A 45753-nucleotide genomic window follows, 5' to 3' on the forward strand; every position below is an offset into this window, starting at 1 on the left:
AAGCTAATGGCTACTACTGCCTTCACCATTCGGGACTTTAACCCTAGAGATAACGCCCATGCTGGGCGCACATGAAAAAAAACTCAGGAATATGGCTCCTGAGCTTCAATTCTACGCAACTATTTTCATTAGCCTAGCTTGACGAGTGCACCCAAATCTGCGGAAAACCTCTCAATGGTCTCCACAAATGCCTCTTCCTCAGCCTCTGTGTGCGGCATTTGCACGACAAAGTGATAATCGAGCAGTACATTCGTTTCCGCCTGCTTGCCAGGCTCTACAAAGCGGCGCTTTTTCGTCAATGAGCACTCTGCTACCAGGCCTTTCGCTTGTGCCCATAATTGTTGAATCTCCTCGTCGTGCAAGCTGTACGGATAGTCGATCTCTACCTCAACCTCGCAGCTTTCCTCTTCCTCCAGCAAAAACAAATGGATGGAAGCCTTCGGTCGTTTCTCATCCTCTGCTTCGGAAAACGTGAGAATGACCTCTTGCCCTTCCGCCTCCTCCAATAAAGAGTGATCGGAGCGCAGTACGATATCCGAAATCATTCCATGCGCATTTAATTGCTGATTTAGTTTTTCTACCATGAATTGCAGCACGTACTTCTTTCCTCCTGTTTTACAATATCCTACTCGTAGCAGTATAACACGAGTACTATAGATGCGAAAAACCCCTTCACGAAGAAGGGGTCGGTGTGTTGTTGATATTTTTTTGATTCATGAATTCTGACAACCAAGCGCGACGTACTTCTTTGTTAGGACAGTAACCTAAAATGTAGCTTTCTCCGCGCATATATTTTTCCTTGATCCACTCTTTATGCTTGCGGAAAAAGGCATGCTGGAAATCAATCGGCATCTGCTGATATTCTTCCAAAGCTGAAGGGTTCTGGAGGAAAAAATCTTCATCATACACAAACTCTTCGTTTTGTTGGCGGCTGATCAGGTACACAAAAGCAATCACCAGGAACAGGTTCACCAAGAAAATCGTCATAGAAATCCCTCCAGTCAGTAATAATTATCTGATTAATCTGTCTTATCAGCATATTATTATTGTACCACGAATTTGGTGTTTTCTAAACCTTTTCCATAAACGATTTTTAAAAATTTCTTAAGAAACGACACAAAAAAACACCCGCTCGTCATGAACGGGTGTCATTCGTCATCTTTATGAATTCGAATTTGAGCCATCTGAAGTTGCAGGACCTGCATCCTCACCGGATGGTTGAAGGATATCTGGCGGCGGCGTAGATGTACTGCCGTTATTTCCTGTCGGTACATTTACAGGAGGTTGTGTTGAATCAGTCGCAGGCGTTTGTGTGTCTTGACCTTGCTCTGTCGACTGGCCATCTCCTTCTGGGGCCACGACATCAGGTGGCGGAATGGCTCCTTCATTCGTCGTACCATCTTGACCCTCTGTTTGTTCGGGTTCTTTTGGCGCCTCTGTTTTTGGTTTAGCTGGCGTAGATGCTGCTGACTCTGTCGGTTTCTTCTTTACGGTCTTCTTGTTACTGGTAGCAACCGCTTCACCAGTCCCGAGCACCGGCGAATTGTTCAACTTCGCTACAACACTATCAGACAAGCCCATTTCCGATTGCAAGGAATCGCGAACGGCTTCCAGCTTTTCTTTTTCGAGATAGGTGTAGCCGCCCTGCCAATAGGCACCGTTATCAAGCGCGGTGACTGTAGAAGCATTGAAGCCTTTGAAGTCGTAGGCCAAGCCTTTGATTTGATCCTTGGAAAGGTCAGTATGTATATTCTTAGCCCCTACGTCCATAACGTTGAAAATCTTGGTCAAACCTTCAAGAGAAGCCGCTTTGTCAACAACAGCCTTGATGACTTCTTGTTGACGTCGATTTCGGTCGAAGTCACTGGAGTAGTACTTCGTTCCACGATTGTCGTGGCGATGTCGCACATAACCGAGTGCTTGTTCGCCATTCAATGTTTGGAGTCCTGGCTGGAGATTGATATGTGTATCGTCAGTCGGATCATCGTATACCAGCCTGCGATCCACATTAACTTCCACGCCGCCCAATTCGTCGATGACCGCCTTGAAGCCATCGAAATCAACAGCAACAAAATGCTCAATCGGAATACCTAATATTTCATTGAGTGTTTTCTTGGTTAACGAAATTCCATCTTCTGTTACCGTCTTGTTATTGCGCTCTGCTTGCCTGCGCTCTGCTTCACCATTTGCGTAGACAGAGTTGATCTTGTGATAGTCGCGATAGCCTGGAATCTTGACGCGCGTGTCCCGCGGAATCGATACCATGGTAACTTTCTTGGTCTTCGGATTGGCAACTGCGACGATCATGACGTCTGTGTTCATAGAGCCAGTCTCAGGACGTGTATCCGATCCAAGCAAAACGAAAGACATCGGCTTATCGGAATGGTATGCAGGATCGATGTTTTGGGATACTGGCGAAGTAAATCCGCTGTTCGCAGGGCTCGTTACTTCCGTCAGAGTGTCTTCAATTTTCCAATAAATTGCTCCAGCCACACCGCCAACCAGCAGCAAGGTGATCAATGTGAAAGACACCAGTATTTTACGTATTTTGCGATTACGGCTCGGCTGTTTCTTTCGAGAAGCAGAAGCGCGTGTTTTCACAACAGTATCTGGCATATGAATCAGTCTCCTTGTTCGCGCACGCTTTTTGACAAAGTAAAGGGAGGCACGATTTTGAATTGTGCCACTCGACAATATGCACCACTTTTTTCTTCAGTTGGCAATACTCTGATTCAGGTATTGTATCATATCGTTGTCTGCATTTGTAGAAAAATGTTCCTCAAAACGAAAAGTCCCCCATCTTTTTGTCGATAAGGGGACTTTAGTAGCAGATGAAATGCTCGTATTATTGTAAGCCGCGTGGCGCCTGACTAAAACCTTGTACAGGACCGTCAGGACGCTTGTTTTTGGAGCGGTGAGAATCTCCGCCCTGGCGAACATGGCTTTCTTGTTTTCCGTTTACATCATTCGATTTCTTTTCCATGTAGTACACTCCTCCTCTGTTGTCGAACTAACGGGTAGTGTACGCCATGCTATGTATTTTCATTCTCTGTCGATGATCTGTCTCTCTTTTGCCGCATAATAATCTTTTCGTGCCAGGAGCGATTCGATGTCATAGCGGCCTTTTTCTTTGGTACTCATTTCGGCGAGAGCGACTCCGAATGCTGCTTGTTCGGTCAGGGAGAAAGCTTTGTTTTGGGCGTAAATGATACCCGCAGCAAACGCATCTCCTGCTGCCTCTCGAATAGGCATAGGTGGTGCCGCCAGCCATTTTTCTTCATGCCGAGAGCACAACCACAGCCCTGCTTCACCACAAATAACCATGACCTGATGAATACCTTCTGCCACCAATTTTTTTGCGCTCGCTTCCACATCATTATATGAATGGAGCGATTGACCGCCTAACACTTCGATTTCATCAATACTCGCGACTAGTATATGAACGCCTTCAAGCAACCCTCTCCATTTTTCCGCTTTTTTCACGGAGACTGGGTCTACGATGATCTTTTTGTCCAGTCGTCTCGCTTCAGCCAAAAATGCCCGCATGACCTCGACTGGAAGATTGGCATCCAGGAACAAACCTGCGGCCTGAGACAAACGCTTGAGACCTTGCTGTACAATCTCAGCAGGCCATTCTTCATTGACTTCCATATCGGCAACAGCCGTGTACAATTCACCGTCCAGATCACGAATGGCCAAATAACGTCCTGTCGATTTCCCTGCAATTCGCAGCATGCCATGAGTAGCCACTCCACTATTTGCCGTGACCTGTCTTAGCCACTCACCGTCTGAATCCTCTCCAACCAAAGCGAATAGCTGCACTTCTACCCCTAGCCACCCCAGATTTTCCGCCACGTTTCGAGCAACACCGCCTGCTGCTTGATGGACTTCACCCGGATTACTTGTTCCAGGCAGCAATCTGGCAGCAGTGACACCCTGCACGTCTACATTGGCTCCTCCCACGCATAGCCAGTATTCTGTTATACCTTCCAGCATTACAGCATTCCCCCTAGCCTTCTGCTCATGGTCTAGTCCATTGTGCTCCTCTCTTTTTTCGACAGTGTCTTCCGATTTACCTACCTCGTTAAAAACTTCTTGATTGGACAGATTACGTATTTCCAATCACCATATTACTGTCATACAGTAATGACGCTCAGTAGAATCCATGCTACAGTGTAAAAAATTGAAAAATTCGTTACTTAAGAAAGGTTGGGGATGAACTGACATGAGTGCCTCATCAACACCCATTCACTCAACATCTGCAGGAACTGCGGCACCGACGGTCTACCGCATGCTATTTGCAATCAGCATCGTTCATTTATTAAACGATAGCTTGCAAGCGGTCATCCCTGCATTGCTTCCCATCGTAGAGAAAAACCTAGCATTATCGTTTACACAAGTCGGAATGATTTTACTCGTCATGAATCTTACCGCCTCTGTCTTGCAACCAATTGTCGGTTACTTTTCTGATCGCAAATCGATACCTTTATTGCCTCCACTGGCTTTGATTGTATCTGGATTGGGAATGCTTCTCCTTGCTTTCTCCGGCAATTACTATTTGGTTCTTGTAGCTGTCGCCTGTGTCGGAATCGGCTCAGCGATCTTCCACCCCGAAGCCTCACGCTTCGCCCACTTAGCATCTGGTCCTCGCAGAGGGCTCGGACAGTCCATTTTTCAGGTCGGGGGCAATGCTGGGCAAGCACTCGCTCCCCTGATGACGATTCTGGTCTTTGCCAACCTGGGTCAGACTGGTGCCGCCTGGTTTCTACTGCCCGCTATACTCGCCAGCGGAATCTTGCTCTATGTCGCGCTATGGTACCGTGGACAACAGCGTTTGAAAAAAGCTGCGGCTGCAACTGTTACATATACGAATCGGAATAAGCGCCTGATCGCACTCGGTTTACTGGTTCTGATCGTCAGTGTGCGGTCCTGGATGAACGCTGGCTACCAAAGCTTTTATCAGTTTTATTTGATGTATGACAAGCATATGGAATACGCTAGTGCACAGCTTGTCATTTTTGGATTTCTTTTCGCAGGTGCCGTTGGGACATTTTTTGGTGGGCCGTTGTCAGATCGATTCGGAAAAAGGAACCTGCTCATTATATCCACACTCGGTTCCCTTCCGTTGACGCTCCTAACACCATACGTCTCTGGCTTTTGGACTTTTCCTTTACTAGTGATCAGCGGGTTCATCATGCTCTCCAGTTTCTCTGTCACAGTGGTATATGCTCAAGAGCTATTGCCTGGCAAAATCGGGACCGTATCGGGTCTGATTATCGGGCTTGCCTTTGGGATGGGTGGAATGGGAGCCCTCGTATTCGGTTACCTGGCAGATATCTTCAGCCTTAGCTTTGTCATTATTTTATGCTCATTCCTTCCATTGATTGGCTTTATGGGCTTCTTGCTGCCGAAAGACAAGACTCTCCGTGAATGGGTTCACTAAATTTTATAAAGACATGACAAAAAACCCGAGGACACAAATCCTCGGGTTTTCATTGCGATTAGGTGATTTACACCAATACACTTGTTGGTGCACCAAGCAATTGGGCAATGACTGGCGAATACACCTCAGGCGTACTGTACAGTCTCCAATTACCATCCTCACCTTGACCGAACAAGCCATGAATCAACCAATCTCCTGTCAGCATTGACCCCAACTCTGCGCCAATTGACAGCTTGATTGTCTCCCCGTTCGGGCGTTTAGCCGTACATCCAAAAGAAGTAATCTCTTCTACGAGCAGTGCTTCTTCTGTCATATCTTTGATCCCCATCGGGTTGCTGTAAAGATTCTGCGTCGCTTCTTTCTCCAGCACACCACGCAGGCGATAGGTTTCTGGCAACGCTTCCTTCAACTCCACGAACAGCGGCTGCATGACAGGATACAGCGTGTATGGCCCTTGCTTATCCAGCCACTTGAAAAAGGCCGTCAACACAGACAACAGATTCGTTGCCAATGTCTTTGTCGTTGCATCCGTGCGCGTGAAAACGTCGTGAACGAGGAAGTATACCAGGTCCTCTCTGCGCAGCTGCTCCCATGTGAAAGATGGACCAAATGCCCCTCTAACGAATGAGCGGAAGTTGTTCATAACCTCATCGTACTTTTTGACGGTTGCTTCTGACTTGCCTTCTGTCATCTCCTGCACAAAGCGATTGATGTCTGCGAGTCTGTCAGGATGTACCGTATACACACTCTCCGGCAAGCCCTCGATCAGTGGACGGCGCAGCAGGTTGTTCACATGCAGGCTGTCATTTGCCAATGAGAGGCGCGGTCGAAGCATGTCCATCCGGATGAAACGAGCCAAGCCTTGTCCGACTTTATGATCCTGTTCCATCTGCTCCATCAGCTGGTGGAGCTTTTCATGCAGAGCCTCGTTGTCTGTAGCTGCAACCAAGAGCGGAGCCAAATCATCGAGCTGCTCATGCGAGGTGACCAACCATTTTTCTGCAAAATACGTTTGGACTGCCCACTGCAAAACTTTTGGGGGCAAAGTCGGCTGACTCGTGATAAACAGGGTGCCTTTGGACAGACGTGAGCCCGTTGAGGTAAGAACGCGAATCTCCTCTTCGTTCTCAAACGCAAGCAGCAGCAAAATCTCTGCCACTTCGTCCAACTGCGCCGCGTAGCCTTCCAGGATCAGACTGTCATCCTGCAAAATCACTTCTGCCTGTACTTCGTATAGCTCCAGCAGAGCATCCTTTAAATTCGGGAACAAATGCTCTTCTTTGCGGGACGCATAAACCCATGTCTCCCGAGCTCCATCCCGTTTTTTCAGTTCGAATACGGGGTTCGACTCGATTACTTTTAACAGTTGTTTACGTTCTGGCATGGCATAGGTGCGGCGTAGAAGCGCATCTTGCTTAGGTGCTTCTGACTCACTTGCCGCTTCACCAAATTGAACGATAAAGTGATACAGCTCTGTTGTATAGCTTCTTTTGCTCGTATCTGTCTTCGCAGCTTCTACTTCTGGATGCTGATGCAACCATTCGAGCAGGCTTTCCTTGACATGTGGCTGCAAAATGATGCTGCCAGCGAATAGCATATCGCGCAGACCCAGATTTAGCAGGCGCCCCACGATCATTTGTCCAGGTACAACATTCAGCGTGTTGGCACGAAGCAGATAGTGTTTTTCTTCCGTAATTGGTTGTTGAACTGTGATGACATCACGATCAACTTCCATGATCTCGTAAACATTCAGGTGCAATCCAGCAAACGCACGGCGAAGATCAGGCTCCATCCGACGACCATGCTGCTTGATATAACTCTCAAGGAGTGTGCTTCCACCTGTTTTGATATCCAGTACACACCAGTTGAAAAAATGGGCTGCCCATTCAGCTTTTGCAACACTCTCTTGGGTCAAGCCAACCTCTTCGGCAAAACGATTTCGCGCTTCTTGAACCGTCTCACTGGTTACATTTGCGCCGACAAAATGGTTCAGTCTTTCTACCCAGCCAGCGTATTCTTTTTGCAGCTTTTGCTCGTGGCGGCTACGCAGCTCCGTAATCGGAGTGACAACCCCACAGCATTTTTTGTATTTTTTTCCGCTCCCGCAAGGGCACAGTTCGTTTCTTCCTACCGACATAGAGGGTTTGGATCTCCTTTCCATCCCACGCGGCATGCGCGGGGAATCATGCACAATCCCCCTATTTTACCGCATTATTCGTCATGTGTTCAAGTGTTCTCGCTTTGGTTCATGTGCGATACCCACATCCGTGTTGTTTCTTTCCCATTGAACAATAAATTGTTCCAGTCGATTCATCAACCTGACGATGCGCTGCTTCTCGCCCATGCATGCTGAAATAGCAGAGAGCTGGTTGGCGGCAAATAGCTCCACCACTTCCTGCTCCATTTCTTGAAGGCGAATCCGATAGCCCGCGATAACCTCGCGCAGGATGGCAAATCTCTGCTCTAACCGGATCGTAGCCTCAAGTTTACTCATTGTTGTTCACTGGTCGCCAGAACCTGTTGAATGCCAAGTACGATCTGCTCATGCTTATGTTTCTCTTTCATCAGCACTTCTATAGCTTGCATATTGCTTTGTTGAAAATGTGCGACAACCTCTTGGGACATTTCGTGGTTTCTTGTCTCCAAACGGTTGATGGCTTCTTGCATCAGTTTTTGTACTTCCTCGAGAACTTGCTGGTTGGTAACAGTAGACATAGTAGCTTCCTCCTTGGTAAATAGTAGTTCTTGTTGTTCTTCCACCTGGTGTAAGGGATTGGCTGGTTCTTCCAATGCAATTTCTTCTGAGACGGACTCGCTGTTTCCTATTGATACAGAAGGGGCGGCGACAGCAACCTCTTGGTCCGCCAGCTCTTCGTTGGAATCTTCGCTACGAGCAATGATGTACATGGTATCACCGTCAATGCGGAAGCGGTCATCTTGCGCAGGGAGAAAGGCGGCATCTACAGCAATTCCTACTTCCTGCTCCAGAAAATGGACTAGTGTACGAGCAGCTACTTGTGTAATGCCATTATCACGGCAAAACGCATACACTTGATCATTGCCCAATGTCCACTCTGCCAAAAACCATCTGCTATCGCCTTGATATTGCACAAAGCGAGGGTCGCGTTCCAATTGCAGCATACGAAGAATCTGGTTCCAGCCAAACTGCGTTTGACGACGCAGCTCTGCGACAATTTGCTCCAGCTTTTTTGGGGTTTGGCTTTCGCGCAAATAGCGATATGCCAGGTCGTACACCTGATGCGGCTGGTGGGTGATCTCTACGATCGCCTCTGAGCTCCCAACCCGCACAGGAGACTGCTCCATGTTCAACACTTTATCCAGTAGTGTCGTGCTGTCCAGATCCAAAAAAGCATTCAGCTCATTCGCTTCCATCCGGGAGCAGATCTCCGTACGTGGAAGGGAGCGCTCACCGGGCCGGAATACCTTCTTTACAATACTTGGTAGGGTATAAGTTGGCCGTTTCATTGCACTTTCTCCTTCTCGTGATCGGCATTGATTGCCAAATCAAATGGGAATCAAGTAGATATTCTACAAAAAGAAAAAAAATCCTACTTGCCATGAAGTGTTTATGAATTCCGACTAATAGCGTCGAGACGGGCTTTTCATTTCACACTCCAAATATTTTGATTTTTCATTCCTTTATGAAGGTGGGACGTTTTTATCTTACTTTTCGTATTAGTAGTGTCAAAAGTAACAAACGATCATGGTTGCGCGCATCAAGCTTTTTTTATACATAGGAGGAGACCAGATGGAGGAAGATCAATCGATCATCGCGCAAGTCTTGCAGGGCGACAAGGAAGCCTACGCGAAGATCATTACAAGATACCACGGAAAAGTCATTTCCGTTCTTCGCAAGATGCTGGGTCATACGCCAAACGAGCAGGATACCGTACAGGAAATATTCATCAAAACCTATTATTTACTACCCGAATACAAACCTTCGCATGCTTTCTCGTCATGGTTGTACCGGATCGCGGCTAATTACTGTGTGGACGAGCTACGGAAGCACATGAGAGCACCAGCGTTTACCCATGCACACATCGAACCCGCAGATCATGATACACCGGAGAGTGCCTTATTGGAAAAAGAAGAGCAGCAATTGCTCAGGCAGCAAATGATGGAAGTAGAAGAAAAGTATCGGGTCGTCCTCGAGATGCGCTATCTCGAAGCATTGAGTTGTGAGGAGATCGGGGAAAAGCTGGACATTCCATCGAGTACCGTGCGGACGCGCCTATCTCGGGGAAAAGACAAGCTCAGAGCAGTAATTAGTAAAGCCGGGCTTAGGAGGGATTGGGGGAAATGAATTGCTCATACAAAAGTCAGCTCTCTTTGTATCTTCAGGGCCAGCTTGGAGGAGACGCATCTGCATGGATGGCCGAACATCTTGAACAATGCAGCCACTGCCAGCTACAGCTCCAGCTTTATTTGGGGGAAATCGATAATCCAGACGACTGGGACAGCGTAGCAGAGTATACCCAAACAATCGTGCAGCAAGTCATTAACAACATTCCTCCCTACCCATTGCATGTCATAAAACGCCAGAAAACCATCAGCCATCAGAAGCCAAACAGATGGGTAGCAAGGAGCATCGATATCATGAAAAAAGCGACTATTGCGGTAGCAGGATTTGCCGCCGTTATTTATTTTGGCACACTTACCTCGCCTACTTTTGCTACGTATGTCAACAGCTTGGTTAGCCCCAAGTTGGAACAACAGCAGCGAACAGATAGCCTGTTTGAGAAATATCCAGACGATCCATTCATCTCCCGAGGTGTTCAACAGGGCTATACCAAAAAAGTCAATATGCAGGCCACAGACAAAGGATTCACAGTGGATATAAAAGAGATTATGGCAGATACCAAAGACGTCCGCATCATTCTCGGAATCACTGACGCTAATGGACGCCCGATAGAATCGTTGTTCAATCTGTTTCCCAACGACAGGGATGAGAGAGATGCCGTGTATGATATCAAAATTACCGATCAGGAGGGTAAGCTCTATCACTCAAATGACCTGCCCCCTCGCATGTCCGTACTAGGGGAAAACAACAGCTTAATGATGCTCACTCAACCACTGTCGCCCTATTTTACGACCAAGATCGAAATCCCTGCAAAACTCAATGTCGATGTTTCCTTCCATCAGATTGGCAAGGAAAAAGGAAAATGGGCAGTGACTATCCCTGTCGACATTTCCAAAGCCCAAAAAGACACGACGATCATTCCGATCAACCAGACATACCAGTCACCAGACGGCGTGGGGTATGATTTGAAGCAAGTCAAGCTGACCCCGGGCCAGACGGAAATCTTGCTGGGAATTGCGGGTCACGACGGGGAAGACAAGAACTTGGCCTTTGAAATCGTGGATGATAAAGGAACCGTACTCGCTGCCTGGACCGAGTTAGACCTCTATCAGTCAGACGATGATATTCCCCATCCTGTCAAACAGAACATTATTTATGAAAAGCTCTTGAAAACGGCTGATCAAAAACGAAACTATTTCATCACGCTCAATAATTTGCCGACCGATCAAAGCCTCATCTTCAGGCTTAGCAAAACGTACCATGACGAACCGGTGAAGGCAGTAGAAATGAAGCTGAACACAGAAGAGTTAACGAGCAAAAAAATAACGGCTGCAAGCAATGGGCATACCCTTACCTTTTCAAACTATTCCGTGCAGGAGCTCACCAATGATGCTGGCAAAAAAGAATGGTATCCACAGATGGATGTAAACGCCACTCTCGCCCCGGGTGTGATGGATATTAATAGGTGGTCAGTGAAAGACGAGAATGGAAAAGATTATAGTCTTTTCTACTTCACAGGAAACAGAACGCCAGACATGAATGGAAATATCAAAATGAGCGGACAATTGCTTCTCGATTATGGGCTCGAGGCACCACCAAAAGAACTCACCATCTCGTACAAGTCGCAAGTAAAAGTAAAAAACGATGTTGATTGGGAAGTCGCGCTTCCGCTAAAAGAGTAACGCTCGTCGTCATACGCTCTGAAAGGCCCCCCATGTTTATTTCTCAACCATAGGGGGCCTCTCTTCATTTGGCCGCCACACTCAACACTTAATCAGCAGCTGTCCATTCGAGCCAGCTCTCCTCGACTTTGCCTGTAGCTGCATCAACCTGCAGCGCCTTGGCATTCAAAGTAGGCAGATAAGCCAATTGCGGCAGCTTTGCTGAATGTTTGCCAATTCTCGGATACCAATACGCCAGTCGCAACTCCGCTTGTTTGCCATATGCCTCTGTAGCCTTGTCGACTGAAACGAGTCCCTCTTTGCTTAACGAGGCAGGGACCGACGGCAAATCGTTTACTTTTGCCAATACGATAAGACCCTTCTTCGCATCCACTTCGATGTAGAACAACGGCTTCTTTGTAGGGATGCCGTTGCTCTCTGGATAAAAGGCAAAGCTGCTGACAGGTCGCACGAGGTTTTGATCAGCCCAGCCCGGCAAGCTTTTCACTAGATGGGTTTCTTTCACCGAGAAAGCCTGTTCTTTGGAGAGCAAGTATTTGGTGACAAACTGAACGGCCACTTCTTTTGCCTCGTCATCTGACAATGGTTTTTCAAGTTCCTTTTCGACGGAGCCGTCCAGCTTGATTTCGATTGGTGCTTTTGTTTTGCGGTCGAGAGTGATCGCCGCACTTTGATAGGATCTCGCCCTCCATTCATGGCGATCGATGTCACTGTTTTTATACTTTTTGTCTTCTGTTACATTGTTGTATGTGCGTTCTTTCAGATTCAGCGCAAAATCCTTCTCCAGCATCTGCTCCATCTTTTTCGTGTCGAGCCATACAGAGAGGTCAGCTGTTCCTTTGATGTTCATTCTTTCCCTATCAGTTTTAAAGACGTCAGAGATATCTTCTCCAGTCAATGCGTCCATAATCGGCAATTGGTCAGGCACGTAGACGAGCTTCCCTGCCCTCTCATCGTATGCCAGCTCCAAGGAAACTTTGTCACGCCACTCCTCCCTCACCTTTTCCAGCGGGATTGCTTTGGCAGGGTCTGCTACCTCTGCTGGCGTCGGGAGCTTCACCTTTTCTTGCTGAAAGCGGACGACCTGCCCATTTGCATCAACCATCACACGTGCTGTCTCTTTATCGACCCACGTATTGTTCAGCTGTGGATACACACTGACTACTGCCAAATTGTCCAGTTCAGAAGCACGGTCTACCGAGATCTTCGCTTGCGGGGATATCACATGGTCAACTGCGATGTAATTGCGAATAAAATCGACAGCCTTTTGATAAGCTTCTTTTTGATTGAGTTTGGTTGTTTTGTCCCGGTTTACATCATGCAATACCAGTTGGGTCAGATCTCCATCTGCGTTCGTTGATAGTCTCAGCGTCGTATTCGTTGTAATGACACTCTTTCGATCAGAGAGGTTGATGGCATAACCCGAGTTGCTTGTCCCGCCGAAGTAATCAACATGAAGGCTCTCCAAAAGTGGCACATAGTCCTCCTTCAATTCTTTCAGCAGGTGAACGATGTCCGCAGGTAACTCGATTGGTTCCAGCTTTGATTTACCATCGTACGCATAGACGGAATATGGATGTACTGCGGTCAGCGGTACCGTGAGCATGCCAACAGCGAGGACGAGCATCGCAGCCTTGTTTCGCATTTTCATACAAATCCCCCCAGAAAATCAGTTATAAGTAATACGGGTTTGTTATCACAAACGTTTCTGATTAATCTAAAAAAAGCCAACTGCCTTTACTGAGCAGTTGGCTTTCTCGTTTCCATTTCTAATACCCACGCCAGACTTTCCGTCTTAGCACACCAGCATACGCCCATTCCTCTTCTTCCGTCATATCCGCTAGCGTTTGGCCCAATGCATTCATTTTGCTGTCGATTTGGTCAAGGTAGTGGAACATGACAGCCGTCGGAGTCTTTCCAGACACAGCGCTACCCCAGCCGTTTTCTACTTCTCCATGGTGACTCAAAATGCAATGCTTCAAGTGCAGAACCTCAGCGTCTCCAAGAGGAATATCCAGCTTGCGACAAATGCCGCTCACCATCTCGACTCCCATGACCAGATGACCAATTAACTGACCCGGCGTAGTGTAATCCGGAGCGATTGGATCGGATAGCTCATACAGTTTACCGATATCATGCAGAATACAAGTAGCATACAGGACATCTCTGTCCACTTGTGGATACAGAGGCAAGAGACTCTGTGCCGCAGTCAAAAGGGAAACGATATGCTCCAGCAAGCCATGGTAATAGTTGTGATGCATGCGAACGCCAGCCGGATAATGACGAAGGCGATCACGAACCTCTTCTGTCGATAAAGCATCTTGAATAATCGCCTTAAGCGTGGCACTTTGCAGGCTGTCAACCGTTTGGGTAAGCTTTGTCCATAATTCATCTACCGGCACAGGAGAAATCGGGATGAGCGACTCCATCTGCACTTCGTCTGATGCGGACGCCGGTCTGATTCGTTGAATGACCAGCTGCTTTTTCCCGCGATACATTTGGACGGCAGCATCGATCTTCACCACCGTCTTCACGTTGATCCATTCCTTCATTTCAGCACTGACATCCCACAGCTTTGCCATGATTGTACCGGAGCGATCCCCTAACTCCAGATTCAAGTATTCGCTCTGGTTACTAGCTACGCCAGCCTCTTTGTTTTTGATCAAACAAAAAGCGACAACTCGTTCTCCCTCTTGATAATCCATTAAAAATTTCATCTATTTGTCCCATCCTAGCCTATTTTTTTCGGAACAGGGTTTCTTCCAGCTTCCTCACCATTTTCTTGCCTACCAGATCATCCGCTGACTTGATCACCTTCGTAATCACGGCTAACAGATCTTCCTCCCCATTCCAATGCTCACGTACGATTGCTTCATCGATATCGACTAAAATCTTGCGCAGGGCGTACACAGCCAAAATGACATCGTCCACAAGCCCAAAGCCACCGATTAATACCTCGGGAATGAAATCAACCGGCGTGATAAAATACGCAACGGCCACGCCTGCTACGGCTTTGGATTGAACACCTACGCGCTTGTCCAGCATCAATCGGGCCAAAAGAACAAACAAGTCTGGCGCAAGCAAAATAAAATTGGCCACAGACTCATTGACGCCCTTATCTGTAATGAACGTTTCAATTTTGGCTCGTAATTTATCATAAAATCTCTGATGTTTTTCCGGTAATACTACAGGAACCAGCTCCGTTGGTTTATGAACCACAGGCACATTTTGGTTGTGGTTATCTTCACTCATTCTGATCCCTCCGTAATTGCTTTTTTGCTCTTGCCTTATGTCTGAAATAAGAAAAGGCTGCAATCAACGCGAGCAAAGCGATAAAGAAAATAGCTAGGTTACGAGCAATCAAGTTAAATAACTCATCCCAGCGCTCTCCTAATTGCCATCCAAGCGTCACGAATAGCAAGCTCCAAAACAGCCCTCCCGTATAGGTAAAAAGCAGGAAGGTCGGAAATGGCAGCCGTGTTATCCCTGCAAAGTAGGCAGTAAACTGACGAACACCTGGTATGAAATAACCTAATGGCAGCGCCCATTTACCGACACGATTAAACCACTCTTCCGTTTTTTTGTAAACCGTATAGCCCATTCCCAGTCGTTTCCCATACTTTTCGAGAAAAGGGTAGCCTAATGTTCTGCCGATCCAATATGCCACCGTCATCGCAGTAACGGAACCGAGAAAGCAGACAAAAAAGGTTGGCCAAAATGACAATTTTCCTGTTGAAACAAGAAATCCAGAAAAAACGAGCAGCGTTTCTTCAGGCAAGGGCATCCCCAAAATCCCTAGAAAAAACAATCCAAACAAGGCGCCATATCCATATTGCGAAATATAGTCACCAAAGGTTCCCATTACATCTTCCACAATTGTCACCACTTTTCTAGCATGCTGCCCTCTTCCATTATGCCAAAAGAAAGGCGCATTCACAAATCAGAGCTTTATAGGCAACTATTAATTTTTGCCAACTTGGAAATACTCTACAGCATCAAGCAATAAACAAATCCAGCTTCGCCATTCGTATGAACCCTTAGGGGATTCTACAGACAAATGACTTGGGACAAACGAGGGATAACACGGATGTGGAAAAAAGGATATCGCAAGCTAAAAATCGAGTACTACAAAGTGATGCGAATGAAAGGGGCTCCAGCTTTTGTCGCCCGCGGATTTTCGTTAGGAATGTTCATTGAGTTCATTACCCTGCCTACTTTTGGCCTCGCTTTTCTGTTGCTTTTCCCACTGTGCAAGTTCTTTCGCGCCAGTCTTCCCGCTGGCTTGGTTGCATTTGTCATTGGAAAGCTCATCTTACCGATCTTCGTGATTTTCAATTACAATATTGGATACGTGTTGATCGGCAAACCGTTACAAGGGCATACAAGCCACAATATGGAGCCTTGGATGCAATGGCTTGTCTGGGTGAAAGAAAAAGGACTTGCCTATTTTACAGGGAGTGCAGTCATGGGTCTTTTGGTCGCGTTTGCGAGCTATTTTCTCATCTTATCTGCCCTTCAATTGTATCGCCGCAGGAAAATCCGCCGCTCGTTGCCCGAGGGCAGTCCTACACCTTAACTCAACATGTGTATCGAACGTAAAAAAAGACCGGTCCGACAATTAGTTGTCAGTCCGGTCTTTTTGGCTCGCAATGTTATGCAAAGTAGCCTTTATCGCGCAGATGCTCCATGATTTCGGCAACAGTACTGTCTTCTTTCAAGAGCTCCAAGGTCACTTCTACTTGCTCTGGGGACAGGCCGTTCGCACCCAGGCTTTCCTTGATCAACACGTAGTTAGGGCGACGGAAGTACGTTTGCAACGTACGCTTCACTCGTCCTTCCAGACTTGTTCTTAGCATCAATTCAGTCGTCGACATCTGTTCCACCTCTTTCCTAGAAAGATTTGCGTAACCCCTATTATCTTATAAAACCGTGGAATAATCAACCTTTCTGCGAAATAGCTTCCTTGTATAGTTGATCCCGGTTTTGGTCATGGGCAGAACGAAGGTACTCATTGATAGGTAAACCGTCATACGTCATTTGAGAAAATCGCTCTGCGAGTACATTTTCTTCAACATTATTGGCTATACCCTCGAAAATAATTGCACGTGCATCTAGCAAGTACTGTCGATCCCGTTCAATTCTATGCAAAATTTCCTTTTGCCCTTTTGCGGGTATACCGTGTCCCGGAATGACTTCTTCCACCTCTCCGGAAACGACCAGCTGTTCGATTTTTTCCAGGCTCTCCAGATAGGCGCTGCTATCCTCGATAAACGGAAACTCCAGATTGGAAAGCATGTCACCGACAACAAGCAGCTTCTGATCACGGAAAAGGGTCGCCATTTGATCTGCTGTATGACCTGGTACAGGCAAGAAAAATACGTCCTGCCATTCTTGTGCTTCATCTACAAGCTTCGTGAATGCTGGCATTCCTACTTCATAAGTTCTGACCACATAGTATGACACATCAAATCGTTTTGCCTTGTTCAGCTTCTTTTCGATTCGTCCAGCATGGAGGATTTCTTTCTGCGCAATGATCTTGGCATCCGTAAATTTGCCGACACCGACAACGTGATCCCAATCTCCGTGAGTCAGGACGAGAATGAGCTCTCTCCCATTTCTCTCCCTTTGTACATAATCCGAAATCGCCTCAATCTCGTGAGGAAAATAAGCTGGATCAAACAAGTAAAGTCTTTGCTCGGTCGATACTACTGCGCTGGTCGTTTGCCACAGACAACTGGTGAACAGCTTGTAGGATTGTGCCATGTCTATATACCCGGCATGATGTTGCGCTTGTGCTCAGAGATTCGATGCAAGTAATCAATACGTTCTTTGGCCTCTGGGCGAGTCTCACCTGTAATCAGCAATCGATCCAGGTCTTCGTAAGTGAAGCCCATTTCCTGCTCATCGGTTTGCCCTTCCCACAAATCGGCAGAAGGCGGCTTGGTAATGATCGCTCCCGGCACTCCAAGCTCAGCAGCGAGAATACGCATTTCATGCTTCGTCAGGCTCGCTACCGGATTAAAGTCAGCGAGACCGTCTCCGCCCTTTGTCATATAGCCAACATGAATTTCACTTCGGTTGCACGTATCTGCTACCAAGTATCCTTTTTGGTTCGCAATTGCATAGAGTACGGTCATACGCAAACGAGCCTTTGTATTCCCCTTCGTCTTGTCGTCAAGCGCCAGTACACCTTCGATAGCAGGAACGAGAGCGTCATAGGCAGGTCCTACATCAACCGTGTGCAAATTCAACCCGATCGCTTCAGCCAGTCTTTTCGAATCTTCTTCATGAACCGTTTGCGAGTAAGCAGGCAGCCATACGCCAATGACGCGTTCGGAACCTAGTGCACGTACACATAGCGCTGCTGTTACAGCACTGTCAATCCCACCTGAAATACCAACGACTGCACCACCGAGACCATTTCCGTCAATTTGCTCACGAATAAATGCAATACGTTTTTCCACATCTTCTTTTACATGAATCTGGTAGTTCGCCAGATGTTCTTGAAACTTGTCCACGCTACCTACCCCCAAGGTTGATTATCTCTTCCTCATCCTACCATGCGGTTTTCAGTGTGGCAATTGGCGCAGAACGGGACTACACTATATACTATAGAGATATCTGAACTAACGAGGAGAAGGAGAGAGTCGATGATTATCCTCAAAACACCCGAAGAAATTGAACTCATGCATGCAGCAGGCAAGATTTTGGCTGCTTGTCACCGTGAGATTGCCAAGTTGATTCGCCCTGGTATTTCTACCTGGGAAATTGATCAATTTGTAGAAGAATTCCTGGCCAAAAACGGCGCGACCCCTGAACAAAAAGGGTTTCACGGATATCCATATGCCACTTGCGGTTCAGTTAATGATGTCATCTGCCATGGCTTCCCGAAAAAAGAGCCTCTGCGTGATGGCGATATCGTAACGATCGACATGGTTGTTCGCAAAAACGGTTGGCTGGCTGACTCCGCTTGGTCTTATGAAGTGGGAACGGTTTCCCCGGAAGCGAAAAGACTCTTGGAAGTGACAGAAAAATCGCTGTACCTCGGTATTGAGCAAGCAGTCGTAGGCAACCGGATCGGTGACATTTCGCACGCGATCCAAACCTACGCGCAAGATCAGGGATACTCCGTCGTACGCGATTTCACCGGACATGGCATTGGTCAGGAAATGCATGAGGAGCCATTCGTTCCTCACTTTGGCCCTCCAGGAAGAGGACAACGCCTCAAAGAGGGCATGGTCATTACCATCGAGCCCATGCTGAATATCGGTACGTACCATGCGAAAGTCGATGAAGATGGCTGGACTGCACGTACGCGTGACGGCAAGCTGTCGGCTCAATACGAGCACACCCTTGCTATTACTGCGAATGGTCCTGTTATCTTGACTAAACAATAAGAATGAACGAAAAACCCTTGTGAGAGATATTATGGCTGTCGAGAAAATCGACAGCCATTTTTATTTTGTTATCTAAATTATTCAACCTTTTTGAAAGAATACCGAAATTTCATTCTCGAGCATGCTGAGCCTTTCGTAAATATCGTCGTCGAGGAGGAAGAGAATTACGAGACGATCGGCAACAGCCGGATCGCAGGATACCCAGATTTGCCTCCCGGGCTCGTTTGGCCCTGTGTTGATGATGACCATTACTACACATTTATTGCCCAATTCAATATGAGCGAACTTCCCGCAGGTACACTCGATTTCTTCCCTAAGCACGGCATGCTCTATTTCTTCCTTGGTTTGGATGAGCCTGCCTCTGACGTCGATCATCGGATCTTCTATTACGATGGAGAGATGAGCCTTCTAAAAAAGACACTTCCGCCAGCGGATAAGGAAGAAATCACAAGTGATGATCGTAATTTTACCGGTGTAAAAATATCCTTCGAGCCTGGTGTAACGGTGAAATTCGATAGTGAATTGGGAAATTATTTGTATGAGCACGACGAAGAGCTGTACGATAAGCTTTACCGCCATCATGACACTATATGGGGACAGGATGAAGCATTCACCCACGATCATAGTATGGATGCCTACTTTTGTCGAAATGGGTTACAAAGGCTTATATACCAGTACTACAGAACAGAGGAACAGATCAGAGAAGAAGCACAGAAGATGCAAGAACAGAATTGGCACCAGCTGTTCAAGCTTTCCTCGTTGGATAAGGCGCGTATGTGTTGGTGGGATGTTGGTTATCTTCAGTTTTACATCAGCAAAAAGGATCTTGAAAAACGGATTTTTTCCAATACGTATGCGTGTATCGAATCCAGCTAGATTGAGTATGATGCACTGCTGTAAAAATAGCTGCCGAGACTTTCTCGACAGCCTGAAAAGCCCTTGCGAGGGCTTTTTCTTTTTAACCAATGTGCTTCAGCAGCCCATCCAAACGTTGACATTGATTCTTCAAGTCCTTATGATGCAAGTACGTTTGTTACTAATGAGTAACAAACTAATATTGATTGTATATCGTTGGCGCAACTGCTCATTTATAAGGAGGGTTCATTCCCCATGCTATTAAGAGAGATACCTCTGTCCGTCCTGGATTTAGCACCGATTACGGAAGGCAGCAACGCTGCTGAGTCGTACAAAAATAGCCTCGATCTCGCGCAAAAAGTTGAAAATTGGGGCTTTACGCGTTACTGGCTAGCCGAACATCACGCCATGCCCAGTGTAGCCAGCTCTGCCACCTCCGTCCTTATCGGTTACATCGCCGGTGGCACCAGCAAAATCCGTGTAGGCTCGGGAGGCATTATGCTGCCCAACCATGCTCCGCTTGTCATTGCCGAGCAATTCGGGACTCTGGAGTCTCTCTATCCCGGACGGATCGACTTGGGGCTCGGGCGCGCACCAGGAGCTGACCAACGTACAGCACGTGCACTACGCCGGGACTTGCGGATTGGCGGAGAAGATTTCCCGGAGCTATTGGAGGAGCTACGTGAATATCTTCGTCCACGAACAAACGAGTCGGCATCAGCTATTCGCGCTATCCCAGGCGAAGGTCTGAATATCCCGATCTGGCTGCTCGGTTCCAGCGATTTTTCAGCACGACTGGCGGGTATGCTTGGATTGCCGTTTGCCTTTGCTGGACATTTTTCACCTAACTTTACCTTGCCTGCACTGCAAACGTATCGCCATTGCTTCCGTCCATCTGAAGTGCTGGATCAGCCATATGCCATGGTTGGCGTCAACGTAATGGCCGCAGACACAGATGAACTCGCGAATCGCCTGGCCACCTCCCACTATCAGGCGTTCTTAAATCTCGTCCGCGGCGATCTTAAGCCAATTCAGCCACCTGTGGACAATATGGATGGGCTATGGAGTGAATTCGAAAAGCTGTCTGTTCAAGCACAGCTGCGCTCTTCTATTATCGGTAGTCCTGCCACGGTGAAAAGCAAGCTTCAAGAGCTACTGGATGCTACAGGAGCAGATGAGCTCATGATTACGACACAAATGTATCATCATGCAGATCGTATACGTTCCTTTGAAATCGTCAAAGACGTCTGGAAGTCCTAACTGGAGGATTATTTATGACAGAAACGAAACGGCCTCGGGTGCCTCGTGAAAAAGCACAAGAGATCATTTTGAACGCTGCCGAGGAATTGTTTTATCAAGAAGGTATCCATGCTGTCAGTGTAGACGCCATTGTCGAGCGTGCCGGAATGAATAAAATGAGTGTCTACCGCCAGTTCTCTTCGAAAACGGACCTGATTCTCGCCTACATGACCAGAAAGCAAGACGTTTATTGGAAAGAGTGGGAGGAGAGTATCTCCAAACACCCTGATCAGCCACGAGAACAAATCATTCAGTTTTTTGCTGATCTGGCTGCCAGGGCGTCCAGCGAGCAATTCCGCGGCTGTTGTTTCATCAATGTGGCTGCGGAGTTTCCTGATCCGGTTCATCCGGTTCGCGAGTTGGTTTGCTCCCATCAGAAACGAATCCGGGACGCATTTTTAGAGCGCACAACTGCCCTTGGTGCTGCGAATCCATGCGAGCTGGCCTATACGCTTATCTTGTTGATGGAAGGCACTTATGCGGATAGCCAGACGTACGGCACAGATAGTGCAGCGATCCGCATGGTTCCTGTCATCGTGGAAAAGATTTTGGACCAAGCCATTCAAAATTAAAAAAGTGGCTCCCTGCCTTTTGTCGGCAGTTGCCACTTCCTCCTTCTGTCGCTTATGCAGCTGTTTTAGCGCTGGGCGCTGGTCGCGTACTTTTCTTTGTTGGACGTCATCGCTTCTAATTCTTTGACGTCTTTCTCCAAATCATGGATGTCTTCTTCAATTAGTTTTTTCAGGTGTTGCTTTTCCCGCAGAATTTTGCGGGTTTGCTCCAAACGCTGATTCAAATCGAACACGCCGAGATACACTGCTTTCCCTCCCTATGTAGGTTTTCCACTTTACATGTTATGCAGCCATCGCCAGAAGTTGCTGACCATTTTTTCGTAGGGTCAAAATAAGGCAGACAGGAAAGAGACTACGGGTCACAGTTCACACCCTACGCATTGATTAAGCACTTTATAAATGGGTACTACTTTTTGATGAAGCTAGACACCAACAACAGAATTAAACCTGGTAGAGTTGTATAGTACCACGCTTCTTTTGGAGCAATGCCCAATGGAACAACTACTCCTGAAAAAAGTAATACTATGCCCAGAATTCCTATTAGTCTTTTTTTCAGAATCATGAAAGTTCTCCTTTGATTCAGTATAGAGACGTTTGGATTTTTCACCAACATGTGTGTATCTCTTGTTCAGTACTCATTTCTCGTTTACGATGATTCAAACACAAAAACCCGCTAGACGGCACTTTTTTCAAAGTATCCATCTAACGGGTTAGAGTTCTGCCCTAGAAGTCTCTTCCTACATTAAAGCCCTTTGTATTTGCCCAATTCTTCACGCAGGCGATACACTTCCTGAACCAACGCCCGCTTTTCCAGACGGTCAATCTCTTGGTCCAGATCACTCATGCGTGCATGTCCATTATAGGGCACATCATGCATAGGGAAGCCGTCTGAAGCGTATGACCACTGCGGTTCTTTTGGCATAATCATCGCCAACAGCAAGTAAAGCAGAATGGGAACCCCCGTACAAACGGTGAGAATTACAACCCCTACACGCACCAGCGTTGAGTCAATTCGCAAAAATTGCGCAATCCCACCACAAATTCCAAATAACCGTTTATCATGATTCGAACGGTATAGTCGTCTTTCCATCATCACAAACCACCCTCTCTACAGTATCCCCTTGCCTTGTATCTACAGGATACCCGATAGGCGATTCCGGTAAAATGGTCCGTAGAGGGATTTGTCCTCCGTCGCTGGGCGGAGATCAATCAACAGGTGGCTCATAAACAGGTCGTGGACGATCAAACAATTCACCGAGAGTCGCATACGTATGTCCGGCTAATCTGCTGACGGGGGCAAATGCTGCGGCATCGATCCTCCCGGCATGGTACAGCTCATCCGCTACGTGAACGTGCACCACTTCTCCAATAATCAAATCGGAAGTTGTCGGGCTCCCTAACTCGACAATCTGATGCAGCTTGCATTCAAAATGGATACGGGATGCACGAAGCCTCGGCACCTTGACCCGAACAGAAGGGACTACTTCCAGCCCCAATGCCTCGACTTCACTGATCTCTGGCGGATAATCGGCAGATGTCTGATTCACAGCATCGACATTGTGTACATCCACCATATTGACCACGAACTCGCCTGTTTGCAAAATGTTTCGTGCCGTATCTTTTGGGACGCTACCCGGCTTACGCATGACGGCCACTGACACCATCATTGGCTCAATGCTTGCGACATTAAAATAACTGAAAGGAGCAGCATTGACGATCGCCCCCTCCCCTAGAGAGGTAACCCAAGCGATCGGTCTTGGAACGATACACCCGATCAACAGCTTGTATTTATCCTGACGTTCAATCTCGTGAATGGCGATTTCCATTCGTTTTGCACCTCTTCCTACTCGCGCGGTGGCAACCAGCTTGACATGTACGTCTCATCCTCGATAACCAAAGCATGCTTGGTGACGTGAAGCGGATGGAATGTGTCCAACATGACAGCCAGCTCCTGCGTTTCTTTTTTCCCAATGCTCGCCTCCACCTTGCCCGGATGCGGCCCGTGTGGAATCCCCATTGGATGCAGTGTGATCGAGCCCTCATAAATGCCTTTTCTGCTCATAAAATTGCCATCTACATAGTATAACACCTCGTCACTCTCTACATTACTGTGGTAGTAAGGCGCAGGAATCGCTTGCGGATGATAGTCGTACATCCGTGGGACGAATGAGCAGATGACAAAGTTTTGACCGGCAAAGGTCTGATGCACGGGAGGCGGCTGATGAATACGGCCGGTAATGGGCTCGAAGTCATGGACGCTCAGCGCATACGGATACAAATATCCATCCCAGCCAACGACATCAAACGGATGGAAGTCAAAGAAGTAGCTGTAAACCACAGACTGGCGTTTCACGCGCACCTCGAAGTCTCCGCTTTCCACATGCGTCACCAGCTTTTCCGGTACACGAATATCACGTTCACAAAACGGCGAATGTTCCAACAATTGACCATGCTCGTTCCGATAACGCTTCGGTGGCACAATCTCATTTTGTGATTCAATGACGAGGAAACGACTCTGCACAGAAGGCTCGATCCGGTACGTCGTGCCGATCGGGATGACGAGGTAGTCACCAGGCTTGTAAGCAAGTGTACCGAATATTGTTTGCAGCTCTCCCTCACCATAATGCACAAAGATGACTTCATCACCATCCGCATTGCGGTAAAAGTAATCCATCGGCTCGGTCGGCGCGCACACTGCCATGACGACATCGTTGTTCCCCAGCAAGTATCGGCGTCCGAAAATCGGGTCCCCGCCAGGCTCGACATCAAATGTTTTAAAATGCTGATGCTTCAAATCTGCCTGCGGGACATACTCCAAGCGGACGTCTGCATATTTGCGCGTCTCCCTCACTTGGGTAGGCGGGTTGTGGTGGTACAGAATCGATTGAATCCCGGAAAACCCTTTGGTTCCCATCACTTGCTCGCGGTACAGTCCCCCATCCGGCTTGTAAAACGTCGTATGCCGCTTCTGTGGAACTTCCCCCATACGTTGGTAAAAAGCCATACGTTCCTTCCTCCTTTTTTCATCCTTATTCACAAATCGTATTGGAGAGCACACCGAGGCGCTCCACCTCTAGCTCTACCACATCACCTGGCGCAAGCCAACCAAACTGCTCAGTACCGAGCTCCAAAATGCAGCCAGTACCTACTGTTCCCGATCCAATGACATCTCCCGGATACAAGAAACAGTCCTCCGAAGCGCGGGCAATCATTTCGGCGAATGTATAATGAATGTCTTTGAGGTTTCCTCGTGAATACTCTCTGCCATTGACACGTGCCACCATCTCCAGGTTGTAGCGACTGCCCTTATTGCCTGGGATACGTACATCCGCTAGCTCCTCCGGTGTAACCAGCCACGGCCCCATGGACGTTGCGAAGTCTTTTCCCTTGGCTGGCCCTAACCCGACCTTGACTTCCTCTCGTTGTACATCCCGGGCACTCCAATCATTCAAGATACAATAGCCCGCGATGTGCTCCTCAGCTCGGTCAATCGGAATGTTTTCCCCAGCTTTTCCAATCACGCAGGCAATTTCCAGCTCATAGTCCAGCCACTCGGTTGCTTTTGGTCTGCGAATATTCGCTTGCGTCCCCGTAAAAGCGGCTGCATTCGAAAAATAAAACACAGGGAAGTGATACCATTCAGGAACCATTGGAAGCCCGCGTTTTGCTCTCGCTGTCTTCACATGTGCCTCGAAAGCGTAAAAGTCGCGAAAGCTGGAAGGACGAGGAAGTGGCGACCCTAGCTCAACTTGTTCCAAATCCCAGCCATCCTGTGTCTCGTATGCTGTTTTCAGGACAGGTAGCCAGATTGCCCACTCTTCGAGCAAACCAAGCACTGTGCTAGGCGCAGCTGGACACGCTAACGCAATGTCTTTGACTTTTCCTTCATGTAGAAGCCCCGCTCGCCAAGCATCCCCTTGACTTAGCCGATAGGAAACCAGCTTCATGAGACCCTCTCCTTCTTTTGGGCAAATAAAAACCCAGCTCACCCCCAAGCTAATTCCGGTGCATGACAAATAAAAAAGGGAGACCCTCTTTGTCAAAACGATCCGAAACAGGCATCAGGCGCAAGCTGGGTCTTGTCTGCTACTGAAAAAAATCTTTGCGGGATTTTCCCCCGCAGACAGCCAGCTATTCTCTGTTGTGTTTCAACTCATTCCTTCATTGCTTCTATCATATCGAAAACGCTTACAGCTTTCCAGAGGGAAATGACGAAATTTTTCGTCTAGGTCATTTCCTTACTCGGGTAATCCGGGAAAAATTGTTGGACTAACTGCTCCATATCAGTTGGCAGTGGCTCCTCCCAGTTCATAGCCAGACCGTTTCTCGGATGGACAAAGGATAGCCCCCAAGCGTGCAAAGCCTGTCTGCCGATATGCTCGCGTTCTCCTCCGTACAGATCGTCTCCTGCTAATGGATGACCTTCGCTGCTCATATGAACACGAATCTGATGCGTTCTCCCAGTCTCTAGCTTGACCTCGACAAAGCTCATTCCATCTCCTCGGGCAAGCACACGATAATGAGTAACAGCTGCCTGCCCGTCCGGCCTTACTTGTCTGGTGATAAACGAATCTTCCGCAAGCCCAATCGGTGCATCAATCGTCCCTTCATCTGACTCGACAATCCCTTGGGCGATTGCTCGGTAGGTGCGTTGCAGCGTTCTGATTTGTTGCATACGGCTGAATTGTTCGTGCGCCCATTGATTTTTGGCCACAATCATCAAGCCTGAAGTATCTTTGTCCAAACGGTTCACCGCCCGGAACCTTCTGTTCTCTCCCCGTTGTTTCCAATAAGCGATCAATCCGTTCGCCAATGTTCCGCCTGGATGATTCCCTGTAGGATGGACGACAAGTCCCGCAGGCTTGGCGATGACCATCAAGTCAGCGTCCTCGTAACGGATCTGGAGCGGCATTTCCTCTGGGGCTACCGTCTCTTCTACTTCCTCTTCTACCATGACGGCAATTTCGTCGCCAGCTTGCAGCTTTTCATTCACAAAAACGAGGACGCCATTCCGTGTAATCGAGCCTTTAAATTTCGCGCGAATGAGCAGGCGTCTCGATACGCCATAGCGCTTTTGCAGGACTTCCCGTACCGTTTGTCCTGCATCTGCCTCATCAGCCGTGAAGCTTATCAATTCTTCTAGCATGTTGTCTCTCCTTTGGGTGTTCCCTCCCCTCCAGTATAGCAAAAAACGATCATGGCTGTTTTGCCATAACCGTCTGGAGAGCCTATCAGATGTTGTCTTTTACTTCGATCACAAATGCATGACCAGCATCGCCTTGCGTCCATTGACCGCGCACGTCGAACAAATACCAGCCTGGCTGTTCCGGTGCCTTCCATTGATTGCCGTTTTCCACTGCTTGCTCAACTTCTTTCATGCCATTCCATTGGGTTACCTTGAGCGTATTCGCGGTTGGCGGCTGGGCAAAAGTGACGGTCAGCGTGGCTCCTGGTTTTACTTGCAGGGGTGCAGGCTTTTGCTCCGCAACGAGCTCCGGTGGTGCCGCCGTATCCTTACAGATCGCTTCGTTATTGTAGCTCCAGCAGGAAGATGCGGGTACTGTCGCAGCCGTTTTTCCGCTCCATGCAATAACCGGCTGCGGTGGTTCCGTGAGCGACTGCGAAGTCCCTTGTGCGGACGATCCACCCCCACATCCAGTTAGTAATAATGTCGTTAATAGAAAGAGTTGGCAAAACACTCCTACCTTTTTCATCCAAATCACCTCAAACCTATGACGGCTGAAAAAGGGGATTCGTTTCAAATAATTCGGTTTAATTAAAAAGTGCTCTATGATTGCCAAACACTGGCTGGGATCGAAAAGGAAGCAGATACCTCTTTCAAATAGTCATCCAGCTGCTCTGCGGGATTATGAATCGGCTTGCCATGGCATACTTCTACATGACGTGGTCGCAAGTGGCGGATGATCAAGCTGCTTTTGAGAGCCTGAGCCATATCCGCCGTGAACATAGGCATGGGACGATGCAATCTGCCGCGCTTGGAGGTAAACAAATCTCCAGCCAACATCACCCCGTCCTTTTCGTGATAATACACCACATGTCCCGGTGAATGGCCCGGTGTCAGGTAGGGTTGCAGTCCCCCGATGAGGGAGAGATTTCCTTGCTCATCCTCTGGCAAAGGCTGTGCCAAGTCTGGCTGAACATTTACTTCCAGCTTTTTGCGGCGGGGATACAGCTTTTTCCCTTCCATATAGGGAATCTCGATTCGATGTGCATAGACTGGCACAGATTCGGTCTCCACGATTTTTTTGACGGCTCCCACGTGATCTGAATGACCATGCGTAAGCAGTATTCGTTTGAGCGGCCCTACATTCAGCTGCTTGATAAAAGAGACAATCCGTTTTGTCATAAACGGCATCCCCGCATCAATAAGCGTAACACCATCTTCGTCCTTGACCATCCACACACGCAACGGAATCAACATCCACGCTTTGATACACCAGATGTTCTCCGAGATTTGCTCAGCTCTCATCATCATGCGAATCACTCCCTGTTCAACATTTTTTGGCTTCCTGCGAGAAAGACATCCACGGACAGAGCGAATGTAGGTGCTAGCCTTTCTATCAAGCCGTCCAACGGTTCCTCAGAATGTGTATACGTCCCGACGATGCCATGCAACGTATAGAAATAAATTCTTGCATAGGCAAGCACCTCTTCTTCTCCTGCATCCTTTGGCAAGCATCCCCTTACAGCCTGCCTCAGCAAACCAAACAATTGATTGCGCAGCGATTGCAATTCCTCTTCCGGCTCTTCTACATCGATACGAGAAGCTTTGATCATAAAGAACAAGGTGTACATCGTTCGATTGCTCAGGCAAAAGTGGATGAACTGACTGCTGATTTCCCGGAGGATTTCTTCCGGAGTTCGCGAGCGATTGGACAGTGTTTCTTCCATTTGGTGCGCCAAGCTCTGCAACGGTTCCTTGGACAGCTGATGAAGCAGAGCTTCTTTATCTTTGAAATAAATATAGAGCGTTGTATGAGAACAGCCTGCTGCTTTGGCGATTTCCCTGATAGATACCGTATCAAAGCCTCTGGTGGCGAAAAGGTCTGCAGCCGCCGTCAAAATCGCCCGCTTCGTTTCCTCCGAACGTATTTCCTGTTTGCTTGCCATGCGTGACATTCAACTCCTTATTTCTTGAAAAACTTTATAACCACCGGTTAGTAACCGTTGGTTATAATATAACCACTGGTTAGTAATTTCGTCAAGGCTATTTTTTCCACATGCATAAATAAAAAAACTCCCTCTTCGTCACGCGGACAAAAAGGGAGCTTTCCTTATAAAAAGATCGTATTTACGCTTACTTCGCAGCTTGTGCAGCAGCAATCGCAGCTTCGTAGTTTGGATGCTCACCAGCAGCAGCCACATACTCAGCGTGTACAACCTTGTCGTTTGCATCGATTACGAATACAGCGCGAGCCAAGAGACGGAATTCTTTGATCGCTACGCCATAAGCTGTACCGAAGGACAGGTCTTTGTGGTCAGATACAGTTTTCACCTTGTCGATGCCAGCAGCACCGCACCAGCGGTTTTGTGCGAATGGCAGGTCAACGGATACAGTCAGAACGGTTACGCCTTCCAATTTCGCAGCCTCTTCATTGAAACGGCGAGTTTGTGCATCGCACACGCCAGTGTCAATAGAAGGGATTACGGAGATGATACGAACTGTACCTTTGGAATCCTCCAGAGTTACAGGGGACAGATCGCCACCTACTACAGTGAAGTTAGGAGCAGTATCTCCCACTTTGATTTCAGGACCGAGCAGTGTTACAGGACCACCTTTGAATACAAATGCGCCTTGACGCTCAACAGCAGTTGTCATGATTTCTTCCTCCTCACCAAATCTTTCATATGTACCTCAATTATCATACCCTATCATTCACTTTTTTTCACTATGCCAATAGTAGAAATTACAGATTCACTTGCACTTTTCCGCTCCGTTTAACTTCAACCTTGGCGATTCGCTTCACTTCATGCTCATATTCCCAATCCGTCTTCGCATTCAGCTCATGGCAACGCATCAGCGCATGATAGAGGGCAAAAGCAAAGGTAACCTGCTTCATTTCGTACCGGGTTCCATATGCCTTTGGCAGTGCTGTGTTGATGATCTCGATTTGATACGTGGCTTTTTCCCGCTTTTCCCTGACTGGCACGATATACCCCATGCGCTTTAAGACATGGCCGTAATCGAACTCTCCTTCATCGTCAAAATCAATCGTGTCCTCCGAGGTTGCCAAATACTCCAGCAAGGTGCCCATATCCAGCGTTTCAAAGCATGCAGGCTGTGGCATGGACAAAACTGAGCCATCATTGTTTACAAAATAAATATGGTCACGATAATGAAAGATCAGTTCATCGTCTGGAACTTCGTCGGGAAACATCCATTGACTTTGCGGAATCAATAAACGCCAGATTTGTGCAGGATCATAATGGAGTAATTCCATGGCAGGGCTCCCTCCTTTTCCCTACCAGTTTTGGCAAAACGAACGCCAGCTATTCAGTCAGCGATTGGATGTAGCGCCGCCAATCTCCATCTGTAACGTGGACCCCTGTTTGCTTTACCAGCACTTGATCCAAATAACGATATACATAGACGTTCACTACTTCACCTGTTCCCTCCAGAGTCGCAGGCACGATGATCCGTTCATATTCATTGCGCGAATCACCCTCACCGTAGTACGTCTCCAGCTCGTCCAATCCCGCTAGCGCTTGCTCGTACACTTCGGGAGCAAACATAATCATCTCCCCCACAACCTTCTGCTCTCCTTTCAATAGTCCAGGATAGCCCGCCGGCAAATGATAGATCTCGCCTTGGATCGTCGCAGGTGTAGCCTGATGCGTATACGGTTTGACGTAATTCTCATGATTGCAAAAGCCCGCCAATAGTGTGCCGTACACAAAAACAGGTAGTTTGTCATTTATGTTGTTCATATTTTTCCATCCTCCTGGGTGATAAAAAAGTGTGTCTTGTGTAGAGAAGATTTTGTATATTTGTACTATATATAATTTTGATACGTCTTTTTTCCGAGACGTAAGGGGGAGAGAATAATGAAAAAGAGAAAAATCAACCGCCTACTGGTCGCAAACCGCGGTGAGATTGCCATTCGGATCTTTCGCGCAGCAACAGAACTCGGCATACGTACGGTAGCCGTGTACTCCGAGCAGGACAACGTTTCCATCCACCGCTTCAAGGCAGATGAGTCGTACCTGGTCGGGGCAGGGAAAGGGCCTATCGAGGCTTACCTCGACATCGAGAGTATCATTGAAATTGCCAAGCGCAACGATATTGACGCCATTCACCCAGGTTACGGATTCTTAGCCGAAAATGCTGAATTTGCAAAGCGTTGTCAAGAAGAAGGCATCATTTTCATTGGACCATCCCATGAGCTGATCGACAAATTCGGGGACAAGGTAGAAGCTCGTCGTCTCGCGATCGAAGCGAATATCCCAGTGATTCCAGGTACGCCTGAGCCAATCGAAACCCTGCAAGAAGCGCTTCTCTTTGCCAAGGAATACGGCTACCCTATCATTATTAAAGGCGTTTCCGGTGGCGGAGGTCGAGGCATGCGCATCGTCCGCAGTCAGGATGAATTGCAGGATTCATTAGATCGCGCTCGTTCCGAGGCCCGCTCTTCCTTCGGCAATGCCAAGGTGTATTTGGAGCGATACTTAGAACAACCCAAGCACATCGAGGTTCAAATTCTGGGAGACAACCACGGAAACATCGTTCATCTGTTTGAACGAGATTGCTCTGTCCAACGGCGCCATCAAAAAGTCGTTGAGGTAGCTCCTAGCCTATCGCTGGATGACAAACTGCGTGAAGATATTTGCCAGGCTGCTCTCACTCTCATGCAAAAAGCCGGTTATTCGAATGCAGGTACTGTCGAGTTTTTGCTTACGCCGGACAAGCGTTTTTATTTTATAGAAGTAAATCCACGCATTCAAGTAGAGCATACGATTACGGAGCTGATCACTGGAATTGACATTGTTCAGTCGCAGATTCGCGTCGCCGAGGGTCATGCACTCTCTGATGAAGAGATCGGCATCCCGTCGCAAAGTGATATCAAGATGAGCGGCTTTGCGATCCAATGCCGTGTCACGACAGAAGACGCTGAAAACAACTTTCTGCCAGATGCCGGTCGTTTGTCAGCTTGGCGCTCGGGAGGAGGGTTCGGCGTACGGCTGGACGGCGGAAACGGATATCCTGGTGCGATTATTACACCGTTTTATGACTCGCTCCTGGTCAAAATCTCCACGTATGGAGCGAGCTTTGATCAAGCCGCTCGCAAAATGCTGAGAACATTGCGTGAGTTCCGTATCCGCGGCGTGAAAACGAACTTGCCGTTTTTGGAAAATGTCGTGACGCACGCTGATTTTTTGAGTGGCAATTACGATACGTCCTTTATTGATACCAAGCCAGAGCTATTCATCTTCCCTGGCCGTCAGGATCGCGGTACCAAATTACTATCTTATATCGGCGATACGATTGTCAACGGATATCCAGGACTGGGTAAATCGGAGAAGAAGCCGCACTTCGACTCCCCGCGCATCCCGCGGACACCATTTACCCAGCCATATCCCGACGGTACAAAGCAAATTCTTGACAAAGAAGGCGCTGACGGTCTGATTCGTTGGATTCAGGAGCAGAAGCAGGTGCTTGTCACAGACACGACATTCCGCGATGCTCACCAGTCTTTGTTTGCTACGCGTGTGCGCACTTATGACCTTGCCTCGATTGCAGAAGCGACGGGTAAGCTCGGCTCGGGTCTCTTCTCGTTGGAGATGTGGGGCGGTGCTACTTTTGACACCACCATGCGCTTTTTGCAGGAATCTCCTTGGGAGCGGCTGCAAATTCTTCGCCAACGCATTCCAAATGTATTGTTTCAGATGCTCTTGCGAGGAGCAAACGGCGTAGGTTATACCAACTACCCGGATAATGTGATTCACTCCTTTGTCAAAGCTTCAGCGGAAAATGGCATCGATGTCTTCCGGATTTTTGACAGTCTGAACTGGCTGCCCGGGATGCAAACAGCGATCGAAGCCGTCCGTGAATCGGGGAAAGTAGCTGAAGCGGCAATTTGCTACACAGGAGATATCCTGGACCCGACCAAAACCAAATACAGCCTGGCCTACTATGTGAATCTGGCGAAGGAATTGGAAAAGGCTGGTGCTCATATCCTCGCGATTAAGGATATGGCAGGTTTGTTGAAGCCTTATGCTGCTTATTCGCTCGTCTCGGCTTTGAAACAAGAAATCAGCATTCCGATTCACCTGCACACGCACGATACATCAGGGAACGCCGGCGCTATGCTTCTCAAGGCTATCGAAGCTGGTGTGGATATCGTCGATGCATGCGTGAGCTCCATGTCTGGACTCACTTCCCAGCCTAGCCTGAACGGATTGATCGCAGGTTTAGCCCACACCGAGCGTGAGACGGGATTATCCCTTGAATCGTTCAACAAGCTATCCGATTACTGGGAAGATGTCCGTCCGTACTACCAAGGCTTTGAGAGCGGCATGAAAGCGAGCAATACCGAGGTGTACGTTCACGAAATGCCAGGAGGTCAATACACCAATCTGGAGCAGCAAGCCAAGGCTGTTGGTCTGGAAGGTCGTTGGGACGAAGTGAAGCATATGTACGCTGTCGTCAATCAAATGTGCGGTGACATTGTAAAAGTAACGCCTTCTTCCAAGGTCGTGGGCGATATGGCGCTGTTCATGGTTCAGAACAACTTGAATGAGGAGAACATTTGGGAAAAGGGCACGCGTCTCGACTTCCCGGACTCCGTCATTCAATTTTTCCAAGGCTATCTTGGTCAGCCGCCGGGCGGATTCCCGAAGGAACTGCAAGAGCTCGTACTAAAAGGTCGCGATGCGTTTACTGCACGTCCCGGCGAGTTGCTCGCACCCATTGACTTTACGCAAGTTGCTGCTGAGCTGGAAGCCAAAATCGGACGTGAGCCTGGTCATTTAGACGTCCTGTCCTATATTATGTATCCGCAAGTCTATTTACAATTTGAACAACGCTTGAAGGAATACGGAGACTTGTCGGTATTAAATACCGGAACGTTCTTCTACGGATTGCGTCCGGGCGAAGAGACCGCCATTACAATCGAGCGTGGTAAAACATTAATTATCAAGCTGGTTGCAGTTGGTGAGCTTCATCCAGATGGCCGACGCATCATTTATTTTGAACTGAACGGACAGCCTCGCGAAATATTCATTCGCGATCAGTCTGCGAAGGTCTCTGAACTAATCCGCCGAAAAGCCGAAGCACAAAACCCTGCCCACCTTGGTGCCTCCATGCCAGGAAAAGTACTGAAGGTGCTTGTCGCAGAAGGAGATAAGGTGCGAAAAGGTGAGCATCTGCTGGTGAGTGAGGCGATGAAAATGGAAACGACCATCCAAGCCCCGCTCGACGGAAAAATTAAAGCCGTCTATGTAAAAGCTGGCGAAGCGATTCAAACTGGCGATCTGCTCATTGAAATGGAGTAAGCATCGTCTATAATAGGAGATAGTAAATTGTTCCTGGGGATTCATTCCATTTACTCTTGAGGAGGTGACCGACATGAAAACGAATCGAGTCAGCCATGTTCCATTTACGCAGCGGGTAGGCCGCTATCATTACCACATGCTTCAGGCAAAATTAAGCACACCCGTCTATCCAATTTCGGGCTATAATTTACAGCCATACTACACTCGCCAGCAACAATGGATGACAGAGCTTTCCGATTCCTTATCGCGTCTGTACCGCTTTTCCTCAGATTTGGAGAAAAGTGCACGGGAGTTTATTTCAGCAGGCAAGAACAACGAGATTGCTCCTGATATCGAGCAATTACAAGAACGTACACACTCATTAATGAATCGGTATAATCGCCTGCAGCTTTTTCTTGCCGAAAAAGAAGATACGTTAACAACACAGAAGCTGGATGCGTTTGCTCAGGTTGCCAAAGACGCAGATGAAAAGCTCAGTCCGTTTGGCATCAAGCTGTTGCCAGATGGGCAGCTGGAAATGAATGACGAAAAATGGTTCGAGGCCGTCCAAACCAGCTATGTGGATTACGTAAAAGAAATGGAGAGTATCGCCCAATCATTCAGGGGAGCAACGTTGCGATTGCAACGCAATCCTCTTGGCTCCTTTTCGCGCTACTACGAGGAAGCGATGGCTCGGCATCCGTATATTGCCTCCTCAGTCTCAAGCCTTCACTTTCAACATGTTTCCAAAACAGGGTTGTTCGTAAACGAGCGCTGGTAATGTCATACGCTTTCAACAGTAAAAACAGGTATGCCCTTCTTATAAGGGATACCTGTTTTTTACTTTACTTATTTTCGATCCATAAGATCTTCCAAATCTTGTTCTTCTGCTCTGGCAATAATCGTGTTGGAATACATCGGGGTTTCATCCGTTTTAGTAAACATCCCCTGTACTTTATCCACAATTTGCGGAACAGAATCCAAAATCCGGTCGTAGAGATGCGTGGTATTTTCCAGCGGAATTGAGCGAATTCCTTGTTTGCCGACAACCAGAAATGCTACAGGTGTAATGGAAACACCGCCCCCACTACCCCCGCCAAACGGGTGACCGGCATGCTCATGCTGCTGCTGATGCTGCTGGCGACCAGCATGCTGTTGATCGTATTGAAACTCGCTACCCCCGGCCGCGAACCCAAATCCTACCTTGGAGATCGGGAGAATGACACTACCATCAGGAGTCTCTACAGGATCGCCAATGATTGTATTCACGTCTACCATCTGCTTGAGATTTTCCATCGCTGTTCTCATCAGGCCTTGAATCGGGTGGTCTGCCATATATGTCGCTCCTCCTTCCTATCTGTGTCATGCTTTATCATTCCCCTAACAAATCCTGAGCATGTACCCCTCACGAGGTAATTCATATACGTGCTTCTTCGTTTTGTCATTAGACACGTGAAGAGACAGGTTCCCATTTTTTTGATTTACTTTTGCGGACACGCAGAAACACTTTGATCCCGGAATAAAGGAGATAACCCAAATGAAAATTCAACACCATATGAACTTTCGTATGTAAAAGTGATTGGTTCCATACAGGCTGTACACTCATAGCTGGCATCACACGTAAAGAAATGGCGTGAGAAACAACACCGACAACCATACTTTTTACTCCCCAGATTAATCCTGTGAGCGCACCTGTTTCAGCTGCCTGACCAGTGCCCAGCCACGTATGCCATTCGAACTCGGTACAGCGAATATGTTTGAACATGTCTTTTAGCAACGGTAGTAAATCGCGTGCTTTTTCCAGTAGTTCACGATAATTGCGATACCATAATTTCACTTGCCTCCGCGTAAAATCTTTGACCCTCTCCCGTAGCTTGCTTCCTTGCTGTACCGTCTCCACCTTTGCTACCAGCTCAGGTCCGGCTTCTGTCATTTTCAAGAGGAGAATCGGAATTTCGTATTTCCTACGGATTATGCCCCATGCTGCAATCGTAATATCCAACTGATCATTTTCACCCTCGCGACTGTAAAAACACTTCAATTGTATTGGTGTAATGAATATCAAAATCAATAAGACAAGCAAACCGAGTAACAACCATACCATTAAAAAAATCCCACCCCCTCCACGTAGTATGAGTGGAAAGAGCAGGAAATATGTTCAGTATTTTATTAATCAAGCACGTATACTTTGACACCTTTTTTCAAGCCATGATTTTCAGCTTGGTTCAAGGTTGGAAGATACAGATCGACATGGCGTTGCTTAACTGCACCACCAATGTCAGCTGCTACCGCATAACCATAGCCTTCGATATACAAGTGAGAGCCAAGTGGAATTACATTTGGATCAACCGCTACAACACCCTCTCGCAGTGGATACTCCAGATACGAAAGGATCTTGTCGGTAGGGTAGCTGTAAGCAGTCGTCTGTACGGTTAATTCTTGGCGAAAAGGTGTCCCATTGGAGAGTGCTTTCGTACTTTTCGGTTGATCCTCAACCAAGTGAAGTGCCGCGTATGTGGCTGCTTCGGCTCTTGTCATGTACTTGTTCGGCTTTAATGTAGCGTCCTCATACGCACTTATGAGCCCATTTTGCATGGCGTAAACGAGTGGCCGTTGCTCACTCTCCTTCACGCTGTCCCCATCCGAGTATTTGTTCAATGTCTGAATCGTCGTCGACCACTTCAGGTTATTGACTGCTCCGCTGTCGCCCATCGTTCTTACCAGCATAGAGGCGAGCTCAGCTCGTTTCACCGGGGCATCAGGATGTAAGTACAGCTGATTCCCCTGCTTTTGTCCATGAACGATCCCCAACCGATAGGCTGTCTCTGCATAGGGCGACAGCCAACTGTTTGCAGGAACGTCCGCAAAGGATGATTGGATGCTCGCAACAGGCTCAATTCCTTTTGCATTCACAAACATCGTGAGCAGTTCACCCTGCGTCACGTTCTCATCAGGCCGAAAATACTCGTTTTGACCAATTACGCCGGCTATGTAAAGTTTATTGATTTCTTGCTCTGCCCAATGGCCGCTAATGTCTTCATAAGGTGTTCCATTCGTTTGATTTGTTTCTGCCTCCACAACTGGTGCACCTACTAGAAACAAGGCTGCCAGTGAGGCAAGGATCATCCGTTTCTTCATCATCAACCTCCATAGGGAATTTTGTGAATCCTTTCGTATCATTTTATCGAACTATTTTGCGAATACAATGTACAATAGTTTCCAGCCAAATGGAAAGCCCTCGATCAGCATCATGACGAATGCTGCATCAAGGGCTCATTAGACGATGGTTAGATGGCAAAAATGTGTTTCCCGATCTTTTTCACATGTGTACGTGACCAAATCCACTTGGAGGTTGCCGTAACAGGGTTAAAGTAATAAAGAGAATTGTTCGTTGGGTCCCATCCTCGTACAGCATCCCACGCTGCCTGGTAAGCCCTCTTGTTAGGAGTCATCCAGAATTGTCCATCATCTACAGCAGTAAACGCTAAAGGCTCGAAGATGACGCCCGCAAGTGTATTGGGAAATTGTTTGGACTGGATACGGTTCAAAGCAACCGCAGCAACTGCCACTTGGCCTTCATACGGTTCACCGCGAGCTTCTGAATAGACAAGCTGTGCCAGCATCTGCATTTCTGCTTTATTCACCGACACTTTTTTCAGGACTCGCCATGTATTTCGACCAGTAATACCGTCTACCGGTAATCCGTATGCTTTTTGAAACTGTCTGACGGCCTTTGTTGTATTCGCACCGTACTTGCCGTCCAATTTACCATTGTAATAGCCTAACATCTGCAAGCGATACTGCAAATCCCATACATCCCCATTCACACTGCCACGCTTGATCTGTGTGGCTGCCAGGGAGTCGGCCGGGAAAATAAACGCTACGGCCATAAACGCCGCAAGCAAGGCTGTTAATGCTTTCTTGCTCCACCACATAAATTGTTCCCTCCTTACCCAACCCATTCTACAAGCTGGCGAAAGTAGGTTCAATTCAAGTATTTTGGCACTAAAGGTAACTTGTACCTGCCATTATCCTTTTGGTCGAAACAAGACTGCGGTGATAAATCCGAAGACGATGGCAGCCGAAATGCCTGCGCTCGTCACTTCAAAAATGCCGGTAATAATGCCAATGACTCCATGCTGCTCGGCCTCCGCCATCGCTCCGTGCACAAGTGCATTTCCAAAGCTCGTGATGGGTACTGTCGCTCCTGCTCCGGCAAAATTAACCAGTGGCTCGTATAGACCGAAACCGTCTAATACTGCACCAGTGACAACAAGAGAGGACATCGTATGGGCAGGTGTGAGCTTGACGACATCCATGAGAAATTGACCGATTAAGCAAATCGTTCCTCCTACGAGAAACGCCCACAAAAACATCATGGTATCACTCTCCAAATTACTCCGACTCAACAGCCACGGCATGGGCGATGCAAGGAATGCTTTCTCCCTGCTGGAAGGTCAACGGGGATAAAAGGGCTCCCGTGGCAATCAGCAAGATTCGCTTCCATTCTCCTTGCTTCATCCGTCGAAGCAGATGCCCATATGTCACTGTCGCGATACAGCCACATCCGCTGCCACCAGACCACACATTTGGATTTTCACCGTAAATCAGCTTCCCGCAATCCACATAACGCTCTAACGGAATTTGCATGTGATGCTTGGGTAATAGATCAGATAAAATGGCATGGCCCGTTCGTCCCAAATCGCCTGTCACGATTAAATCGTAATGGTCGTGAGGGAGCCCAAAGTCACGGAAATGTGACTCAATCGTTGATAAGGCTGCAGGTGCCATCGCTGCCCCCATATTAAATGGGTCTGTCAATCCCATATCAACGACATGTCCGATAGTGGCTCCCGTGATCCGTAATCCCTTACCCTGACTGGCTACGACAGCGGCACCCGCTCCGGTTACTGTCCATTGTGCCGTCGGAGGCTTCTGTGAACCGTACTCGGTCGGATAACGATATTGTTTTTCTGCAGCGCCATTGTGGCTAGAGGTAGCAGCCAGGACGTAATCAGCAGATTGGCTATTTACCATGAGAGCAGCCAAGGCCAAGCCTTCCATCGCGGTTGAGCACGCTCCGAATATTCCCAGAAACGGAATCGAAAGCGTCCGGGCCGAGAAGCTGGCAGAAATTATCTGGTTCATTAAATCCCCGGCAAGCATAAAGTTTATTTGCTCTTTCGTGAGCCCCGCTTTCTCTACCGCTTTCGAGCACGCTTCTTCCAGCAGGACCTTCTCCGCCTTTTCCCAGCTATCTTGTCCGAGCATCAAGTCACCGTGCAATGTATCAAAGTCGTCGGCTAACGGTCCCTTAGCCTCAAAAGGCCCACCAATCGCAGCGTGACCGAGAATGACAGGTTTTAAAGGAAAGACCCATGACTGATGACCTTGGCGCATCCGTTAGCCTCCCATCGTAAATAATGTTTTGATCAAGCCAACGACGAATGCCGCCGCGACTCCAAACACGATCACGGACCCCGCCAGCTTGAACATGTTACCGCCGACCCCCAACACAAGTCCTTCACTGCGATGCTCGATAGCGGCTGACGCGATCGAATTGGCAAAGCCCGTTACCGGTACACTCGTACCTGCGCCAGCCCATTGGGCAATTCGGTCATATAGTCCTAGTCCAGTCAGGAGTGCAGAAATTATGATCAAGACAGCAACTGTGGGATTTCCAGCAGTTTTCTCCGTAAAATCAAAGTAGTGTATGAACATCTCTTGTATTCCTTGTCCGATTACACATATGATTCCACCCACTAAAAATGCCCGGGTAAAATTGCGCAAAAGCGGTCGCGGAGGCTCGTGTGTTTTTGCCAATTGCTGATATTCTTGCTGGACGGGGGTCAGCTTTTTCTTTTTTTGATCTGCCAAGTCACTCACTCCTTTTTACCGAATCATGAACGGTTTTACTTGATCGATGATCTGTTGTAGCTGTACCGAGTCAGTTTGGTAGGTACGCTTCATTTGTTCATTTTTTGTACTGAGTGCATATAACTCCAAATCCGCCTGACATTTTTTCAATGTAGCAAAAGCCAGCTTCATCGCTTGGGCACCAGGGACCATCAGCTTATCATCGTAGAGGTCGAGATATAGCTCTCCCCCTTTGTCTACTTGCCCGAGGAAAACATTTTCCAAAGCCACTCCCGCTTTTTGCAGCTCAGTGCGGACCCATCTACGGTTCAGACCTGCTGTTGCCAGAGGCTCGTCCATAATGATCCCATCCATAATGACAATTTGATTCTCTTCCGAAGGTGCTACTGTCAATTCAAGCACCTTGGGTGTGACCGGCTGACTCTCTGATTTCAGTAAGACGCTGACTTCCCCACTCGTTTCCATGAGCGCAAACTCTACATCGGCTACTCGGAACACGTTTTTGACTCGTAGGTGTTCCATCAAGTCTTCCGCGGTCAATCGTTCCTTCTTCAGATTGTCCTCCAAAATTTTCCCTTCCTTGATGAGAACCGTTGCTTTCCCTTCAAAAAAATCCCGGAGAATCTTGCTCTTAAGTGAAAGCCACCCCATTAATACAGGGAAGAGCGCGAAGACACCCATGGCGATCAAACTATGGTAGATCGGTCCATCCATTTCGGTTGCCATGAAGGCCGCAATCGAACCGATGCTGATGCCGACGATATATTCGATGTATGTAAGTTGCTTGATTTGCCTTTTCCCAATGACCTTCGTCAATATAAACAAGTAGGCAACTGCCCCAATCGCACGCAGCATGATATCTAACCAGCCAGGCATAAGCCACCTCCATCACCTGAGGTAATTAGAAAACTTGGCAAGTACTAGTAAAACCAAGAGAGAGGGAGTCCCTCTCCCTTCCCAACACTTACTAAAATCCTTTAAACTGCGGCTCTTCCTTTTCCAGCTCTGTTACACGCTGTTGGAGGTTATCCACGATGGATTGCGTTTGCTCTGCTGCTTGCGAATACAATTGCTTCGCCTTCTTGTTCTGCGTGCTGAGAGCAAATGTTTCAAAATCTGCCTGTGCACCTTTCAAGCTGGCAAGCGTCTGCTTCACTTGTGCTCCTACTGTCATTTCCACTCACCTCCTAACACATATAGAATCCGCCTAGGCTCATAATTTATGCGGTTGTCCGCCTAATTTTAATTTGTAAATAATTTCCTTTTTGGGATGAATAAAAAGGAGAGACACCATAGGTGCCTCCCCTTCATCCAGCTTATTAGATTAGCCACGTCCAGCCAGTTGTTGCTCAGCAAAGGAGACAAGACGTTTTGTAATCTCTCCTCCAACTGAACCGTTTTGACGGGAAGTGGTGTCTGGTCCAAGCTGAACACCGAATTCGGATGCGATTTCGTATTTCAGTTGGTCCAGAGCTTGGTTTGCTTGAGGAACCACCAGGTTGTTAGTAGATCTGTTGTTCGCCATCTGTATCACCTCCTCGTCGTTTGTAAGTTTAATATGTGTGAAGTTTTGCTTGTTCATGCGTTCTTTTTTTCTTCCAATTTTAGTCTGTTAATTGCAAGAGGGCCTGGGCAATTTGCTGGGCTGCTTCTGGTCGCCCCAGCTTGTCCATATGCGCTGCAAAAGCATCTCTTCTTGCAGGCTGGCGCCATAGTCTGATCATTTTTTTGATGTCAGTGGGAGTTTCCGCCAAGATCGCTGCCTTTTGCTCGAGTAAAAATGAACAATTATGCTTTTCCTGGCCGGGTAATGGTTTATACAAAATGAGTGGTGTTTTAAGAGCAAGTGACTCCGCGCACGTAATACCGCCTGGCTTTGTGATATAGGCATCGGCTGCTCCAATCCACTTCCACATTTGCGGCTCAAAGCCTTTCAATAATAAGTGATGCACCGTTGCCTGCGTACCAAGCAAGTCCTCCAGTTGTTTATACAGTCCTGTATTCTTTCCTGTAACGACTATAAGCTGCAATGGTTGCTCTTCCAGCAGCAATTCACGTACAACCTGCTCGACACCACCATAACCGCCTTCACCTCCACAAACCAGCACTGTGAATAAATCAGGTGCGAGTCCAAGCTGCTTTTTCCAAGCCGCTTTGTTCGTATTCTGTGCTGCAGTAAAAGCTGGCCGAACCGGAATGCCATACACATGTATTTTCGCAGGCTCAATCCCGTATCGCTCGAGCAATATTTGTCCGATTTGCTCATGAGCCACCATATACGCATCTATTTCCGGATGAATCCAAAACCGGTTAATGTGGTAATCCGTAGGCACACAAACTAGCTGGAAAGGCTTAGGCACCTTTCTCTTCGCCTCTGCCAATGCGGACAAGCAGTAAGCATGCGTAGCGATTACAACGTCAGGCTGTTCTTCTCGTAATAATTGATGGGTTAATCTTGCGGACAGCCACCATCCCAATGGCTTGGACAAAGTCCCAGCTAGTCGTTCTTCCTGCTCATAGATACGTTGCCACACAGGTTGACCATAGCGCAGCATGTTGCGATAAAAAAAATGAGAGAGCACACGCAAGCTTGGACTGGCAGTTTTCAGACCTCCTACCACTCGGGCCGATCGTGCACCCTCATTTCCCATTAATACTTCTTGCAGGGCTTCGGCAGCCATCCGGTGGCCGCTTCCTGCCCATTCCTCTGTTACTAACAGAAACCGCTTTGTCATTAGTGGGGCTCTCCTAGAGGCTGCTCCCGTTGGCCATATCGATTTAGCAATAACTCCTTGGACATATAGACACGCTTGAGAGGCATTTCATGATTCCACGTTTGTACTCGCCGTTTTCCATCAGGATGGACAATTCTCAGCATGATACGCAAATACCATCGCTTGTAGTGAAAGAACCAGTTCATGGGCACATCCGATATCGAGAATCCCAAAGGAGATACGCCCTTATGCAGCATGGTGGTGCCGACTATCCCTTTTATTTGTTCTTTATTTTCCATCGTCTCAAGAAACGCGGCTAGCTTCGGAAGAGACTGAAGGATATGCCTGCGCAACAGCAACGCCACACGTAGTTCGTCCTTCACGCCTTTGCATAATGTTGCAAAGTAATAATTGTGTATATGTAGCTTTAAGATCATATCTCCGTCATGAATGGTGCAATTATCCGTCGTAACGAGCGGTTCTCCCCGATAACGCAAAACAACAACGCGAAATATATTATTCCCTTTGTCAATATAGGTAAGTCTGGTGCAACGCTGGTATATTTCATCCCAGCATCCCCATAGCATCAAGAGGCTTGTATTCATTAGCAATGATTCCTTTCCTGCTATGTTTTTCATTGAGCTCGATGCGACCACTTGCAGTTAGCAAAAACGGTCATGATCTTTGCTGTAGTATGCCCCAGAATGTATGCTCCTCATTACCTTTTCACGTTCTTTTCATACGCCCCCAGAACATAACCAATACAGCAGCAAATACGGGCAACCACATATGATTGAGTAGCAATGGATTTACCCACTTCCAGACATACGGGTCCTGCAAACACATATCAACGGCTGTAAAAGTAAGAATGCCTCCACCAATGATGACCAGACTGGGAAAGCGATTCATAATACGGGCAATCCATGCACTTCCCCACATCAACAGCGGAATGCTCATAGCAAGCCCAAGCAAAACTAACCATAAATCGCCATGTGCTGCTCCACCAACTGCCAAAACATTGTCTAAACTCATGACAAAATCTGCCAATATGATCGTTCTGACTGCCTGACCCATTGTCTGATTATGCGAGACGTCTGTCAGCTCTTCATTCTCGCCCTGCATTAGCTTACACGCGATCCATAGCAATAATAATCCCCCGATAGCCTTTACCAGAGGAATATCTAACATCCAGGTTGTCATTCCCGTCAGTACGATGCGTAAAACGATCGCGCCCATTGTTCCATATAAGATTGCCCGTTTTCTCTCTGTACGAGGTAGTCCACGGCAGGCCATTCCTATCACTACGGCATTGTCACTGCTCAATACCAGATCGATCATAAAGATATGTAAAAGACCCAGCCAAAAATACTCGCCCATCCCTGCCTCCCTGGTCCAATAAAGTTCGTCCATTCTACTTTATGCGACTGGAATCGGACTCATGATTGGATATTTTTCCGAAAAAAGGCGGTTTTCAGCGGATTTTGTAGATAAAAACTTCCAAAAAAAATGCATTTTATTGCGAAATCAGGCTAAATATACCTTGTCTAATCTTACCCTTTTCCCTTACGATTTTAATGGGGTGGATAAGAGATGGTGGAGACTGTGACGCTGAACCTTTATAACGTTTCAAGGAAGATTTTAGACTTAACACCAAGTATCACCACAATATGGCTGCAAGAAATTGTTCGCAGCATGGAAATTCCTGTAACCATTCCCCGCGATTTTGCGGAAAAACGAACAGTGCTCTTGGCTCGCTATCTGGTTGAGGATGTAGATCATGACATGCAGACTTGGGCATTAGATATGGGAGAGTGGCTGCGTTCTCAGGAATTCCCTTTCTCCTCCATTTTGCGCACGTACCAGTTGTATCGGAATGTATTCTGGCGGGTACTCCAGCCCGAATTGCAGAAATGGTCCCTCTCCTCACAAGAAATGCACTATTTGGAAAGCCAATTGGGCAAAGCCATGGACGAAAGCGTCTTCTGGGCCGTATATCATTTTGAACAAATGATTAATAAAGAGCTTGTTCAAAAAGAAGAGACGATCTCCTATTTGCATAACGACAAACTGACCATGCTCGGGAAAATTGCCGCAAATATGGCTCATGAGCTGCGAAATCCGTTGTGCGCCATTGAAGGGTTCCTGAAGCTGATTGGCGAGTCTACACAGGAGCAGGCTCAACTCCAAACGTATATTCAAGTCGTCATGCATGAATTTGAGAATTTGCATCGGCAATTGACTGGATTCCTCAGCTTTTCCAAAAAACCAATCCTCGATGAAATTTTCAAAACCGTTCAGGTTGAAGAGTTGCTGGAAGAAGTAGAAATGCTTATTACGCCTCGCCTCGTGGGAGAAAACATACGATTTGAAAAACAAATCCACCCCTGCTCACTCGCTTGTTATGAAGAAGGCTTGAAACAAGTCGTCGTCAATCTATTAAACAATGCCATTGACGCCGTACAAAGTCGTTCAGACAAATATATTCATGTCATTTCCACATCTTCAGATGGATGGCTTTATTTGAGTGTGGAAAACAACGGAGAAAGGATTCCACCTGAGATCGTAGAGAATCTTTTCCAACCATTCTTTACGACAAAACAAAACGGGACAGGCATCGGCTTGTCCATCTGCAAAAATATTATTGAAAAGCATCAAGGCACGATCCATTGTGATTCCAATGAAAAACGTACGCGCTTTATCGTTTCTCTTCCGATTGCGTCTGTCCAGGAAGCAGGACCGAGAATAGAGGCCCTCTAAGATCGCTTTCACTTGTACGACGCAAAAAAGCCCCCTGACAATGCAGGAGGCAAGGCAAGAGATCCGTTACCATTGTTATCGGTAAGCGATCTTAGCTTTACTGTACACGAAAACATATGTTTCTACCATAGAAAACGTCAGACAGCTTTCGACACGAGATTATACCTGGATTGAACAAAGGCTTATCCATTCTCCTACTTGGATAAGCCTTCTTTCTTTTTGCATTCAATAAAAAAAACAGAGAACCAATGGGCTCTCTGCTTTATGTATGGAGCGGGTGATGGGAATCGAACCCACGCGACCAGCTTGGAAGGCTGGAGTTCTACCATTGAACTACACCCGCA

General features: G+C 47.6%; 52 protein-coding genes and 1 tRNA gene. 11 read left to right on the top strand and 42 right to left on the bottom strand.

Annotated elements, in window-relative coordinates; translation table 11 throughout:
- Positions 1-128: 128 nt before the first annotated feature.
- From AB1L17_RS28135 to AB1L17_RS28155, 5 genes are all read right to left on the bottom strand, one after another.
- Positions 129-596 carry a hypothetical protein gene (locus AB1L17_RS28135; protein ID WP_412848221.1) on the bottom strand — a complete coding sequence of 156 codons (468 nt, stop codon included), beginning with the start codon at positions 594-596 and terminating at the stop codon, positions 129-131.
- A gap of 76 nt (positions 597-672) precedes the next feature.
- Complete coding sequence (locus AB1L17_RS28140) at positions 673-987, bottom strand: hypothetical protein (RefSeq protein WP_015892313.1); 315 nt, start codon at positions 985-987, stop codon at positions 673-675.
- Between the two features lie 174 nt (positions 988-1161).
- Positions 1162-2616 carry an LCP family glycopolymer transferase gene (locus tag AB1L17_RS28145; RefSeq protein ID WP_412848222.1) on the bottom strand — a complete coding sequence of 485 codons (1455 nt, stop codon included), beginning with the start codon at positions 2614-2616 and terminating at the stop codon, positions 1162-1164.
- Positions 2617-2845: 229 nt separating this feature from the next.
- Positions 2846-2983: a hypothetical protein gene (locus tag AB1L17_RS28150; RefSeq protein WP_167402436.1), complete on the bottom strand. Its 138-nt coding sequence runs from the start codon at positions 2981-2983 to the stop codon at positions 2846-2848.
- Positions 2984-3042: 59 nt separating this feature from the next.
- Positions 3043-3996 (bottom strand): carbohydrate kinase family protein, encoded by a 954-nt coding sequence (locus AB1L17_RS28155; RefSeq protein ID WP_412848223.1) that lies wholly within the window; start codon positions 3994-3996, stop codon positions 3043-3045.
- Between the two features lie 229 nt (positions 3997-4225).
- Here AB1L17_RS28155 and AB1L17_RS28160 point away from each other — a divergent pair, with 229 nt between their 5' ends.
- Complete coding sequence (locus AB1L17_RS28160) at positions 4226-5443, top strand: MFS transporter (RefSeq protein WP_412848224.1); 1218 nt, start codon at positions 4226-4228, stop codon at positions 5441-5443.
- Positions 5444-5510: 67 nt separating this feature from the next.
- Here the strand turns inward: AB1L17_RS28160 and AB1L17_RS28165 are convergent, their stop codons facing one another.
- From AB1L17_RS28165 to AB1L17_RS28175, 3 genes are all read right to left on the bottom strand, one after another.
- The gene (locus AB1L17_RS28165; protein ID WP_412848225.1) at positions 5511-7580 is read right to left on the bottom strand and encodes a YecA family protein; all 2070 of its coding nucleotides are present in this window, start codon (positions 7578-7580) and stop codon (positions 5511-5513) included.
- A gap of 81 nt (positions 7581-7661) precedes the next feature.
- Positions 7662-7937: a hypothetical protein gene (locus tag AB1L17_RS28170; RefSeq protein ID WP_412848226.1), complete on the bottom strand. Its 276-nt coding sequence runs from the start codon at positions 7935-7937 to the stop codon at positions 7662-7664.
- Positions 7934-8929, bottom strand: a complete 996-nt coding sequence (locus tag AB1L17_RS28175; RefSeq protein WP_412848227.1) for a hypothetical protein — start codon at positions 8927-8929, stop codon at positions 7934-7936. Before AB1L17_RS28175 ends, AB1L17_RS28170 begins: the two co-directional genes overlap by 4 nt.
- 283 nt (positions 8930-9212) lie before the next feature.
- Here AB1L17_RS28175 and AB1L17_RS28180 point away from each other — a divergent pair, with 283 nt between their 5' ends.
- The gene (locus tag AB1L17_RS28180) at positions 9213-9767 is read left to right on the top strand and encodes an RNA polymerase sigma factor (RefSeq protein WP_412848228.1); all 555 of its coding nucleotides are present in this window, start codon (positions 9213-9215) and stop codon (positions 9765-9767) included.
- A complete protein-coding gene (locus tag AB1L17_RS28185) occupies positions 9764-11446 on the top strand; it encodes a DUF4179 domain-containing protein (RefSeq protein WP_412848229.1) in 1683 nt (560 codons plus the stop codon). Before AB1L17_RS28180 ends, AB1L17_RS28185 begins: the two co-directional genes overlap by 4 nt.
- A gap of 88 nt (positions 11447-11534) precedes the next feature.
- Here the strand turns inward: AB1L17_RS28185 and AB1L17_RS28190 are convergent, their stop codons facing one another.
- The 4 genes from AB1L17_RS28190 to AB1L17_RS28205 all read right to left on the bottom strand — a co-directional run bounded on the left by AB1L17_RS28190 (position 11535) and on the right by AB1L17_RS28205 (position 15320).
- On the bottom strand, positions 11535-13097 hold the full coding sequence (locus tag AB1L17_RS28190) for a YcdB/YcdC domain-containing protein (RefSeq protein ID WP_412848230.1): 1563 nt from the start codon (positions 13095-13097) through the stop codon (positions 11535-11537).
- 118 nt (positions 13098-13215) lie between these two features.
- Entirely contained in the window at positions 13216-14163 is a 948-nt protein-coding gene (locus tag AB1L17_RS28195) for a 3'-5' exoribonuclease YhaM family protein (RefSeq protein ID WP_412848231.1), read from the bottom strand.
- 19 nt (positions 14164-14182) lie between these two features.
- The gene (locus AB1L17_RS28200; protein WP_412848232.1) at positions 14183-14698 is read right to left on the bottom strand and encodes a YkvA family protein; all 516 of its coding nucleotides are present in this window, start codon (positions 14696-14698) and stop codon (positions 14183-14185) included.
- Entirely contained in the window at positions 14691-15320 is a 630-nt protein-coding gene (locus AB1L17_RS28205) for a DedA family protein (protein ID WP_412848233.1), read from the bottom strand. The genes AB1L17_RS28200 and AB1L17_RS28205 overlap by 8 nt, the downstream gene beginning before the upstream one ends.
- 213 nt (positions 15321-15533) lie before the next feature.
- On the opposite strand from AB1L17_RS28205, the gene AB1L17_RS28210 reads away from it, so the two are divergent.
- Complete coding sequence (locus AB1L17_RS28210) at positions 15534-16022, top strand: DUF2062 domain-containing protein (protein ID WP_412848234.1); 489 nt, start codon at positions 15534-15536, stop codon at positions 16020-16022.
- A 76-nt stretch (positions 16023-16098) separates the two neighbouring features.
- On the opposite strand, the gene AB1L17_RS28215 is transcribed toward AB1L17_RS28210, so the two are convergent.
- The 3 genes from AB1L17_RS28215 to nadE form a co-directional block, all read right to left on the bottom strand.
- Positions 16099-16320 (bottom strand): hypothetical protein, encoded by a 222-nt coding sequence (locus tag AB1L17_RS28215; RefSeq protein ID WP_412848235.1) that lies wholly within the window; start codon positions 16318-16320, stop codon positions 16099-16101.
- 64 nt (positions 16321-16384) lie between these two features.
- A complete protein-coding gene (locus AB1L17_RS28220) occupies positions 16385-17209 on the bottom strand; it encodes an MBL fold metallo-hydrolase (RefSeq protein WP_412848236.1) in 825 nt (274 codons plus the stop codon).
- 2 nt (positions 17210-17211) lie between these two features.
- Positions 17212-17964, bottom strand: a complete 753-nt coding sequence (gene nadE, locus AB1L17_RS28225) for an NAD(+) synthase (RefSeq protein ID WP_412848237.1) — start codon at positions 17962-17964, stop codon at positions 17212-17214.
- Between the two features lie 132 nt (positions 17965-18096).
- On the opposite strand from nadE, the gene map reads away from it, so the two are divergent.
- From map to AB1L17_RS28245, 4 genes are all read left to right on the top strand, one after another.
- Positions 18097-18843: a type I methionyl aminopeptidase gene (gene map / locus AB1L17_RS28230; RefSeq protein WP_412848238.1), complete on the top strand. Its 747-nt coding sequence runs from the start codon at positions 18097-18099 to the stop codon at positions 18841-18843.
- Between the two features lie 90 nt (positions 18844-18933).
- Entirely contained in the window at positions 18934-19719 is a 786-nt protein-coding gene (locus AB1L17_RS28235) for a DUF1963 domain-containing protein (protein ID WP_412848239.1), read from the top strand.
- A 234-nt stretch (positions 19720-19953) separates the two neighbouring features.
- Positions 19954-20958 carry an LLM class flavin-dependent oxidoreductase gene (locus AB1L17_RS28240; protein ID WP_412848240.1) on the top strand — a complete coding sequence of 335 codons (1005 nt, stop codon included), beginning with the start codon at positions 19954-19956 and terminating at the stop codon, positions 20956-20958.
- A gap of 14 nt (positions 20959-20972) precedes the next feature.
- Positions 20973-21569, top strand: a complete 597-nt coding sequence (locus AB1L17_RS28245) for a TetR/AcrR family transcriptional regulator (protein WP_412848241.1) — start codon at positions 20973-20975, stop codon at positions 21567-21569.
- Between the two features lie 65 nt (positions 21570-21634).
- Here the strand turns inward: AB1L17_RS28245 and AB1L17_RS28250 are convergent, their stop codons facing one another.
- The 13 genes from AB1L17_RS28250 to AB1L17_RS28310 form a co-directional block, all read right to left on the bottom strand.
- Positions 21635-21814, bottom strand: coding sequence for a hypothetical protein (locus AB1L17_RS28250; RefSeq protein WP_412848242.1), 180 nt, complete (start codon positions 21812-21814; stop codon positions 21635-21637).
- A 161-nt stretch (positions 21815-21975) separates the two neighbouring features.
- Positions 21976-22131: a hypothetical protein gene (locus AB1L17_RS28255; RefSeq protein WP_412848243.1), complete on the bottom strand. Its 156-nt coding sequence runs from the start codon at positions 22129-22131 to the stop codon at positions 21976-21978.
- Positions 22132-22311: 180 nt separating this feature from the next.
- Complete coding sequence (locus tag AB1L17_RS28260; RefSeq protein WP_412848244.1) at positions 22312-22662, bottom strand: PspC domain-containing protein; 351 nt, start codon at positions 22660-22662, stop codon at positions 22312-22314.
- A gap of 112 nt (positions 22663-22774) precedes the next feature.
- Positions 22775-23395, bottom strand: a complete 621-nt coding sequence (locus tag AB1L17_RS28265) for a flavin reductase family protein (protein ID WP_412848245.1) — start codon at positions 23393-23395, stop codon at positions 22775-22777.
- A gap of 17 nt (positions 23396-23412) precedes the next feature.
- Positions 23413-24573, bottom strand: coding sequence for a homogentisate 1,2-dioxygenase (locus tag AB1L17_RS28270; protein WP_412848246.1), 1161 nt, complete (start codon positions 24571-24573; stop codon positions 23413-23415).
- Positions 24574-24598: 25 nt separating this feature from the next.
- Positions 24599-25516 carry a fumarylacetoacetate hydrolase family protein gene (locus AB1L17_RS28275; RefSeq protein ID WP_412848247.1) on the bottom strand — a complete coding sequence of 306 codons (918 nt, stop codon included), beginning with the start codon at positions 25514-25516 and terminating at the stop codon, positions 24599-24601.
- Between the two features lie 278 nt (positions 25517-25794).
- Positions 25795-26715 carry an RluA family pseudouridine synthase gene (locus AB1L17_RS28280; RefSeq protein ID WP_412848248.1) on the bottom strand — a complete coding sequence of 307 codons (921 nt, stop codon included), beginning with the start codon at positions 26713-26715 and terminating at the stop codon, positions 25795-25797.
- Between the two features lie 85 nt (positions 26716-26800).
- Positions 26801-27283 (bottom strand): hypothetical protein, encoded by a 483-nt coding sequence (locus tag AB1L17_RS28285; RefSeq protein WP_412848249.1) that lies wholly within the window; start codon positions 27281-27283, stop codon positions 26801-26803.
- Positions 27284-27357: 74 nt separating this feature from the next.
- On the bottom strand, positions 27358-28062 hold the full coding sequence (locus tag AB1L17_RS28290; RefSeq protein ID WP_412848267.1) for an MBL fold metallo-hydrolase: 705 nt from the start codon (positions 28060-28062) through the stop codon (positions 27358-27360).
- An 8-nt stretch (positions 28063-28070) separates the two neighbouring features.
- Positions 28071-28700 (bottom strand): TetR/AcrR family transcriptional regulator, encoded by a 630-nt coding sequence (locus AB1L17_RS28295; RefSeq protein ID WP_412848250.1) that lies wholly within the window; start codon positions 28698-28700, stop codon positions 28071-28073.
- A 187-nt stretch (positions 28701-28887) separates the two neighbouring features.
- The gene (gene tpx, locus AB1L17_RS28300) at positions 28888-29409 is read right to left on the bottom strand and encodes a thiol peroxidase (RefSeq protein ID WP_007717107.1); all 522 of its coding nucleotides are present in this window, start codon (positions 29407-29409) and stop codon (positions 28888-28890) included.
- Between the two features lie 88 nt (positions 29410-29497).
- Complete coding sequence (locus AB1L17_RS28305; RefSeq protein ID WP_412848251.1) at positions 29498-30031, bottom strand: hypothetical protein; 534 nt, start codon at positions 30029-30031, stop codon at positions 29498-29500.
- Between the two features lie 49 nt (positions 30032-30080).
- On the bottom strand, positions 30081-30518 hold the full coding sequence (locus AB1L17_RS28310; protein WP_412848252.1) for a gamma-glutamylcyclotransferase family protein: 438 nt from the start codon (positions 30516-30518) through the stop codon (positions 30081-30083).
- 117 nt (positions 30519-30635) lie between these two features.
- Between AB1L17_RS28310 and pyc the strand changes: the two genes are divergently transcribed.
- Together pyc and AB1L17_RS28320 are read left to right on the top strand one after the other, a co-directional pair.
- Positions 30636-34082 (top strand): pyruvate carboxylase, encoded by a 3447-nt coding sequence (gene pyc / locus AB1L17_RS28315; protein WP_412848253.1) that lies wholly within the window; start codon positions 30636-30638, stop codon positions 34080-34082.
- A 73-nt stretch (positions 34083-34155) separates the two neighbouring features.
- Positions 34156-34842, top strand: coding sequence for a hypothetical protein (locus AB1L17_RS28320; protein WP_412848254.1), 687 nt, complete (start codon positions 34156-34158; stop codon positions 34840-34842).
- A 68-nt stretch (positions 34843-34910) separates the two neighbouring features.
- On the opposite strand, the gene ytfJ is transcribed toward AB1L17_RS28320, so the two are convergent.
- The 13 genes from ytfJ to AB1L17_RS28385 form a co-directional block, all read right to left on the bottom strand.
- A complete protein-coding gene (ytfJ, locus tag AB1L17_RS28325) occupies positions 34911-35396 on the bottom strand; it encodes a GerW family sporulation protein (protein WP_412848255.1) in 486 nt (161 codons plus the stop codon).
- A 109-nt stretch (positions 35397-35505) separates the two neighbouring features.
- The gene (locus tag AB1L17_RS28330) at positions 35506-36165 is read right to left on the bottom strand and encodes a DUF2953 domain-containing protein (protein ID WP_412848256.1); all 660 of its coding nucleotides are present in this window, start codon (positions 36163-36165) and stop codon (positions 35506-35508) included.
- 65 nt (positions 36166-36230) lie between these two features.
- On the bottom strand, positions 36231-37199 hold the full coding sequence (locus AB1L17_RS28335) for an S-layer homology domain-containing protein (protein ID WP_412848257.1): 969 nt from the start codon (positions 37197-37199) through the stop codon (positions 36231-36233).
- 149 nt (positions 37200-37348) lie between these two features.
- Positions 37349-37996: a spore cortex-lytic enzyme gene (gene sleB / locus AB1L17_RS28340; protein ID WP_412848258.1), complete on the bottom strand. Its 648-nt coding sequence runs from the start codon at positions 37994-37996 to the stop codon at positions 37349-37351.
- A gap of 93 nt (positions 37997-38089) precedes the next feature.
- Positions 38090-38440: a stage V sporulation protein AE gene (spoVAE, locus tag AB1L17_RS28345; protein ID WP_106837897.1), complete on the bottom strand. Its 351-nt coding sequence runs from the start codon at positions 38438-38440 to the stop codon at positions 38090-38092.
- 16 nt (positions 38441-38456) lie between these two features.
- Positions 38457-39461, bottom strand: a complete 1005-nt coding sequence (gene spoVAD / locus AB1L17_RS28350; protein WP_412848259.1) for a stage V sporulation protein AD — start codon at positions 39459-39461, stop codon at positions 38457-38459.
- A gap of 3 nt (positions 39462-39464) precedes the next feature.
- Entirely contained in the window at positions 39465-39938 is a 474-nt protein-coding gene (gene spoVAC / locus AB1L17_RS28355; RefSeq protein ID WP_412848260.1) for a stage V sporulation protein AC, read from the bottom strand.
- A gap of 15 nt (positions 39939-39953) precedes the next feature.
- Positions 39954-40814: a DUF421 domain-containing protein gene (locus AB1L17_RS28360; protein WP_412848261.1), complete on the bottom strand. Its 861-nt coding sequence runs from the start codon at positions 40812-40814 to the stop codon at positions 39954-39956.
- Between the two features lie 91 nt (positions 40815-40905).
- Entirely contained in the window at positions 40906-41112 is a 207-nt protein-coding gene (locus AB1L17_RS28365) for a DUF1657 domain-containing protein (RefSeq protein WP_007717150.1), read from the bottom strand.
- A gap of 150 nt (positions 41113-41262) precedes the next feature.
- Complete coding sequence (locus AB1L17_RS28370) at positions 41263-41463, bottom strand: alpha/beta-type small acid-soluble spore protein (protein ID WP_412848262.1); 201 nt, start codon at positions 41461-41463, stop codon at positions 41263-41265.
- Between the two features lie 79 nt (positions 41464-41542).
- Complete coding sequence (locus AB1L17_RS28375; protein ID WP_412848263.1) at positions 41543-42673, bottom strand: MGDG synthase family glycosyltransferase; 1131 nt, start codon at positions 42671-42673, stop codon at positions 41543-41545.
- Entirely contained in the window at positions 42673-43257 is a 585-nt protein-coding gene (locus AB1L17_RS28380; RefSeq protein ID WP_412848264.1) for a YkoP family protein, read from the bottom strand. The genes AB1L17_RS28375 and AB1L17_RS28380 overlap by 1 nt, the downstream gene beginning before the upstream one ends.
- Positions 43258-43378: 121 nt before the next feature.
- Positions 43379-44029, bottom strand: a complete 651-nt coding sequence (locus tag AB1L17_RS28385) for a TerC family protein (protein ID WP_412848265.1) — start codon at positions 44027-44029, stop codon at positions 43379-43381.
- 213 nt (positions 44030-44242) lie between these two features.
- Between AB1L17_RS28385 and AB1L17_RS28390 the strand changes: the two genes are divergently transcribed.
- On the top strand, positions 44243-45409 hold the full coding sequence (locus AB1L17_RS28390) for a sensor histidine kinase (protein ID WP_412848266.1): 1167 nt from the start codon (positions 44243-44245) through the stop codon (positions 45407-45409).
- A gap of 269 nt (positions 45410-45678) precedes the next feature.
- Here AB1L17_RS28390 and AB1L17_RS28395 read toward each other — a convergent pair.
- Positions 45679-45752 (bottom strand) — tRNA-Gly (locus tag AB1L17_RS28395).
- Position 45753: the final 1 nt, after the last annotated feature.

Origin of the sequence: Brevibacillus jepli, from assembly GCF_047229145.1 — a bacterium.
Lineage (GTDB): Bacteria > Bacillota > Bacilli > Brevibacillales > Brevibacillaceae > Brevibacillus.

What these genes read in the sequence shown, in the direction of transcription:
- AB1L17_RS28140 (WP_015892313.1), bottom strand. Translation starts at nt 987, where the DNA reads ATGACGATTTTCTTGGTGAACCTGTTCCTGGTGATTGCTTTTGTGTAC.
- AB1L17_RS28145 (WP_412848222.1), bottom strand. Translation starts at nt 2,616, where the DNA reads ATGCCAGATACTGTTGTGAAAACACGCGCTTCTGCTTCTCGAAAGAAA.
- AB1L17_RS28150 (WP_167402436.1), bottom strand. Translation starts at nt 2,983, where the DNA reads ATGGAAAAGAAATCGAATGATGTAAACGGAAAACAAGAAAGCCATGTT.
- AB1L17_RS28155 (WP_412848223.1), bottom strand. Translation starts at nt 3,996, where the DNA reads ATGCTGGAAGGTATAACAGAATACTGGCTATGCGTGGGAGGAGCCAAT.
- AB1L17_RS28160 (WP_412848224.1), top strand. Translation starts at nt 4,226, where the DNA reads ATGAGTGCCTCATCAACACCCATTCACTCAACATCTGCAGGAACTGCG.
- AB1L17_RS28165 (WP_412848225.1), bottom strand. Translation starts at nt 7,580, where the DNA reads ATGTCGGTAGGAAGAAACGAACTGTGCCCTTGCGGGAGCGGAAAAAAA.
- AB1L17_RS28170 (WP_412848226.1), bottom strand. Translation starts at nt 7,937, where the DNA reads ATGAGTAAACTTGAGGCTACGATCCGGTTAGAGCAGAGATTTGCCATC.
- AB1L17_RS28175 (WP_412848227.1), bottom strand. Translation starts at nt 8,929, where the DNA reads ATGAAACGGCCAACTTATACCCTACCAAGTATTGTAAAGAAGGTATTC.
- AB1L17_RS28180 (WP_412848228.1), top strand. Translation starts at nt 9,213, where the DNA reads ATGGAGGAAGATCAATCGATCATCGCGCAAGTCTTGCAGGGCGACAAG.
- AB1L17_RS28185 (WP_412848229.1), top strand. Translation starts at nt 9,764, where the DNA reads ATGAATTGCTCATACAAAAGTCAGCTCTCTTTGTATCTTCAGGGCCAG.
- AB1L17_RS28190 (WP_412848230.1), bottom strand. Translation starts at nt 13,097, where the DNA reads ATGAAAATGCGAAACAAGGCTGCGATGCTCGTCCTCGCTGTTGGCATG.
- AB1L17_RS28195 (WP_412848231.1), bottom strand. Translation starts at nt 14,163, where the DNA reads ATGAAATTTTTAATGGATTATCAAGAGGGAGAACGAGTTGTCGCTTTT.
- AB1L17_RS28200 (WP_412848232.1), bottom strand. Translation starts at nt 14,698, where the DNA reads ATGAGTGAAGATAACCACAACCAAAATGTGCCTGTGGTTCATAAACCA.
- AB1L17_RS28210 (WP_412848234.1), top strand. Translation starts at nt 15,534, where the DNA reads ATGTGGAAAAAAGGATATCGCAAGCTAAAAATCGAGTACTACAAAGTG.
- AB1L17_RS28215 (WP_412848235.1), bottom strand. Translation starts at nt 16,320, where the DNA reads ATGTCGACGACTGAATTGATGCTAAGAACAAGTCTGGAAGGACGAGTG.
- AB1L17_RS28220 (WP_412848236.1), bottom strand. Translation starts at nt 17,209, where the DNA reads ATGGCACAATCCTACAAGCTGTTCACCAGTTGTCTGTGGCAAACGACC.
- map (WP_412848238.1), top strand. Translation starts at nt 18,097, where the DNA reads ATGATTATCCTCAAAACACCCGAAGAAATTGAACTCATGCATGCAGCA.
- AB1L17_RS28240 (WP_412848240.1), top strand. Translation starts at nt 19,954, where the DNA reads ATGCTATTAAGAGAGATACCTCTGTCCGTCCTGGATTTAGCACCGATT.
- AB1L17_RS28245 (WP_412848241.1), top strand. Translation starts at nt 20,973, where the DNA reads ATGACAGAAACGAAACGGCCTCGGGTGCCTCGTGAAAAAGCACAAGAG.
- AB1L17_RS28255 (WP_412848243.1), bottom strand. Translation starts at nt 22,131, where the DNA reads ATGATTCTGAAAAAAAGACTAATAGGAATTCTGGGCATAGTATTACTT.
- AB1L17_RS28260 (WP_412848244.1), bottom strand. Translation starts at nt 22,662, where the DNA reads ATGATGGAAAGACGACTATACCGTTCGAATCATGATAAACGGTTATTT.
- AB1L17_RS28265 (WP_412848245.1), bottom strand. Translation starts at nt 23,395, where the DNA reads ATGGAAATCGCCATTCACGAGATTGAACGTCAGGATAAATACAAGCTG.
- AB1L17_RS28270 (WP_412848246.1), bottom strand. Translation starts at nt 24,573, where the DNA reads ATGGCTTTTTACCAACGTATGGGGGAAGTTCCACAGAAGCGGCATACG.
- AB1L17_RS28275 (WP_412848247.1), bottom strand. Translation starts at nt 25,516, where the DNA reads ATGAAGCTGGTTTCCTATCGGCTAAGTCAAGGGGATGCTTGGCGAGCG.
- AB1L17_RS28280 (WP_412848248.1), bottom strand. Translation starts at nt 26,715, where the DNA reads ATGCTAGAAGAATTGATAAGCTTCACGGCTGATGAGGCAGATGCAGGA.
- AB1L17_RS28285 (WP_412848249.1), bottom strand. Translation starts at nt 27,283, where the DNA reads ATGAAAAAGGTAGGAGTGTTTTGCCAACTCTTTCTATTAACGACATTA.
- AB1L17_RS28290 (WP_412848267.1), bottom strand. Translation starts at nt 28,062, where the DNA reads ATGATGAGAGCTGAGCAAATCTCGGAGAACATCTGGTGTATCAAAGCG.
- AB1L17_RS28295 (WP_412848250.1), bottom strand. Translation starts at nt 28,700, where the DNA reads ATGGCAAGCAAACAGGAAATACGTTCGGAGGAAACGAAGCGGGCGATT.
- tpx (WP_007717107.1), bottom strand. Translation starts at nt 29,409, where the DNA reads ATGACAACTGCTGTTGAGCGTCAAGGCGCATTTGTATTCAAAGGTGGT.
- AB1L17_RS28305 (WP_412848251.1), bottom strand. Translation starts at nt 30,031, where the DNA reads ATGGAATTACTCCATTATGATCCTGCACAAATCTGGCGTTTATTGATT.
- AB1L17_RS28310 (WP_412848252.1), bottom strand. Translation starts at nt 30,518, where the DNA reads ATGAACAACATAAATGACAAACTACCTGTTTTTGTGTACGGCACACTA.
- pyc (WP_412848253.1), top strand. Translation starts at nt 30,636, where the DNA reads ATGAAAAAGAGAAAAATCAACCGCCTACTGGTCGCAAACCGCGGTGAG.
- AB1L17_RS28320 (WP_412848254.1), top strand. Translation starts at nt 34,156, where the DNA reads ATGAAAACGAATCGAGTCAGCCATGTTCCATTTACGCAGCGGGTAGGC.
- ytfJ (WP_412848255.1), bottom strand. Translation starts at nt 35,396, where the DNA reads ATGGCAGACCACCCGATTCAAGGCCTGATGAGAACAGCGATGGAAAAT.
- AB1L17_RS28330 (WP_412848256.1), bottom strand. Translation starts at nt 36,165, where the DNA reads ATGGTATGGTTGTTACTCGGTTTGCTTGTCTTATTGATTTTGATATTC.
- AB1L17_RS28335 (WP_412848257.1), bottom strand. Translation starts at nt 37,199, where the DNA reads ATGAAGAAACGGATGATCCTTGCCTCACTGGCAGCCTTGTTTCTAGTA.
- sleB (WP_412848258.1), bottom strand. Translation starts at nt 37,996, where the DNA reads ATGTGGTGGAGCAAGAAAGCATTAACAGCCTTGCTTGCGGCGTTTATG.
- spoVAE (WP_106837897.1), bottom strand. Translation starts at nt 38,440, where the DNA reads ATGATGTTTTTGTGGGCGTTTCTCGTAGGAGGAACGATTTGCTTAATC.
- spoVAD (WP_412848259.1), bottom strand. Translation starts at nt 39,461, where the DNA reads ATGCGCCAAGGTCATCAGTCATGGGTCTTTCCTTTAAAACCTGTCATT.
- AB1L17_RS28360 (WP_412848261.1), bottom strand. Translation starts at nt 40,814, where the DNA reads ATGCCTGGCTGGTTAGATATCATGCTGCGTGCGATTGGGGCAGTTGCC.
- AB1L17_RS28365 (WP_007717150.1), bottom strand. Translation starts at nt 41,112, where the DNA reads ATGACAGTAGGAGCACAAGTGAAGCAGACGCTTGCCAGCTTGAAAGGT.
- AB1L17_RS28370 (WP_412848262.1), bottom strand. Translation starts at nt 41,463, where the DNA reads ATGGCGAACAACAGATCTACTAACAACCTGGTGGTTCCTCAAGCAAAC.
- AB1L17_RS28375 (WP_412848263.1), bottom strand. Translation starts at nt 42,673, where the DNA reads ATGACAAAGCGGTTTCTGTTAGTAACAGAGGAATGGGCAGGAAGCGGC.
- AB1L17_RS28380 (WP_412848264.1), bottom strand. Translation starts at nt 43,257, where the DNA reads ATGAATACAAGCCTCTTGATGCTATGGGGATGCTGGGATGAAATATAC.
- AB1L17_RS28385 (WP_412848265.1), bottom strand. Translation starts at nt 44,029, where the DNA reads ATGGGCGAGTATTTTTGGCTGGGTCTTTTACATATCTTTATGATCGAT.
- AB1L17_RS28390 (WP_412848266.1), top strand. Translation starts at nt 44,243, where the DNA reads ATGGTGGAGACTGTGACGCTGAACCTTTATAACGTTTCAAGGAAGATT.